At 58.5% G+C, this 56,678-nt stretch carries 57 protein-coding genes and 2 tRNA genes (1 of these 59 only partly in view); 28 read left to right on the forward strand and 31 right to left on the reverse strand.

The window, feature by feature from the left end:
- Positions 1 to 837, reverse strand: the start of a protein-coding gene (gene topA / locus KCQ76_RS05340) for a type I DNA topoisomerase (protein ID WP_221914810.1). The gene continues 2,175 nt to the left of window position 1, outside the view; the window shows 837 of its 3,012 coding nt (coding positions 1–837); it begins with the start codon at positions 835 to 837; the stop codon falls past the left edge of the window.
- A 280-nt stretch (positions 838 to 1,117) separates the two neighbouring features.
- Positions 1,118 to 1,321, reverse strand: coding sequence for a cold-shock protein (locus KCQ76_RS05345; RefSeq protein WP_046203272.1), 204 nt, complete (start codon positions 1,319 to 1,321; stop codon positions 1,118 to 1,120).
- A gap of 305 nt (positions 1,322 to 1,626) precedes the next feature.
- Here KCQ76_RS05345 and KCQ76_RS05350 point away from each other — a divergent pair, with 305 nt between their 5' ends.
- The 3 genes from KCQ76_RS05350 to KCQ76_RS05360 all read left to right on the forward strand — a co-directional run bounded on the left by KCQ76_RS05350 (position 1,627) and on the right by KCQ76_RS05360 (position 6,976).
- The gene (locus KCQ76_RS05350; protein WP_052723087.1) at positions 1,627 to 3,465 is read left to right on the forward strand and encodes an alpha/beta fold hydrolase; all 1,839 of its coding nucleotides are present in this window, start codon (positions 1,627 to 1,629) and stop codon (positions 3,463 to 3,465) included.
- A gap of 187 nt (positions 3,466 to 3,652) precedes the next feature.
- A complete protein-coding gene (locus KCQ76_RS05355) occupies positions 3,653 to 4,549 on the forward strand; it encodes a cutinase family protein (protein ID WP_046203273.1) in 897 nt (298 codons plus the stop codon).
- A 9-nt stretch (positions 4,550 to 4,558) separates the two neighbouring features.
- Positions 4,559 to 6,976, forward strand: a complete 2,418-nt coding sequence (locus tag KCQ76_RS05360) for a DEAD/DEAH box helicase (RefSeq protein ID WP_046203274.1) — start codon at positions 4,559 to 4,561, stop codon at positions 6,974 to 6,976.
- A gap of 95 nt (positions 6,977 to 7,071) precedes the next feature.
- Here the strand turns inward: KCQ76_RS05360 and KCQ76_RS05365 are convergent, their stop codons facing one another.
- The 8 genes from KCQ76_RS05365 to ssd form a co-directional block, all read right to left on the reverse strand.
- Positions 7,072 to 7,569: an Rv3654c family TadE-like protein gene (locus KCQ76_RS05365; RefSeq protein ID WP_161794644.1), complete on the reverse strand. Its 498-nt coding sequence runs from the start codon at positions 7,567 to 7,569 to the stop codon at positions 7,072 to 7,074.
- 102 nt (positions 7,570 to 7,671) lie between these two features.
- Positions 7,672 to 7,836: a hypothetical protein gene (locus KCQ76_RS05370; protein WP_160296132.1), complete on the reverse strand. Its 165-nt coding sequence runs from the start codon at positions 7,834 to 7,836 to the stop codon at positions 7,672 to 7,674.
- 12 nt (positions 7,837 to 7,848) lie between these two features.
- Positions 7,849 to 8,151: a hypothetical protein gene (locus KCQ76_RS05375; protein ID WP_046203276.1), complete on the reverse strand. Its 303-nt coding sequence runs from the start codon at positions 8,149 to 8,151 to the stop codon at positions 7,849 to 7,851.
- Positions 8,148 to 8,498 (reverse strand): DUF4244 domain-containing protein, encoded by a 351-nt coding sequence (locus KCQ76_RS10805; RefSeq protein ID WP_231725445.1) that lies wholly within the window; start codon positions 8,496 to 8,498, stop codon positions 8,148 to 8,150. Before KCQ76_RS10805 ends, KCQ76_RS05375 begins: the two co-directional genes overlap by 4 nt.
- A 199-nt stretch (positions 8,499 to 8,697) precedes the next feature.
- A complete protein-coding gene (locus KCQ76_RS05385) occupies positions 8,698 to 9,207 on the reverse strand; it encodes a type II secretion system F family protein (protein ID WP_052722100.1) in 510 nt (169 codons plus the stop codon).
- The gene (locus tag KCQ76_RS05390; protein ID WP_221914811.1) at positions 9,168 to 9,818 is read right to left on the reverse strand and encodes a type II secretion system F family protein; all 651 of its coding nucleotides are present in this window, start codon (positions 9,816 to 9,818) and stop codon (positions 9,168 to 9,170) included. The genes KCQ76_RS05385 and KCQ76_RS05390 overlap by 40 nt, the downstream gene beginning before the upstream one ends.
- Positions 9,815 to 10,990: a TadA family conjugal transfer-associated ATPase gene (locus KCQ76_RS05395; RefSeq protein ID WP_373369121.1), complete on the reverse strand. Its 1,176-nt coding sequence runs from the start codon at positions 10,988 to 10,990 to the stop codon at positions 9,815 to 9,817. Before KCQ76_RS05395 ends, KCQ76_RS05390 begins: the two co-directional genes overlap by 4 nt.
- 143 nt (positions 10,991 to 11,133) lie before the next feature.
- Positions 11,134 to 12,288 carry a septum site-determining protein Ssd gene (ssd, locus tag KCQ76_RS05400; protein ID WP_052722097.1) on the reverse strand — a complete coding sequence of 385 codons (1,155 nt, stop codon included), beginning with the start codon at positions 12,286 to 12,288 and terminating at the stop codon, positions 11,134 to 11,136.
- A 675-nt stretch (positions 12,289 to 12,963) separates the two neighbouring features.
- Here ssd and KCQ76_RS05405 point away from each other — a divergent pair.
- Positions 12,964 to 13,503 (forward strand): phage holin family protein, encoded by a 540-nt coding sequence (locus tag KCQ76_RS05405; protein ID WP_046203326.1) that lies wholly within the window; start codon positions 12,964 to 12,966, stop codon positions 13,501 to 13,503.
- A gap of 128 nt (positions 13,504 to 13,631) precedes the next feature.
- Positions 13,632 to 14,576: an alpha/beta fold hydrolase gene (locus KCQ76_RS05410; protein ID WP_052722096.1), complete on the forward strand. Its 945-nt coding sequence runs from the start codon at positions 13,632 to 13,634 to the stop codon at positions 14,574 to 14,576.
- 1 nt (position 14,577) lies between these two features.
- Here the strand turns inward: KCQ76_RS05410 and KCQ76_RS05415 are convergent, their stop codons facing one another.
- The 4 genes from KCQ76_RS05415 to nth all read right to left on the reverse strand — a co-directional run bounded on the left by KCQ76_RS05415 (position 14,578) and on the right by nth (position 18,185).
- A complete protein-coding gene (locus tag KCQ76_RS05415) occupies positions 14,578 to 15,780 on the reverse strand; it encodes a MarP family serine protease (RefSeq protein ID WP_046203277.1) in 1,203 nt (400 codons plus the stop codon).
- 10 nt (positions 15,781 to 15,790) lie between these two features.
- Complete coding sequence (locus tag KCQ76_RS05420) at positions 15,791 to 16,612, reverse strand: NUDIX hydrolase (RefSeq protein ID WP_046203278.1); 822 nt, start codon at positions 16,610 to 16,612, stop codon at positions 15,791 to 15,793.
- Between the two features lie 98 nt (positions 16,613 to 16,710).
- The gene (locus tag KCQ76_RS05425) at positions 16,711 to 17,448 is read right to left on the reverse strand and encodes a TlpA family protein disulfide reductase (RefSeq protein ID WP_052722095.1); all 738 of its coding nucleotides are present in this window, start codon (positions 17,446 to 17,448) and stop codon (positions 16,711 to 16,713) included.
- The gene (gene nth / locus KCQ76_RS05430) at positions 17,448 to 18,185 is read right to left on the reverse strand and encodes an endonuclease III (RefSeq protein ID WP_046203279.1); all 738 of its coding nucleotides are present in this window, start codon (positions 18,183 to 18,185) and stop codon (positions 17,448 to 17,450) included. Before nth ends, KCQ76_RS05425 begins: the two co-directional genes overlap by 1 nt.
- A gap of 50 nt (positions 18,186 to 18,235) precedes the next feature.
- Between nth and KCQ76_RS10980 the strand changes: the two genes are divergently transcribed.
- Complete coding sequence (locus KCQ76_RS10980) at positions 18,236 to 18,367, forward strand: hypothetical protein (protein ID WP_257994317.1); 132 nt, start codon at positions 18,236 to 18,238, stop codon at positions 18,365 to 18,367.
- A 384-nt stretch (positions 18,368 to 18,751) separates the two neighbouring features.
- Positions 18,752 to 19,435: a CRP-like cAMP-activated global transcriptional regulator GlxR gene (gene glxR / locus KCQ76_RS05435; protein WP_012732600.1), complete on the forward strand. Its 684-nt coding sequence runs from the start codon at positions 18,752 to 18,754 to the stop codon at positions 19,433 to 19,435.
- A gap of 370 nt (positions 19,436 to 19,805) precedes the next feature.
- Here glxR and KCQ76_RS05440 read toward each other — a convergent pair whose 3' ends face one another.
- The 4 genes from KCQ76_RS05440 to KCQ76_RS05455 form a co-directional block, all read right to left on the reverse strand.
- A complete protein-coding gene (locus KCQ76_RS05440) occupies positions 19,806 to 20,645 on the reverse strand; it encodes an MBL fold metallo-hydrolase (protein ID WP_046203280.1) in 840 nt (279 codons plus the stop codon).
- Between the two features lie 156 nt (positions 20,646 to 20,801).
- Positions 20,802 to 21,284, reverse strand: coding sequence for a RidA family protein (locus tag KCQ76_RS05445; RefSeq protein WP_046203281.1), 483 nt, complete (start codon positions 21,282 to 21,284; stop codon positions 20,802 to 20,804).
- Positions 21,285 to 21,288: 4 nt separating this feature from the next.
- Complete coding sequence (locus KCQ76_RS05450) at positions 21,289 to 21,447, reverse strand: Sp36 family protein (protein ID WP_012732603.1); 159 nt, start codon at positions 21,445 to 21,447, stop codon at positions 21,289 to 21,291.
- 100 nt (positions 21,448 to 21,547) lie between these two features.
- Positions 21,548 to 21,919 (reverse strand): WhiB family transcriptional regulator, encoded by a 372-nt coding sequence (locus KCQ76_RS05455; RefSeq protein WP_012732604.1) that lies wholly within the window; start codon positions 21,917 to 21,919, stop codon positions 21,548 to 21,550.
- Positions 21,920 to 22,198: 279 nt separating this feature from the next.
- Here KCQ76_RS05455 and KCQ76_RS05460 point away from each other — a divergent pair, with 279 nt between their 5' ends.
- Positions 22,199 to 24,511 carry a transglycosylase domain-containing protein gene (locus KCQ76_RS05460; RefSeq protein ID WP_046203282.1) on the forward strand — a complete coding sequence of 771 codons (2,313 nt, stop codon included), beginning with the start codon at positions 22,199 to 22,201 and terminating at the stop codon, positions 24,509 to 24,511.
- Between the two features lie 56 nt (positions 24,512 to 24,567).
- On the opposite strand, the gene KCQ76_RS05465 is transcribed toward KCQ76_RS05460, so the two are convergent.
- Positions 24,568 to 25,029 (reverse strand): GatB/YqeY domain-containing protein, encoded by a 462-nt coding sequence (locus tag KCQ76_RS05465; RefSeq protein ID WP_046203283.1) that lies wholly within the window; start codon positions 25,027 to 25,029, stop codon positions 24,568 to 24,570.
- A 76-nt stretch (positions 25,030 to 25,105) separates the two neighbouring features.
- Between KCQ76_RS05465 and KCQ76_RS05470 the strand changes: the two genes are divergently transcribed.
- Entirely contained in the window at positions 25,106 to 26,110 is a 1,005-nt protein-coding gene (locus tag KCQ76_RS05470) for a metallophosphoesterase (RefSeq protein ID WP_231725444.1), read from the forward strand.
- Between the two features lie 86 nt (positions 26,111 to 26,196).
- Positions 26,197 to 26,270, forward strand: a tRNA-Pro gene (locus KCQ76_RS05475).
- A 105-nt stretch (positions 26,271 to 26,375) separates the two neighbouring features.
- Here KCQ76_RS05475 and KCQ76_RS05480 read toward each other — a convergent pair.
- Positions 26,376 to 26,723 (reverse strand): antibiotic biosynthesis monooxygenase family protein, encoded by a 348-nt coding sequence (locus KCQ76_RS05480; protein ID WP_012732608.1) that lies wholly within the window; start codon positions 26,721 to 26,723, stop codon positions 26,376 to 26,378.
- Positions 26,724 to 27,063: 340 nt separating this feature from the next.
- Here KCQ76_RS05480 and KCQ76_RS05485 point away from each other — a divergent pair, with 340 nt between their 5' ends.
- From KCQ76_RS05485 to KCQ76_RS05500, 4 genes are all read left to right on the forward strand, one after another.
- A complete protein-coding gene (locus tag KCQ76_RS05485) occupies positions 27,064 to 27,897 on the forward strand; it encodes a PaaI family thioesterase (RefSeq protein ID WP_221914812.1) in 834 nt (277 codons plus the stop codon).
- A 61-nt stretch (positions 27,898 to 27,958) separates the two neighbouring features.
- A complete protein-coding gene (locus KCQ76_RS05490; protein ID WP_046203285.1) occupies positions 27,959 to 29,068 on the forward strand; it encodes an aldo/keto reductase in 1,110 nt (369 codons plus the stop codon).
- Entirely contained in the window at positions 29,061 to 30,569 is a 1,509-nt protein-coding gene (locus KCQ76_RS05495; RefSeq protein WP_231725443.1) for a H(+)/Cl(-) exchange transporter ClcA, read from the forward strand. Before KCQ76_RS05490 ends, KCQ76_RS05495 begins: the two co-directional genes overlap by 8 nt.
- A gap of 117 nt (positions 30,570 to 30,686) precedes the next feature.
- Positions 30,687 to 32,048 (forward strand): alpha/beta hydrolase family protein, encoded by a 1,362-nt coding sequence (locus KCQ76_RS05500; RefSeq protein ID WP_231725442.1) that lies wholly within the window; start codon positions 30,687 to 30,689, stop codon positions 32,046 to 32,048.
- Between the two features lie 19 nt (positions 32,049 to 32,067).
- Here KCQ76_RS05500 and KCQ76_RS05505 read toward each other — a convergent pair whose 3' ends face one another.
- Positions 32,068 to 33,105: a cation diffusion facilitator family transporter gene (locus tag KCQ76_RS05505; protein ID WP_046203286.1), complete on the reverse strand. Its 1,038-nt coding sequence runs from the start codon at positions 33,103 to 33,105 to the stop codon at positions 32,068 to 32,070.
- A gap of 433 nt (positions 33,106 to 33,538) precedes the next feature.
- Between KCQ76_RS05505 and KCQ76_RS05510 the strand changes: the two genes are divergently transcribed.
- From KCQ76_RS05510 to KCQ76_RS05540, 7 genes are all read left to right on the forward strand, one after another.
- Complete coding sequence (locus KCQ76_RS05510; protein ID WP_046203287.1) at positions 33,539 to 36,538, forward strand: DUF4040 family protein; 3,000 nt, start codon at positions 33,539 to 33,541, stop codon at positions 36,536 to 36,538.
- On the forward strand, positions 36,535 to 37,116 hold the full coding sequence (locus KCQ76_RS05515) for a cation:proton antiporter subunit C (RefSeq protein WP_046203288.1): 582 nt from the start codon (positions 36,535 to 36,537) through the stop codon (positions 37,114 to 37,116). Before KCQ76_RS05510 ends, KCQ76_RS05515 begins: the two co-directional genes overlap by 4 nt.
- On the forward strand, positions 37,117 to 38,862 hold the full coding sequence (locus KCQ76_RS05520; protein ID WP_046203289.1) for a monovalent cation/H+ antiporter subunit D family protein: 1,746 nt from the start codon (positions 37,117 to 37,119) through the stop codon (positions 38,860 to 38,862).
- Positions 38,859 to 39,530, forward strand: coding sequence for a Na+/H+ antiporter subunit E (locus tag KCQ76_RS05525; protein WP_052722093.1), 672 nt, complete (start codon positions 38,859 to 38,861; stop codon positions 39,528 to 39,530). Before KCQ76_RS05520 ends, KCQ76_RS05525 begins: the two co-directional genes overlap by 4 nt.
- A 2-nt stretch (positions 39,531 to 39,532) precedes the next feature.
- A complete protein-coding gene (locus tag KCQ76_RS05530) occupies positions 39,533 to 39,790 on the forward strand; it encodes a hypothetical protein (RefSeq protein WP_052722092.1) in 258 nt (85 codons plus the stop codon).
- Positions 39,787 to 40,188, forward strand: coding sequence for a monovalent cation/H(+) antiporter subunit G (locus KCQ76_RS05535; protein WP_052722091.1), 402 nt, complete (start codon positions 39,787 to 39,789; stop codon positions 40,186 to 40,188). Before KCQ76_RS05530 ends, KCQ76_RS05535 begins: the two co-directional genes overlap by 4 nt.
- Before the next feature lie 246 nt (positions 40,189 to 40,434).
- Complete coding sequence (locus KCQ76_RS05540) at positions 40,435 to 41,013, forward strand: hypothetical protein (RefSeq protein ID WP_046203290.1); 579 nt, start codon at positions 40,435 to 40,437, stop codon at positions 41,011 to 41,013.
- A 181-nt stretch (positions 41,014 to 41,194) separates the two neighbouring features.
- On the opposite strand, the gene KCQ76_RS05545 is transcribed toward KCQ76_RS05540, so the two are convergent.
- Entirely contained in the window at positions 41,195 to 41,374 is a 180-nt protein-coding gene (locus tag KCQ76_RS05545) for a hypothetical protein (RefSeq protein WP_146003231.1), read from the reverse strand.
- Complete coding sequence (locus KCQ76_RS05550; protein ID WP_046203291.1) at positions 41,367 to 41,675, reverse strand: hypothetical protein; 309 nt, start codon at positions 41,673 to 41,675, stop codon at positions 41,367 to 41,369. The genes KCQ76_RS05545 and KCQ76_RS05550 overlap by 8 nt, the downstream gene beginning before the upstream one ends.
- Positions 41,676 to 42,226: 551 nt before the next feature.
- Here KCQ76_RS05550 and KCQ76_RS05555 point away from each other — a divergent pair.
- Positions 42,227 to 42,649 carry a hypothetical protein gene (locus KCQ76_RS05555; RefSeq protein WP_046203292.1) on the forward strand — a complete coding sequence of 141 codons (423 nt, stop codon included), beginning with the start codon at positions 42,227 to 42,229 and terminating at the stop codon, positions 42,647 to 42,649.
- 143 nt (positions 42,650 to 42,792) lie between these two features.
- Here KCQ76_RS05555 and KCQ76_RS05560 read toward each other — a convergent pair whose 3' ends face one another.
- The 3 genes from KCQ76_RS05560 to KCQ76_RS05570 form a co-directional block, all read right to left on the reverse strand.
- Positions 42,793 to 43,119 carry a type II toxin-antitoxin system HicB family antitoxin gene (locus KCQ76_RS05560; protein WP_046203293.1) on the reverse strand — a complete coding sequence of 109 codons (327 nt, stop codon included), beginning with the start codon at positions 43,117 to 43,119 and terminating at the stop codon, positions 42,793 to 42,795.
- A gap of 323 nt (positions 43,120 to 43,442) precedes the next feature.
- Positions 43,443 to 43,598 (reverse strand): hypothetical protein, encoded by a 156-nt coding sequence (locus KCQ76_RS05565; RefSeq protein ID WP_180962460.1) that lies wholly within the window; start codon positions 43,596 to 43,598, stop codon positions 43,443 to 43,445.
- A 168-nt stretch (positions 43,599 to 43,766) separates the two neighbouring features.
- On the reverse strand, positions 43,767 to 43,916 hold the full coding sequence (locus tag KCQ76_RS05570) for a hypothetical protein (protein WP_180962461.1): 150 nt from the start codon (positions 43,914 to 43,916) through the stop codon (positions 43,767 to 43,769).
- A gap of 1,065 nt (positions 43,917 to 44,981) precedes the next feature.
- Here KCQ76_RS05570 and KCQ76_RS05575 point away from each other — a divergent pair.
- On the forward strand, positions 44,982 to 45,410 hold the full coding sequence (locus tag KCQ76_RS05575; protein WP_046205327.1) for a hypothetical protein: 429 nt from the start codon (positions 44,982 to 44,984) through the stop codon (positions 45,408 to 45,410).
- 827 nt (positions 45,411 to 46,237) lie between these two features.
- Here KCQ76_RS05575 and KCQ76_RS05580 read toward each other — a convergent pair.
- From KCQ76_RS05580 to KCQ76_RS05595, 4 genes are all read right to left on the reverse strand, one after another.
- Positions 46,238 to 46,323, reverse strand: a tRNA-Ser gene (locus KCQ76_RS05580).
- A 185-nt stretch (positions 46,324 to 46,508) separates the two neighbouring features.
- The gene (locus KCQ76_RS05585) at positions 46,509 to 47,471 is read right to left on the reverse strand and encodes a serine hydrolase (protein WP_082090006.1); all 963 of its coding nucleotides are present in this window, start codon (positions 47,469 to 47,471) and stop codon (positions 46,509 to 46,511) included.
- A complete protein-coding gene (locus tag KCQ76_RS05590; RefSeq protein WP_052722449.1) occupies positions 47,468 to 48,673 on the reverse strand; it encodes a hypothetical protein in 1,206 nt (401 codons plus the stop codon). The genes KCQ76_RS05585 and KCQ76_RS05590 overlap by 4 nt, the downstream gene beginning before the upstream one ends.
- Before the next feature lie 204 nt (positions 48,674 to 48,877).
- Positions 48,878 to 50,014 carry a hypothetical protein gene (locus tag KCQ76_RS05595; protein WP_052722448.1) on the reverse strand — a complete coding sequence of 379 codons (1,137 nt, stop codon included), beginning with the start codon at positions 50,012 to 50,014 and terminating at the stop codon, positions 48,878 to 48,880.
- Positions 50,015 to 50,143: 129 nt separating this feature from the next.
- Here KCQ76_RS05595 and KCQ76_RS05600 point away from each other — a divergent pair, with 129 nt between their 5' ends.
- On the forward strand, positions 50,144 to 51,172 hold the full coding sequence (locus KCQ76_RS05600; RefSeq protein ID WP_046203357.1) for an NAD(P)H-quinone oxidoreductase: 1,029 nt from the start codon (positions 50,144 to 50,146) through the stop codon (positions 51,170 to 51,172).
- Positions 51,173 to 51,188: 16 nt separating this feature from the next.
- Here the strand turns inward: KCQ76_RS05600 and KCQ76_RS05605 are convergent, their stop codons facing one another.
- The gene (locus KCQ76_RS05605; RefSeq protein WP_046203358.1) at positions 51,189 to 52,493 is read right to left on the reverse strand and encodes an aminotransferase class V-fold PLP-dependent enzyme; all 1,305 of its coding nucleotides are present in this window, start codon (positions 52,491 to 52,493) and stop codon (positions 51,189 to 51,191) included.
- Between the two features lie 332 nt (positions 52,494 to 52,825).
- On the opposite strand from KCQ76_RS05605, the gene wzm reads away from it, so the two are divergent.
- The 4 genes from wzm to efeU all read left to right on the forward strand — a co-directional run bounded on the left by wzm (position 52,826) and on the right by efeU (position 56,644).
- Complete coding sequence (wzm, locus tag KCQ76_RS05610; RefSeq protein ID WP_046203404.1) at positions 52,826 to 53,674, forward strand: galactan export ABC transporter permease subunit Wzm/RfbD; 849 nt, start codon at positions 52,826 to 52,828, stop codon at positions 53,672 to 53,674.
- 111 nt (positions 53,675 to 53,785) lie between these two features.
- Positions 53,786 to 54,637, forward strand: a complete 852-nt coding sequence (gene wzt, locus KCQ76_RS05615; RefSeq protein ID WP_046203359.1) for a galactan export ABC transporter ATP-binding subunit Wzt/RfbE — start codon at positions 53,786 to 53,788, stop codon at positions 54,635 to 54,637.
- A 90-nt stretch (positions 54,638 to 54,727) separates the two neighbouring features.
- Positions 54,728 to 55,660 (forward strand): galactofuranosyltransferase GlfT1, encoded by a 933-nt coding sequence (gene glfT1 / locus KCQ76_RS05620; protein WP_046203360.1) that lies wholly within the window; start codon positions 54,728 to 54,730, stop codon positions 55,658 to 55,660.
- 102 nt (positions 55,661 to 55,762) lie between these two features.
- Positions 55,763 to 56,644: an iron uptake transporter permease EfeU gene (gene efeU / locus KCQ76_RS05625; RefSeq protein ID WP_046203361.1), complete on the forward strand. Its 882-nt coding sequence runs from the start codon at positions 55,763 to 55,765 to the stop codon at positions 56,642 to 56,644.
- Positions 56,645 to 56,678: the final 34 nt, after the last annotated feature.

Here is a 56,678-nt window from a genome sequence, read left to right on the forward strand (position 1 = left end):
GAGAGCGACGGCCTTCGACGTCAGCTGGCCGTCGTCGTTAAAGTCCCGGCCCTGGGCGACGCGCTGACCATCGATTTCAGCCAACCGAGCGGGGAAGGAGCGCGGTTCGCCGGACGCGGTGTCGGTGCCCGCGGTGGAGGAACCCGGCGTACCAGCGTCGGCACCCGAACGAAGAGCAAACGTCCCCGTCAAATCCCAATAATCGGCGGAGGTAAAAGCGATACGATCCCGCTCACGCTCCACAATGACGCGCGTAGCCACCGACTGCACGCGGCCGGCGGACAGGCGCGGCATGACCTTCTTCCACAACACCGGCGAGATCTCGTACCCATACAACCGGTCCAACACACGGCGGGTTTCCTGAGCATTGACCAGGTTCTGATCCAGCTCACGGGTATGTTTGGCCGCTTCCAGGATCGCCGGCTTCGTGATCTCGTGGAACACCATGCGGCGGACCGGCACCTTGGGCTTCAGCACCTGCAGAAGGTGCCAGGCAATGGCTTCGCCCTCGCGGTCGGGGTCTGTGGCCAGGTACAGCTCATCAACCTGCTTCAGCTTGGCCTTGAGGTCGGCAACCTTCTTCTTTTTGTCCTGGTTAACCACATAAAGGGGAGCGAAGTCGTTCTCGACGTCGACACCCAACCGAGCCCACGGTTTCTTCTTATACTTCGCGGGCACATCGGCTGCACCCCTCGGCAGGTCGCGGATATGGCCCACGGAGGCCTCCACGATGTAATCCGAACCGAGGTACGGCTGTATCTTCCGAGCCTTCGTCGCCGACTCCACAATGACCAGCCGTTTCACACCGTCTCCTTCGGCGCTACCAGATGCTGCCACGTTGGGTTCTCGCCTTCCCTTCACACAAGCCCATCACAATGCTCCGAACCAAAGCTAGGCCACATAACTCACCATGAGCTGACCACGATCGCAACTGGGCGTTTCCGTGCCACCTTAGACCATGCACTATAGACAAACGCAAAATTACATATGCAAACCACGTAAAGGGGGTAAAAAAGCCCTTCCACCGATGACAACCAGTGGAAGGGCTGATTTTTATAGTCGACATCGCACGCCATCAGTCATGGCAGTGATCCGATGAGGACTTACTAGTGAGTTCTTAGAGAGCGCGAACCTGCTGAGCCTGAGGGCCCTTAGCACCTTCACCAATCTCGAACTCGACCTTCTGATTCTCCTCCAAGGTGCGGAAGCCGCTTCCCTGGATCTCCGTGTAGTGGACGAAGACGTCCTGCGAGCCGTCTTCCGGAGCGATGAAGCCGAAGCCCTTCTCCGCGTTGAACCACTTCACAGTTCCCTGTGCCATACCTTGTACCCAATTTCTATCGTGCAGCAAAACGACAACCAAACTCAACGATTATCGTCGAAGACCAAGCGTACTCGATCTATTTCAATGCAGCCACGTGTGGATCCCGGTGGTCCTCATTGCCGACGAAATAGGCAGGTCACGGGGTGGGTGTTGTGTTCATTGGGGACGGATCTACCCGCAGACCCTCCCCATTGACCATTATTTTTACTATGCTCAAAGGAGCTTAATGTAGCCATACTGAGTAAATGGCTCTGGCGCTCTCCCCGTCCGCTCCTCCCCCCCCCTTATCCGAAAGCTCCCCTATGACAACGCACCGCAGCCCGTACGCACGCTTTAACCAGCGACGGTCCACGCACCGGAAACCTGGTTTTCCTGGTTTTCCCGGCACCGTCCCATCCAAAACAATCGCCGCCACCGTGATGGCTGCGACGCTCACTCTTTCCGCGCCCGGCCTCGCGCACGCTGGCCCGTACCCGCATCCCACACCGCAGGATTCCGCAACCGAGCCGGCTATGCCGTCGGATGCGCCGTCGTCGGATGGAACGTCGGATACGGCGAAGCCCGAGGACAATCACGAAGCTCAAAAGCTGAAGTGGGGGCCGTGCCCGCCCGGCAGCATGACAGTCGAGCGAGCACAATGCGCCACCATCACCGTCCCCAAGGACTACGCCCACCCCGACGTCGGAAAGATCGAGCTCACGATGAGCAAAATCCCGGCGAAGGGAACCAAAAAGGGCACTATCGCGGGAAACATTGGTGGACCGGGGCTCGACGCGCTCGCGATGTTCACTGACAAGGCGCCGCAAAACAAGAGTGCCGGGCATATTCAGATGCCTACCGACGTGCTTGAGCACTATGACCTGGTTGCCGTCGAACCACGAGGGCTGACCTTTGGCACCCCACTCGAATGTGACGAAGGCTTACTGGAATCGCTCGTTCCCGGTGGGGGCAACCTGTACCGGGCGTGCCAGCGTACGCAGCCCGGGTATGTCGATACCATCACCACGGAAAACACGGCGCGCGACCTGGAGGAAGCGCGGAAAGCCCTGGGCGAGGACAAGCTCAATCTTTACGGGGTGTCATACGGGGGCCTTCTCATGGCGACCTTCGCCACATTGTTCCCCGAGCACACCAACAAAATGGTGCTCGATTCCAGCATGTCGCCTAATGACGCATGGTTCGGGCTCGGTGGGAGCCGCATCAAAATCCGAAAAGAAGCGATGAATGCTTTCTTCGATTGGATTGCTCAGAATGACGATAAATATCACTTAGGAAAGACGCCTCGCGAGGTGTACAAATCTTTCACTCGGGTGATTAAAGCGACATACAACGTGACTCCTCCGCTGACGCCGCCGCCAGCCCACCGCGACGACGTGAGCGCCGTGCCCGACGACTACGCCGACAGTGCCGTCAAGCTGTTGAGTGCCGTCGACTATGTCTACTGGAGATCGCACACATTCACCGAGTCGTTTGACCTTTTGAAGCGATTCGGCGCTCAGCAAGCACTTTCTCCGCTGGGTGAAGCTCTGTATTCGCAGCAATCGTGGCCAGATACCGCGGCTGCAATTGCAGAAAGCGCTTCCTCAGACCCCATCAAGCCGCTCGATGAAATCTTGGTGGAGAAGGAAAAGGAGCGAACACCTGAACTGGCCAAGTTAGAGGAAATGGCCAAGAAGAAGGCAGAGGAAGCGGATGACTCTGATTCAGAAGAAAGCGATGCCGAGGATGAGATGCTAAAGAACATCTTTATGCAGCAAATCCAAATGGGGTTGGTGAACCAAACCATCATGTGCAATGAAAATGCCAACCCTCCGGCTCGGAGTGAATATATTCCTTCGCTGATTAACCAGTACACCGGTGGGGATCAATTCGTCGCCGTGGACCAAATGATCGCCAGCGGGCAGGAATGCGACGGGTGGCCCCATAACAAACCGATCATGAAGGTCAATGGGGATAAATTGGCCGTCAAACCGCTCAACCTGGGCTACGACAAGGACACGGCGGTGACACCTCACGGCGCTCCCGAGATGCGTGACGCCATGGGCGGCACTTTGCACACCTTCAAGGGTTACAGCCACGGTGTCCTGGGCGGGAACGCGGCCGACGCTGCGGACATCGTATCCGAGTATTTCAAGGACTAGTGGTCGAAAGGCTTGAGGCCGCACGGTTTCCCTAGCGGGGCTGCTACGCCACGGCCCCATGAAACAAAGTGGTCGCTTCGTAGCACTAAGATGTAGCTCGAACATCGGTGCAGCGTGCGTCGATGTCATGCGCGCATCGGTGTAGTCCACATCATCGTGCCGCAGTTCAACGACGATTGTCGTGCTAATGAAAGGTAGTCCCTTGCTCCCCTCGCTCAGGCGGATTGCAGTCTCGGTCACATCAGTAGCCATTACGGGTCTTGCAGTCATTTCTGCATCCTCAGCCACCGCAGCTGCTCAGCCCACCCTCCCGACCTCGCTGTCGAATTCATGTCCCGCGAACGCAACTATCTACATGGCGCCCATGGGTTCAAACTCCAGCCTGTATCCGGCAGAGCTTCCTCATTACACGGATATTCCGCAGTATTTCGGGCTATCACATGCGAATAACAAGGTGTATACGCTGCCCTACGATTCCGTCTTAACCACCAATCTGGAGACCTACCGGGAAACGCGAGATAGCGGAATATCGCAGGCGAAGAAGCTTATTAAAAAAATTGACTCCCAATGCCCGCACACGCGCTTCCATTTCTACGGATATTCTGAGGGGGCCGATGTTGCTGCTCACCTCGTCAATTCCATTGCGCAGGGGAATGGCCCCATTAGCAAAGAACAGCTTGGGTCCTCAGTCATGCAAGGTAACCCCGTTCGGCAAACTCATGGGGTTACTAACATTGGAACCGCTCCGCTAAACGACAAACCTCTTTTCAAGCCACTAGATTATGGCGACCAATCAAGCAAAGTCATGGAAATCTGTGATGCCAAGGACTTTGCGTGCGATACGTCAGCATCGGCGCCTGAATTACTCCACCACGTTCTGGGTGACCAAGCGGCGGACGTCGCCCTGCTTAGAGGACAGATAGATATCCCCGCGATCATTTCTAAGCTCGATCCCCCGACGATCGCCAACGTTATTGCCCAGGAACCCAGCCGCAGCGAGGGTGGATCGGTCCATAGTTACAACTACTACTTCCCCCACAACCTGATTCCGGCCATTAGCTTCATCAAGCAGCACGAGGCGTAGCGCACAGCAGTGGTAACACACCCTAAAAGTTTCGGCGAGGAGCTCCTGGAGAGTATCCGCACAACGTTTCCTCGCTTCGAGATCCTACACACCGAGACGCTTCCGGCACGTAAGGGCCGGCATGGGGTTTGGCCGTCGTGGCTGCCCCGGGATTTCCGCGACCACCTCGTTGACCAGGGCATTGCGCAGCCGTGGGCCCACCAGGTGCGCGTCGCCAATGCTTTGTGGGAGGGCCATGACACGGTGATAGCCACGGGAACCTCGTCGGGAAAGTCTCTGGGCTACCAGATGCCGATTCTGACCACTCTTGCTGAGGAAAAGAACGCGACCGCCCTATATTTGACCCCGACGAAGGCGCTTGCGAATGATCAGCTGGCTCATGTGGCGGGGATGACGCGCGAGGTTGGTTCCCTCCGCGGTGTCAGTGTCGGTGGGTATGACGGCGATACCCCGCCCGAGGCCCGGCGCGCGATTCGAGATAGTGTGAAGTGGGTTTTCACCAACCCGGATATGGTGCAGCTGTCGGTGCTGGGTGCGCATGCGCGGTGGGGGCGATTGTTGCGCAACCTACGGTACATCGTAGTGGATGAGTGTCATGCGTATCGCGGGATGTTTGGCGCCCATGTTTCTCTTGTTTTGCGACGTCTTGACCGCCTGGCCAGGGCGTATGGCGCTTCTCCAGTGTTTGTGATGGCTAGTGCGACGGCGTCGCGACCGGCGGTTCATGCGTCTCGGCTGTGTGGTCATAATGCTGATGGTTTCGTGGAGGTCACTGACGACGCTTCTCCCGCCGGCGAGCGGACGGTGGTGTTGTGGGAGCCGAGTTTCCTTCCCGACATAGAGGGCGAACATGGAGCGCCCGTCCGCAAACCCGCGACTCAGGAGGCTGCGGATGTGATGGCGAACCTGGTTGCGCAGGGTGCGCGGACCTTGACATTTGTGCGGTCGCGTCGGTCGGCTGAGACGGTCGCTGCCCGGGCGTCGGAGGCACTGGGGCGGTTGGGACGCCCCGAGGATGGTGCGAGGATAGCTGCTTATCGTGCTGGCTACCTCGCGGAGGACCGCAGGAAGCTGGAACACGATTTGGACAATGGAAAGCTGCTGGGGGTGGCGACCACCAATGCCTTGGAGCTCGGGGTGGACATTGGTGGCTTAGATTGTGTCGTAGCCTGCGGTTATCCGGGGACGATCGCGTCGTTTTGGCAGCAGGCGGGGCGTGCTGGGCGGCGCGGGCAGGGGTCGCTGGTCACGCTGATTGCCCGCGATGAGCCGATGGATACGTATCTTGTTCATCATCCTGAGGTGTTGTTGGGGTCTCCGGTGGAGCAAACGGTGTTTAACCCGCACAATCCGTATGTGATGGTGCCTCATTTGTATTGCGCGGCGGTGGAACGTCCGCTGACCGATGAGGAGATTGATCAGTGGGGTGCCTGGTCGAGCGCCGAGTATTTGTGCGACGCTGGCCTGTTGCGCCGGCGGCGGCGTGGCTGGTTTGCGGTGGAGAGACCGATTGAGGCGTTGAGCTCGCCGGATGACGCTGAGACCCGTGGGGCTGAGACAGCCGGTTTGGGCGCTCTCCTCCCTCCCGATATTTCGCCGGTGAACGCGCATTCGGTGGTGAGTATCCGCGGCGACGATGGGGGTGACGTCGCCATTGTGGAGGGCGATACCGGTCGGCTGGTGGGCGTGATCGACCAGGGCCGAGCCATGAGCCAGACGCACACCGGCGCTGTGTATTTGCACCAGGGCGATAGTTATGTCGTCGATGATCTCAGTGTGGACGATGGTCTGGCTCTGGTTCACCGCGAGGCTCCCGCGTGGACGACCTGGGCTCGAGAGAACACCAACATTCGCGTTCTTTCTACTCTTTCTTCCCACGAGTTGGGTGATGGCGTGTGGTTGGCTTTTGTCGAGGTTGAGGTCACTCACCAGGTTGTTGACTACATGCGGCGGATGCCCAGTGGTGAGGTCCTCGATGTCGTATCCCTTGATCTGCCTGAACAAACATTGACGACGACGGCCGTCGCGTACACGGTGGAGCCATCCACACTTCGGCGGTGGGGTGTGGAGGAACGGGACTGGCCGGGGTCATTGCATGCCGCCGAACACGCTGCCATCGGAATGTTGCCTTTGATCGCGACGTGCGACCGGTGGGACATCGGTGGCGTGTCCACTGCGCTGCACCAAGACACAGGCTTGCCGACGGTGTTCGTGTACGACGGCTACCCGGGCGGGGCGGGTTTCGCCGAGTGCGGGTACCGACGCTTCCACGAGTGGATTACAGCAACAGCGGAGGCTGTCGCCCATTGTGAGTGTGAAAATGGGTGTCCTTCCTGCGTTCAGTCGCCCAAATGTGGGAATGGAAACGAGCCTCTGGATAAGACCGGCGCTGTGCGGGTGCTCCGAGGATTGGAGTCGCTGGGGTGAGTGAGGGTGCTAGCGAGAACCCGTCGCCATGGGCGTGCGAACGCCAGCCGGTGAGTATGCGCCTTACCACGCCCCTGCTTCTGCGGGCATCCTGCTTATGCTGGCCCGGCGCGGGCACTCGCGGTGGCCGTGAATGGTGAGTGCGCTCCCGATACCTCGACAGACACGATGACGCCTTCGCCCTCAAGCGTGCATGAGCGCAGCGAGGCGTCATTTTCTGCGGCGACCTGCTTGGCCAATGCACAGGCCCCAGAGGACTCTGGCAATGGGGCCACCGCGGACGGCGTTGACGTTGTACTCGCTGTTGAGAATTCGGGTGCCACGTTTTCCGGGCCGGGATTCGATGCCACGTCTTCCGGATCGGGGTTTATCGGTGCTGCGGTGGCGATGGCGTGGTAACCGTCAGCAATAGTTTCTTGTAATACATAAGCCGCCGCGAGTGCGGATAAATCCGCTGCCCTATCAGCTTTTCTGGAATCGACTACTTTGGCCCCAACAGCGACCAGCGTCCCGAAAACACCGATGATTAGTGTGCACACCACCGCTCCCACGATGGTCATCGACCCCCGACACCAGAATTCACTCGTACCCACGTTGCCTTCCCCCTCCATGTTGTGCCTGTCGTTAAGGCCCTAGTTATTCGCACTCACGCATCTAGTACGCCCACTGACCGCGATCAGTTGCGCTTAACCGGATTAGCCGGCGTCACCGGAGCTTCCGATGTTCTCTTCGTTCACGGCTACCGACGTCGACTCCGCATCTTTCAGCGGGTTCTTCACTGTCACCGTTACTTTCACGAAGCCAGGCTGGCCTCCCGCACCTGGTGTCGTCGTCACCGTCATGGTCGAGTTTTTCACCACGCTAGTCATGTGTTATTCGACTTCAGAACGGTTTTCTCCTCGTGCGATGGCACGTGCCGCATTTGCCGACGCTTCCGTTGCAGCTACCTGATTCGTCACGGCCATGACCCCCACGATGACCATTCCCACGACGACGAGCACCATGGAGATCGCGAACGCGGCTTCGATAGTGACGCTTCCCCTCGCCCACCACGACGCCGTGGCGTTGGGTGGAGGAGCGTCAGAATCAGTGTCGTTGTTCTCCACGATGCATGGGCCGGAGGAGACCGACATAGTGTCGTCGGCAAGCCGTGAACTTAACGATGCCCGGTTCACTTCTTTTTGCTGTTCAGAGCATCTTCGATGATTCCTTTGAGGGCATTTTCTACCTCGCCGCCTGAGACGATGACGTAGAGCAGCCCGGCAAATGCGGCAGCAGCCACGCACACCAAGGCGTATTCCAAGGTGGCCATGCCACGCTCGTTAAACAGCGCCGCGCGGGCCCGGTCCCACCACCTCATGGGCGAGGGCTCGGATGTGTTCTTGTTATCCGAGATAGAAATGTCATCCGCGGGAGAAGTATCGACGGATCGTGAGGAGAGCTGAGCGTCAGTGTCCGTTGATGTGTGCTGCTCAGCAATCGGATTAGTAGGTACTGCGTGGGTAGGTACTGCACAAGTCATGATGAGTCCTTTCGAAAAGATGGCGGATGACAGGCCACACCACAACAGTGAGGCCTAAAACGCCAGGTCAATGAATATGGAGAAATAAACCTTGATTGAGAAATAACCTCAAGAAATAAAACAGAGGAGAACCAGCAGATGAAATACTGCGGTGGACTACGGCCACCTATCGCCACCTGAATTATGAAGCTCCCCGTCGTCATGACAACCCCGATAACAGTCCGATAGCAATAGGAACTAGCCCCACCGCTATAAAGGCCGGAAGGAAACAGAAGCTCAACGGCAGCGCCACATACACGCTGGCTTTCTCCGCCTCCGCTACCGCCTGATCCGTCGCCCGATGCCGCATCTGCATCGACAACGCACCGATATCGGCCGCTAACCGAGTACCCGACCGGGCACTTCGACGCACACGCCGAGCAAAATCACCGAGCACCTCATTCTCAGCACACAATGCCCAGGTGAGGTCGGAATCCACCCCCATCGTTAACCGGTTTGCCGTGCCCTTCCAGACGTCAACAAATTGGGACCCGCCATCGGCCACCGCCCCCACCGCTGCGCCTACCGGAAGACCACACGACAAACACGCTTTCACCAGGTCCAAATCGGCGGCCGCATTTAACATGGCCCCCGCAGGGCCCGCACTCCCGACGTTCTTCTTCGCCGCCGTCACACCGCCACCGCCTTCGCCATGAGCGCGCGGGACCACTCCAGCCCCACGACCTCCAAAACAACCCCCACCAGGAGCAACAGGCCGCCGAGCTGCGTCGTCAATAAAAACTGAATGGAACCCGCACCCATCGACTGGCCCATTGTCACTCCGACGAGCGGTAGAAACATCAGCACGCGGGTCGATGCTCGAGGGCCCGCCAACGATGCTTCGGCCCGCTCCTGGTGATGGAGCTTCGCCTGGAGATCTGCCGCCGTGGCCTGCATGACCTCCGCTAAAGGCACCCCAGTGCGGTGAGATACCAACCATGCCCGGGCGATCGCCTGCCGCCCGACCTGATCCGGCTCGCAGGACCACGTGCTCAACGGAGCGCACGGAGCGCCCAACCAGGCACAATGGTTCACCATCGCGCGAAGCTCGCACGCGACCTGGCCTTCCATGCCATCCACGCCGTCCATTTCGTCGGCAACGTGACGAACCGCTACCAAGGGCCTTGCACCGGCCAGGAGCTCACTCGCGATCATGCTGCTGGCCTGCGCCCAGTGAGCAACCGTCCGACGCTGGTTGGTACGACCTCGCTTATCACTGCGGGCTCGCTGGCCCTCCACCACCGCGATCACACACGACAGCGGCACACCCAACGGGATCATCGCGCACCACCTCGCACGACGCGCTCCCACCATGGCCATGCATCGGTGCGGCCACCATCCGCAGTCCACACCATCACCACTCCAGACGATGAAACACCTGGATACAGCGGTTGTTTGTCGTTCTCCTTCCCGTCGGTTGGGGAGGAATTCATCCCTACTGGCGGCACCACTCCCACGCTCGCGAGACGACGCGACGGGGCCCGCTCAACGTGGACAACAACCCGAATCGCGGCGCGGAATTGTGTTCTTACCGACTCCGGAGACATCCCCGCCATCGCCCCCAGGGCCTCGCAGCGCGCCGGAATTTCCTCCGGCCCGTTCGCATGAATCGTTCCGCAACCCCCGTCGTGGCCAGTGTTTAAAGCCGCGAAAAGTTCCTGAATCTCGGCGCCGCGGATCTCACCCACCACGATCCGATCCGGCCTCATCCGCAACGTCTGCTTGACCACGTCGCGCAACGTGATCTCCCCCTGCCCTTCCACATTGGGCGATGTCGTCGTCAACGCGACAACATGCGGATGCAGGGGATGCAGCTCACGGGTGTCCTCCACGCACACGATCCGCTCGTCCGGCGAGACTTCCGCAAGCAGGGCGGACAGCAGCGTCGTCTTGCCTGCGCCCGTCCCGCCAGAGACCACAAACGCCTGACGGCTGCGCACCAACGAGCGCAACTCGTCGGCCATATCGGGCGGCACGCTGCCACTGCGCACAAGATCATCCAGGCTGGTTGAGGCCGTCCCCAACACGCGCAGCGACAAACACGGATGTTCAACGACAGGCGGTAAGACGGCATGAACGCGAACGCTCCCGCCGGCAGCGTCGCGTCGATAAAAACCATCCGCATATGGCGACGCGTCATCCAGGCGGCGCCCACACGCGGCTGCTAAACGAACGGCTGTCGCCCGCACGTGGTCGTCGTCGAGGAAGGGGGAATCCACACGACACAAACCGGCTGGGCCATCAACCCACACCTCCGAGGCCCCGTTGACCAGTACGTCTGTCACATCCGGCAGATCCAGCAGCGGCTCCACCGGCCCGGCACCGTGGATCTCCCCACGAATCCGACGAACCTCTTGCACGACGCCCGACATCCCGATGCCCGGATATTCCGCCCGTACCGCCGAGGCAATTGCCGACGTGGACGTATCGCCATTGCCCTGCGCAAGCCTCATGCGGATTCGGTCACTCACTGCTCCTGCCTGCGCCGAGGCTCCTGTCTGTGCCGACGCCCCTGCGTGTGCCAGGACGTCGTCGGTGTGAGCAGCCGAATTATCCGCGCCCGAATGACATGACTGCACAAAACTTCGAACCCTGCTCATGCTGCCAACTTCCCCATATTCGCGGCACGGCTGTGAGCACTACTTATGGCGCACTGATCGACTGGCAACGATGGCATGCCGTTCTTTATGTAGCCATCCGCGATCTCACGTAGCCCAGACACCATGCGCGCGAAACTCGACCGCCCACACAGCCGAAGCCCCGTCTCCTCGATTTCCTTCGCGATCTTTTTCTCGGACGTGAACTCAGCCACCACCGGCATCGACGTCACAGATTCAACGTCTTTGACCCCCACCGACGAGACCACCTCATGCTTCACCACAGCCACCGGGTCCGCACCGCCCTGGCGCGCCACCCTCGACCAGCGCACTGCCCCGCCTAAACCACGCAATGTCGCAGGGACGACCACAAAAACACAATCGCAGCCAGTGAAGTCTGCAGCGTCCCACCACGTCGCGCCCGACACATCCACCACCACTGATAGGCCCTCACGAACGAGCGAAGCGGCCACACGCTGCACCAATGCCCCTCGCTGATTCCACTCCACGGCCGCCGGAGCACCGCGCCCCACCGACAACACACCCACACCCACTGGGGTCGCGGGGATATTCGCCGCCACCGCACGCCCATCGACCCCACCGTTTTCCCACCCTCGCACGCTCACATCACCCCACCTCATGCCCGGCTCACTTTCTACGCCGAGGAGGACGTCGTCCGCACCGGACACACAATTAGCGTCCACCAGCACGGAACCACGCCCTGATCGAGCCCACGACAACGCCAGACCGGCCGCAACAGTGCTTCCACCTGCGCCACCGACGGCCGAGACCACCGCTGTACAACCGCCCGACCCGGCACCTCGGGAGCATCGCGTCGACAATGCCTCCACCAAGTCGCCCGACCGCGCGGGCAACACCATGACGTCCTCGGCACCCACCTGCACACCTCGCTCCCAAGGTGGAGTGCCCGCGCACACCACAAACACACCACGCCGGGGAGGGAGCGCTAATGACGACACCTCGTCCAGGCCCACGCAATCCGCCACCACTGCGTCGGCACTGCGCCATCGGGACGCCAACGACGCGTCCATCAGGCCGTCGATAAGCGAAAAGCCCAGAACAGCCGCACATTGTTCGACTTCTGATAACAAGTGGGGGTCCGCCACCAAGGACACAAGTTCTTTCGAGGACATGGGGCAATCGTGGCAAAAACGGTGACGAAACGTCTTGGAAAAGAGGCTGCACACCACCGTCATTGTGGATAAAAAAAGTTATCCACAGTTTTAGCGCGCACACTACAGAGCACCGGTTCAACGAGGAGCAGCGACCCACAAAAATGCGTAACAGCCGCCTACGGGAATCCCATGCCCACGGCCTACAGATATAGAGCGACGGCCCGCATCAGGGGGGATCGATGCGGGCCGTCTTACCCGGCTCGGGGGGATGGCCGGGGCGGGCCACGCTCCTCACCCTTCAAGGGAGGGGGCCCTGCGCTCACAATTTTGGCACATCAAAGGCGCAGAATGCAACACCTTTTCTAAATACCCCCGCCCTGATGCGGAAAATCGCGCTCACCACTGACAATGCCCCCGTTTACCCTCCACCCGGACATGAAGAAAACAATCGCCACCCCTGTCTGGAAATTCGTCCCCACAGACGTCGAATCAAACAATGCCCGTTTCATCAGTCACTATTGCCTCGATCCACCCCCGTTAGAGCTATTAAATCCTTTAACAAGCCCAACAATGTACAAACTTTTCTGTTCAGGATTTCTTAATACGGCCTCAATCGCTATTTTCCCTAGCGCATGGCACAATTGGGTGAGAAAGTTTTGATTTCCCCATGTTTTAATGCGCAGGAGGATGCCCGTGAGCTCCACGAACAAAAATGGCTTGTACACCGATAGCTCAGACTCGGTTTTCCCCGAGGTAGGCAGTATCCCTCTCCGCGATGCCGATACTCACGCAGCAGGCCAAGGTAGCATTAATCGCCTGGTCAAGGACGCGTCCGGCCAGATCACCACCCTCGTCCGCACCGAAATTGAGCTCGCCAAAGCAGAACTCACGCAGTCGGTAAAGAAGGGCGCCATCGGTGGAGCAATGTTCGCCGTGGCCGGCATTATCGCTTTCTTCAGCGCGTTCTTCCTCTTCTTCACCCTGGCAGAGGTGCTTGACATCTGGCTCTACCGCTGGGCAGCATTCACCATCGTCTTCGCCGGAATGCTCCTGCTCGCGGGCATTTTCGCGCTCATCGGGCTCAAGCAGGTCAAGCAGGTGAAGAAGCCAGAAGCAACCATCGACTCCTTCGGCAAACTCCCCGAGGTGGTCCCCAGCGGTTCATCCAACTCGGGTTCCTCCAAGACTGCGAGCTCAAAGAACGTCGAAACTGCTGAAGGCCTCTACAGCTAAACGCTAGAAACACTCAGCACCGACGTGGGTCCATCCACGTCGACACCACCCCGCCGACGATGCCCCGCTGCATTGTCGGTTTTTGGTTCCGTCTACCGTCGAACCTCATGATTTGGTAAACCTGGTGTGTGCCTCAACGCCCGACGAACCCCTCCGCCATTGAACTCGATGGCCCGTGGACCCATCACCTGTACCACAGCCGGGGAGTTCGCATTCACTGCGCAGACAGCGGAAGCCCCGACGCCCCATTAGTGCTGCTAGTTCACGGTTTCGCTGGCGGATGGTTCGACTGGCAATCTGCCCCCCCCTTGCTCGCGGAGGATCACCACGCCGTCGCCATGGATCTCCGCGGCTATGGGCTCTCTGACAAACCCCCTCACGGCTACGACCTGGGCACAACGGCGCTAGACATCGCCGGCCTAGTCCTTGCGCTGGGTCATACGTCGGCAACTGTGGTCGCCCACGGAGAGAGCGTGCCTGCAGCGGTGATCGCTGGCCTGACCGAGCCGCAGCGCATTAAGCGTGTGGTGGCCCTCAACCCGTCGCATCCGCGTCAAAACGTCGACGTCGTCACCCGCCACCCGATCCGGCACCGTGACCGCATCACGCTGGGCATGGCCACTCGTTTCCCGCGGCTGGGTGAGCGCTGGTTGAAAGCCGACCACAGCTTGTTCCTTGAGCAGATCGTCGCCCATCTAGCCGGCTCCGCGTTCCGGTACTCCGACAGTTTCGACGAGTATCTTGCGATTCGACGCTTCGCGATGGGCGTCGAGCGCGTCGCTTATTACGCGTGCCTGCGCCACCGGAAGGCCGCGGTGGCGACAATGCCCCGCGGAACAGCGCAAACCGTTCTGGCCGATTGGTCCGGCTGGAATGAAATTGAGTGCTCGACACCCCCGGCTGTGCGCGTTCTCCACGGTGCCGAGGATCCTCTGATCACGGCGTCGAAGACAGCTCGCGAGACTATTGCCGACGCCGACCACGTCACCGTCGTTCCCGGCGCGGGGCATTATGTCCACATGGAGGCGCCCCACGCGGTGCGCGATGCTGTGCTGGCCGTGGAGAAAGCGTAACCTACTTAGCCACGCACGACTTCGTGTCCACCGCGGACCGCAAGTTCTGTACGTTTTCCACCGATCCCAACGATTCCATAAGCTCATGGTTGGTCAGCGCGTATCCGGTGTCTTGATCATCCACCCCGGCGCCGAAGATAAGCCCGAGGACTTCACCATCGCCATCGACAACGGGCCCACCAGAGTTACCCTCGCGGACCAATCCGCGCAGCGTATAGGCTTCGCGCTGAACCCGATCGGTGGAATAAATATTGGGCCCGTCGATGGTCAAACGGTCACGGACGCGCGCGTTTTCCACATCGAACGGCCCGCCCAAGGGGTACCCGAGGACTGCCGCATCTGACCCCGTGGTGGCGGGCACGTTGTCTAGCGCCAGGGGGTTTAATCCCAAATCCACGGCGTGCAGGACCGCGATATCTTTATCAGGGTTGAAATACGTGACGGTGGCCACGTCCTCACCGTTGACTGTCCGCAGTTTGACCTCATTCGATCCGGCAACCACGTGGGCGTTGGTCACCACAGTGTCCGGAGCGATAACAAAACCACTGCCTTCCAGCATTTTTCGGCACTGCTGTGCCGTCGATAAGACTTGAACAATCGACGGCCGGATTTCGTTCAAGCGTTGAGTGGACAAGACTGAATCCGCCGGTGCGGGAACATCCTTGTTCGGTAGCTCACCGAACGGATCGGTCAGCGTCGGCATGCCGTTCTGGTTGAGGAACATGCCTACCCGGCTGCCCCAGTTGTTCACCTGTTGCGGTGCCAGGGAGTCCACCGCCCCCAAAACCTTGGAGTTGCGGAGCGCTTTGGAGAAGTCCCCCGTGGACACGGACACCACGGGCACAGCAATCATCCACACGACGACGATCGCGGTGAAGACCTGCACAACGGCCCCGACGGCCGCGTCGGCCTTGTACACGGCCCGGGTGCGGATCATGTTGCGCAGCGCAATGCCAATGGAGGATCCTATGGCGTATCCAATAATGACGGCGAGAACCGCAATGCCTAGGGCGAAGAGGAATCGGGTGTTGTTGTCGTCAGTTTGGGCCATCGCGTACGGCGCGGCCCACATGCCGACCATGCCGCCGATGAGAACGCCTATGACCGCGGCGATGGAGGATACGCCGCCTTGTCTCCATCCGGAATGCATCGCCGATAGTGCGATGAGCACAATGACGATGTCCACAATGGTGGATCCGCTCATTCAGTGTCTCTCAGTTCTTGTGGTTGGGGGTTGTCGGCGTTGATGGTTTCTGGGGGTTTCTCCGCCACCGAGTCACCGGTTCATTGTTCGCCGACCGAGCAAGCGTCTCTGCAAGATCGTACACAGGTGAAGCGTTCCATGGTTTCTCCCAACCCGCTTCGCGGAGGAGGCCATCCACTAACCCGCCGGTAAAACCCCAAAGTAGGAGGTCCCCTATCCAAAAGGCGGGCCCGGTCCACCCTTGCCTTCCGACGGTTATTCGTATCGACGGATCCGCCAGATGTCCCAAGGGTATGGCGACGACGTCGGCCACTTCGGCGGGGCTGGCGGGGTAAACGTGGGTGGGGTTGTTCCAGTACGCTAACACGGGCGAGACGACGTTTCCCGTGCGGGGGATGAGTATTGGGTGGAGGACCGCCAGGGCCGACATTGTGTCCGGGCGCACTGCTGTTTCCTCCTGGGCTTCCCGTACGGCGGTGTCGATGGGCGTAGCGTCCTCGGGGTCCTTCCGCCCGCCGGGAAACGCCATTTGGCCCGAGTGCGACCGCAACGTGGGCGCGCGGTGGGTCAGGAGCAGCCGGGCATCCTCGGGGTAGGGTGTGCCCGGTGTGGGCTCGTACGTGGGGTCGCCAGCCACAAGCATCAGCACTGCCGACGGGCGGGTCGCGTCGGCGTCGTCAAGCCGCGGTGTCCGTCGAGATAAATCAGAAAGTTGACGACGAATACCACCGTCGCGAGCCCGCTGTGTGATCGCGCGAAGCCATGGCGGGACCGCATCAGGCAGCGGCGGCTGGGTGGGGTCTGAGAACGACGTGGGGAACTCTTCTGTCACCTGTGGCCTCCTACAACTCGCAACGCCTCAGATCAGGATACGGCCTGACGGTAGCGTTCGGTGGGAAATACCGAGCTAGCCGACCGGCCACAAGCCTGCTAACTGAGCACCGCGGTGACCGCCGACTCTAAATCGCCGGTGCTCGTGAACGTTTGCGGGTACACCTTGGCGACCTCCCCATTGGGTTTAAGAACCACCGTGATCGGAATAACCGACGGCAAGCGCAACGCTCGTGCGACGTCTCCACCCGAGTCTTGGAAGCTTGACAGGTGGTCCACATGTAAGTCGGAGAGGACGCCTACACCTGCGTCACCATTTTTATCGGCGTGGACGCCGACGACGTTCCATTCCGGGTGGGACTGGGCCACTTTGTCAACAATCGGAAGTTCCTTCTTGCATGGCTGGCACCAGAAGGCCCATAAATTAATAACGGTCGGTTTGCCTGCGAGGTTGCGGCTTAATGGTTGGGAGTCAGCCTTGCTTGCTGAGTTGCCCAAACATGGCAGTGTCACCGACCCCAGGGGCGAATCGTCATCCTTTTGCGAACCATCGTGACTGCCCACCGCGGCCTCAGCGGACGCAGTGGGGCACGCTGGCCGGCCAGTGGTGGGGTTGGACGCAGGGGAATTTTCGCCCTCCGATCCATCCGTTCCATCGCCCCGGCCAGCGTCACCCTCACCCGCACTGCCTTGGCCCGCGGGGTTATCGGATATCGCCGCTCCCGAATGCGCGTCATTGTGACTGGATGTAGACCGGAGCATGAGAGGAACCGCGCAGATCACCAAGCCCGTGAGCACGGCGATAATAAGGATGGTCCAGCGTTGTTGTCGCCCCATCAGTGGCCCCCTAGTGCTAAATCAAGAATGCGGTCACGCTCTGGGCCCTTAACCAGCTTTTCTGCCTCGTCGGGATTTGTGGGACCCCACACACCGAAACCATGACAGTCCTTCGCTAGGAAGCACGCACCACACGCTGCCTTCCGGGAGTGGCACACACGTCGACCATGAATAATCACTTCATGGGAAAACGGCGTCCACCGTTTTTTCTCAATTAATTGGGCCACGTCCTGCTCGACTTTTTTCGGATCCGTCGCGTCCGTTAAACCGAACCGACGCATCAAGCGACCCACATGGGTATCTACCGTTATTCCCGGCTTGCCAAACGCATTCCCCAAGACCGTGTTTGCCGTCTTACGACCCACCCCGGGCAGCGACACTAACTCCGCCATCGTGTCCGGTACGGTACCGTCGAAACGAGTGACGAGCTCATGCCCCAGAGCAACCAAATTCCGCGCTTTGTTGTGATAAAACCCCGTCGAGCGGATAAATCCTTCCACTTCCTCGACGCTGGCGTTGTCTAAATCCTCCGGGCCGGGAAACCGCTTAAACAACGCTGGCGTCACCATGTTAACGCGACGATCCGTGCACTGAGCAGACAAAATCGTGGCGACGACCATCTGATACGGATTGTCAAAGTTCAGTTCCGCTTTAGCGTCCGGATACGCACGATGTAGCGCGCGGGAGATCCTGCGAGCACGACGGACTTTTGCAAGCGGAGTCTCGGTAGTGGCCATGCCAACACCATAGCGGGCGCCCTGGACATAACGTCGGTATGGTAGACCGCATGGCCGGTTTATTTGCCCTACTCGCACCATTCATTCTGATGGGATTCGCCATTGGCATGGAACGCTACGAACTCTTCGCGAAGAACGCCGGAAGGAAAAAGGCGTCGAACCCCGGTGTCGAGGCACACTAGAGAAAGCGCAAAGTTCCTACCGCAATTCGTTGGTTCCGTCGACAAAAAATAGTGTGTTTTTCACCACTATAAAAAGCTACGATAACGTAGCATACGTTATCAACGGGAGTTCGCTTCCGAAAACGTGACCAACGGCACAAGCAGCGGTTTTGTCAATTCATCCCCGAATATGGGCATTCTTGACAAACTTTTCGCCTTTTTATTGATTATTCCTCTCTATAAAACTCCCGCGTAAGCCTATTCCTAAATCGGACAAAGCTCTCACTTTTCGCCTGCCACGTAGTAATGTGAGGTGCGATACAGCGACGGGTGCGGTATTTAGTATCTAACACAGACAGCCGCGCACCGTGGCACTCGACCCTACTGCGAGAAGTGGAGACTACGTTGAGCGACGTCACCGAGATCCTCTCCCGTGCCGGCATTTTCCAAGGTGTTGACCCTGTTGCCGTCCGGAACCTCATCCATGATCTTGAGACGGTGCGATTTCCGCGCGGCACCACCATTTTCGACGAGGGGGAGCCCGGCGACCGCCTCTATATCATCACTGAGGGCAAAGTGAAGTTAGCCCGCCACGCAGCTGACGGTCGTGAAAACCTTCTCACCATTATGGGCCCCTCGGATATGTTCGGTGAACTATCCATCTTCGATCCGAACCCGCGCACATCGTCGGCTATTTGCGTCACTGAAGTGTCCGCCGCCACGATGAACTCGGAGAAGCTCCACCAGTGGATCAACGACCACCCGGCCATCTCTGAACAGCTGCTTCGTGTGCTCGCGCGTCGCCTACGTCGCACCAATAATTCCCTGGCAGACCTTATTTTTACCGACGTCCCCGGGCGCGTAGCGAAGGCGCTTCTCCAGCTAGCCAACCGGTTCGGCGTTCAGGACAATGGCAACTGGCGAGTTCACCACGACCTCACTCAAGAGGAAATCGCGCAGCTTGTTGGTGCATCGCGAGAAACTGTCAACAAAGCGCTCGCCGAATTTGCCCACCGCGGATGGATCCGACTCGAAGGCAAAACCGTCGTTATTTGCGACAGTGAACGCCTGGCACGTCGCGCTCGGTAAAACGGTACGACGCACCGTAGTTCGGTGGGCGATAGCCACGACGCCGGGCAGCGCAGGGCAGCCCGAGCCCGCAAACTGCAGGGAGGCTACACCTGGAGCCCGAAACTGCGGGGGATATGCGCCCCGAATAAAAGTGCGGGGGTATATGGTCAATTTTCGGCCATTTTCTGACCATATTCCCCCGCAGTTTGGCCACCACCCCGGATATACCCCCGCAGTTTTCCGGCACGCGGACACATTAGTTGTCGTAAAACCCACAAACGCGCAGAACTCAACCAAACACGCAAAGCAGCCCGAGACTCCCGGGCTGCTTATTTCTATTGCACGCGACTTTTTTAAGCGACTTCTCCCCAGCGCTACTTCCTGAGCACTACTTCTCTTCAGCGCTTAAATACCGCAGCGCCACGCGCGTCGACTGCTCAGCAGCCCCACGCAATACCGGGTCCACGTCTGTGTAAATCTCATCGACCAACTGGTCCACCGAAGCATCATCCCCCAGCTTCTTCCGAGCCTCACGGATCTGGTCAAGGCGATGGTGACGTCGATCAAGATATTTCTTGGCAAACGGCTCCAGGTCCGGGTGATCCGGCCCATGTGCGGGCAGCAAAGGAACACCGGCGCCCCGCTTTTTCAGCATCTCCAATGTCTCTAGGTATTGCCCCAGATCACCATCGGTCTCGGAGATCATGGTCGTGTGCTTGCCGGCGATCGTATCGCCCGTCAAAATCGCCTCAGGCTTCGTATCGCCCGAACCATCATCGGCCCGAGCAGCGTCGGCACTCGGATAAAGGAAGAAACTCACCGAATCCGCGGTGTGGCCAGGAGTGGCGACAACTTTTACAGCCGGAGTGACACCCTCGACGGTGATGACTTCCCCGTCCTCGAGCGGATCACCCATTTTGCAGAAACGCTTATCGACGGACCGGACAGGCGCCCCCGTAATCTGCGATAACCGGTTGGCCCCATCAGCATGATCCGGATGCCGGTGAGTCAAAAGAATCATCGCGATTTCCGACGCATGATGGTTAAGAACATTCAGGTGGCCTTCATCCTGAGGGCCCGGATCCACAACGATCGACCGCGGATCACCGTCAGCTCTAATAACCCAACTATTGGTGCCCTCTAGCGAGCCATAGCTGGGATTGGGACATAAAACAACGCCCGCGTTGGGGGTAACGGGACGCAACTGGCTATACGCAGGATGCTCCATGCATGTCAGTGTACGTCCTCGCGCGGTCTGTCAAAATCTCATCGGGCCAGAGACGACCGAAAAAATGCCGAAACGGGGGCAATTCCAAGCATGACTTAGCACACGTTCGGCAAACCCCGGAGTACGAGCCGCTTTCTTCCGGCTTCCGTCGTAGCGTTATTGCACTCCTGTATTTCGTCGCGCGATGACTTCAACCTCCACCGGCGCATCCAAGGGCAACTCCGAAACCCCCACAGCAGACCGCGCATGGGCTGTACCGAAGACGTCGCCGAAAAGATCCGATGCACCATTTATTACCCCAGGTTGACCACCAAATCCGGATGCCGACGCCACAAAACCCGTGACTTTCACAATCGACACCGAATCAATGTCGACGAGGGAATTGATGGCGGCCAAAGCGTTGAGTGCCGCCTGGCGGGCGTAACTGGTCGCGTCCTCCGCGGACACGCCTGCACCAACCTTGCCCGTCGCCGGCAGTTCTCCGTTCTTGAATGGAAGCTGACCCGACACATAAATCGTGTCCCCCGAGATCACGGCCGGTGCATAAGAAGCCACCGGCGCTGCCACCTCTGGGAGTTCAATCCCTAAGTCGGCAAGATTCTTCCTGGGGCTCTGAGTGGACTGTCCACTGGTCGTCATAAAACTAGTCTTCCTTCGGGCGCTTCATGTAGGCAATGTGCTGCTCGCCTGTTGGGCCGGGCATGACTGCCACCAGCTCCCAACCGTCGGCCCCCCATGTGTCCAAAATCTGCTTCGTCGCGTGCGTCAACAGCGGAACTGTTGAATATTCCCAGGTTGTCATGAACCTAGCCTAACAAGAATCAACTGCACCGGGCTCATTCAGCTGCGCTGGGCTTAATCCCCATCGCCGGCTCAATCAACCGTGCGGACGGGATGGCCCGTTACGACCGACCGGCATACCCCGCGTAAAAGTCAGCCCAGCTTTCCACTTCGGGGTGCTCCCGCAACAATGCCCGACGCTGCCGCTCAGTCATGCCACCCCACACGCCGAACTCCACACGGTTATCCAAGGCGTCGGCACGGCACTGCAACACAACGGGGCAATGTCTGCAAATCGCTGCAGCTTGTCGCTGCTTCGACCCCTTGACAAACAACTCCTCAGGATCAATGTCACGACACTTGGCGTGAGTGATCCACTGGCCACGCTCCGTGAACGACGACGGATCCGTAAGCGAATCCACCTTCTGCTGGATTCGTCCGTCCTTGGTTGTGGCCAACGATGTATCAGCCGGTCGGGTCAGCGATGCAGTCATTGTGCACTCCTCTCCGTGGTCACGTTTGCATGGTCGCGAAGCTGTGAGCGTCACCCTGGTATATCGAGATACCGTGTTTTTGTGGATATTCACCCTGCTTAGCTGACTGTAAGTCTATTCACACGCCAAACAAACTGTCGACTACATCACATTTCGGGGGTAGTCGCGTTAACTACTTAACGGAAGAGTAAGTTTTTGTCTATCTGTGTTTTCCCAGAACACATGCCCATAATCGGTGAGACTCACTTCACACGGCCAATCACTGGGTAGGGTGTAAGCGTGAACCGACGATCTGATGCTCCGGCACCTAGCCTGATCCTTTTCGGCGCAATACTCATCTCCACCCTGCTAGTGGCGCTCAGTGCGCTGCCCGTCGCCCTGGCAGCCGGAGCCACGATCAACCGTGGCCACAACGCCATGGACTCCAATTACCACGACATCGCCAGCGCCAAGTTCCCGCAGGTCTCCACCATGACCGACCGGGACGGCAACCCCCTGGCCACCTTCTACACGCAGCGCAGACAAGAAGTCGCGTCGGATCAGATCTCAGAGCCGATGAAGAAAGCGATAGTCGCCATCGAAGACCGACGGTTCTACGACCACCACGGGGTTGACCTGCGCGGAACCGCTCGAGCGGTCGTAGCCAACATCACTCACGGCGGGGTCGCCCAGGGCGCGTCCACCCTGGACCAGCAATACGTCAAGAACTACCTCATGCTGGTCAAAGCCAAGACCGACGACGAACGCGCTGCCGCCAACGAAGACACCGCCGCGCGGAAACTCCGCGAAATGAAACTCGCGTCTGACCTGGATAAAGACCTCTCCAAGGACGAGATTCTGACCCGGTATCTCAACCTCGTGGAATTCGGCAACGGTGCGTACGGCGTACAGACCGCGGCGCAGACGTATTTCCACGTCGACGCCAAGGACCTCACCGTGCCGCAGGCCGCGCTGCTGGCGGGGATGGTTCAATCCACGTCCGCCTATAACCCGTTCACCCACCCCGACGCCGCGCTGCAGCGCCGCAACACGGTCATTAACGCCATGACCAGCACGGGGGCGCTCTCCACCGCCGACGCCGACGCGGCGAAGAACTCGCCGTTGGGTGTCGTCGATAAGCCTGAAGCCCCCACCAACGGATGTATCGGGGCCGACGAGGCCGGCTTCTTCTGCGATTACGCGCTGCGGTACCTGGCCTCGCACGGGATCTCGAGGGACGACTTCATTTCGGGTGGCTACACGCTGACCACCACGCTCGACCCGAACGCGTTGAATTCCGTCAATGCTTCGCTTGAACAATACGCCCCCGCCACTACCCCCGGGGTTGCCGGCGCGATGAACCTCATCAAACCCGACGGCCACGAAGTGCTCGCTATGGGGGCCTCACGGCACTACGGGCTCGACGCCAGCAATTCCCAGTCCGTCCTGCCCTTGGCATCGCACCCCGTCGGGAATGGAGCTGGTTCCATCTTCAAAGTCTTCGCTGCAGCCGCGGGCCTGGAAAAGGGGATGGGGATCGACACGGTGATGGACGTGCCGTCGCGGATCGAGGTCTCCGACATGGGCCACGGTGGCGCTCCGGGGTGCCCCGCCGCCAAATACTGCGTGGAAAATGTCGGCGCGTATCCGTCGAAAATGACGCTCAAGCAGGCGCTTGCCGAATCGCCGAACACGCCGTTTATCGAGCTTGAAAAGCGACTGGGTGTGGGCACCGTTGTTGATACCGCCGTCAAGATGGGGCTACGCAGCTTGGCTGACAAACCCAGTTCCGATAACGGCGACAACAAGGACGAGAAATCCCAGGCCGACACGATTAAAGAGACCAACCAAGGGTCATTCGTGCTCGGACCTGTCGCCGTCGATCCCCTCGAGCTGAGCAATGTGGCGGCAACCATCGCCAACGGCGGAACGTGGTGCGAACCCAACCCCGTCCTGAAGGTGACCGACCACGACGGCAAAGACGTCCCCGTCACACCGCCGAAGTGCGAACAAGCCATCCCCACCGACGTTGCGAACGCGCTGGCCAACGGCCTATCCGACGACGTCAGCACCGGCACGGCCCACGAAGCCGCCGAGCTGACCGGGTGGGACGGCACGCTGGCGTCAAAGACCGGTACCACGGAAACCAACCAATCCGCCGCATTCCTGGGGCTCACCAGTGGTCTTGCCGGAGCCGTGTACATCTTCAACGACGGCAGCACCAGCTCACCGCTCTGCACCGGCCCCCTGCGTCAATGCCCCGATGGCAACCTCTTCGGTGGCAAGGAGCCCGCTGATATCTACCTCACCGCGGCCAAGCCCCTTATCGACGCCTACGGCGGGCACACACTTCCCCCCATGAACCCCTCCTACCAGGCTGGAACCAACCCCGAGGCGATCGGATACTCACGCGCAGTACTCCCCCAACCCACTAATTCCGGTTCGACGGGAGGCACCGGCGGAGGCACCACCGGCGGTGGTGGCGGTACCGGCGGCGGAGGAGGCGGAGTACCCGCTCCAGCGCCGGCGCCCGCACTGCCCGACATACCCGGCATGATTAACGACTTCCTGCACACCTACGTCCCACCCCAGCTGCAGGGATTCCTCCCGTAGCGACGGGGCCGGCGCGTGGAGAAGTGGCCGGCTCGTGGAGCCACCGGCCAAAGGCGTTACCCCTGAAGCCGCGCGCGAACAGCCGTCGATAAGCGTTTACCGTCGGCAGTGCCCTTGGCCTCTGCGGTGGCAGCCTTCATGATCTGCCCCATCGCCTTCATGGAGACCTCGCCGCCGTCGGCTTCATGCTGCTTGATCACCCGGTCTACCAGCGCATTCAGTTCCTCATCCGAGAGCTGCTTCGGCTGGTAGCGCTCCAGAACGGCAATCTCGGCGCGCTCAGAGTCCGCGAGTTCATCGCGACCCGCCTTCGCGTACACATCAGCGGACTCATGCCGCTTCTTAATTTCACGAGCAATCACGCGGAGAATGTCCTGGTCCGACGCCTCATGCGCCTTCCCCGACGTTTCCTCCTCCTGGATCGCGGCCAACAACATACGCAATGTGCTGGTCGTTTCCTTGTCGCGGTTCTTCATCGACTGCTTGAGATCCTCGCGGATCGTTGCTTTCATACCCATGCCCTTGAGGATAGCGCCCGCCCGGACACTGACCAGCCGAATCGGAAAAGCGTCCCTCCACCTTTACCATGGGCGTGTGAGTATTTTTCCCCGGTCCTTTGGCAAGAAAATTGCGGCCACCGCGGGTGCTGCGGGAGCTGCAGGGGCCGCTGCTGCGCTACTTGGTGCCAGCCGGTTCCGCCTCGCCGTCACAACCATCCCCATGCTGGATAAAGGCACTTTTCGGGGGCGTCGTAATGAATTCCGCATTCTGCACATCTCGGACCTTCACATGCTGCCCCACCAGCAGCTCAAGCAGCTGTGGGTCAGTGAGCCCGCCGAGCTGGAGCCGGACCTCGTTGTCAATACCGGGGATAACCTGGGCGATCCGAAGGCCGTGCCGGCCGTCGTCCAGACTCTTTCTCCTCTCTTGACGACGCCGGGTCTGTTCTGTTTTGGCACCAACGATTATTGGGCTCCGACGGCCCCCAACCCGCTGCGCTACCTCACGGGCAAGAAGCAGAAGCACAGCGACCAGAGCATGCCGTGGAAGAATCTGCGCGCGGTGTTCAAGGAGCACGGATGGGAAGATTGCACACATCAGCGGCATGATTTCGCCGTCGATGGGTTCCGGCTGGCGGTTGCTGGTGTCGACGATCCGCACGGTGATTTGGATGATTATTCGATGATCGCTGGGGAGCCGAATAAGGACGCGGACTTGTCCATCGGGTTGACGCACTCACCTGAGCCGCGGGTGCTGGATGCCTTCGCCAAGGATGGATATCAGTTGATCCTCGCTGGTCACACGCATGGTGGGCAGTTGTGTCTGCCGGGTGGAAAGCCCATCGTGACGAACTCCGGTATCGACCGCGAGCATGCGTCCGGCGTGTCCGAGTGGAAGGAATCCATTCTCAACGTTTCGCCCGGGCTGGGAACGTCCAAGTTTGCGCCGGTGCGGACATTCTGCCCGCCGACCGCACAGCTGCTGCGCATCGTCGAAAAGGGTGGTGGGGGAGCCGACGACCTCCCCGAACCCACTGTCGACGAGATTGCGGTGGGAGACGGCTTTGTCGAGCGAGAAATTGTGCTGAAGGGACTGTAGGCAGCGCGACTGCGTAGTGATGTGGCAGGACGAATCGGTGATTTGGCAGTACGAAAGAGCGTGCGCTAGCCTTAGTCGAGTTGCACCGGGGTATGGCGCAGCTTGGTAGCGCGCTTCGTTCGGGACGAAGAGGCCGTGGGTTCAAATCCCGCTACCCCGACAAATAAATGACCTCCGCCACTTTCGTTAAGAAAGCAGCGGAGGTTTTGCTGTATGCGCTGGTGGTTCTGGGTGGGGTTGTCGTGTGCGCGCGTTACCGCGTCAACTACTCAGCAGCGTCCTTGGTCAGCATGACGTCATAGTTTCGGACGACGGAGTTCATCGAACCGTGCGGTGGCCTCTTCGCTTCTTCCTCCTTGCTGGATTCGCGCTCACGCCAGCCGTGGTCTTCACGGAACTTGCGGGAATTGCGCCATCCCAGGAAGGCCTCCTGGTCGCGCCACCGAGTGATCACGATCCATCGGTCGTCGGCAGGTTCGGTCGGCTTGCACAGCTCGAAACCTTCGAACCCATCGAACGTGTCCAGGGACTGCATGTTCTGCGAGAAGCGGGAGACAACTTCATCCGCGCGATCTGACGTAATGGTCAGCTGGTTGGTAACTACGATGCTCATGGACTCATATTAAGCATTGGCTGGCTTATAAATAAAGCGACAGAGCGTCGCAAGCCAATATATCCAGCCTAACTTACCCCTTAAATAACAGGTGAGACTGTCGCAAAAACGACGCGAGCGGAGAAAGTGCTGGTCAAAGGGGTGAAAAGCGCGGACGTCTAGTCTCTGACAGAGACCGTGACACCCCCACGCCTGCCGTCGGAAATAAGGCATAAATAGAGCCGACGCTGCCTCACTCGGGGCAGATCAACAGTCACGGCACGATCACATGCCAACAGAAAGCATCACTCAAACGCGATAAACCTCCCCACCGTCGCCAATTTTGAGTAACCTAGCTCACATGAATGTTCGCGCTGCAGCCCTCCTCGTCAAACGTGTTCTCCGGTCACCGCACCTCTTCGCCGCCGCTATGAGCGCATACCCACCTCTTTTTGCTGCAGGCGTGAGAATCCGGGATATTCCCGACGATTGGTCGTCGGCACACCTCATCCTCAAGGTCAACCGGTTCAACGGCAATGCACACGGAGCCGCGTTCGGCGGATCGCTGTTTTCCATGACCGACGCCATGTTCGGCATGCTCGTTATGCAACGCCTCGGGCGGGAGTACGAAGCCTGGACGCGCACCGGTACATTCCAATACATCAACCCCGGCCGCAATAATGCCCACGCCACGGTCCGGGTCACGGACGCCATGGTCGAGCAAATTAAACACGAAATCGCCTCCGACGGCTTCTGCAATATCCCATACACCACGGTCATTACTAACGACGACGGCTCCACCGTCGGCATTGGCCAGCAAGAACTCCACTGCCGGCTGCGCAAGAGTAAAGAAGCGCAGCGCTCGCACCGCGAGCAGGAGCATGGAGGTTCGTCCCCTCGTGTGGTCGACCGCCGCATCGAGCCCCACGAAGCTCGCGGAATCACACTTCTTTCATTAGCGACGGCGGTCGCGTGGCGTGCTTTCGGCCCGGCGTCCTCCTCCGACGAGCAACACGACACCAAGGCATCGAACAACGCCGCCACCCTAACCACCCTCCTCAGCGCGGCCCGACGAATCCCCGACCCGGAAGACCGCGCGCGGTTCGTCGTCAAGAAAGTGTTAGAAGAAGAAGCACTCACGCCCCAGGAAATAGAAGAGATGGGAATTCCACCGCGGCTCATTCCCAACGAATAGGACCACGACCACGCCCCAACACCGTTAACCGCTCTGCACCTGCGTCGTTACACTGGAAACTATGAGTAGCGCACATTATCCGAACGTGTACCGAGCTGCAGATGACCGCTACGAACCCGAGGCGCACTCCCCCATGCCTTACAACCGCTGCGGGGATAGCGGCCTGAAACTTCCCGCGATCACCCTGGGATTGTGGCACAACTTCGGTGGGGATCGCCCCCTGGAGACGCAACGCGCAATCCTCCGGCGTGCTTTTGATCGTGGCATCACCCACTTCGACCTAGCCAACAACTATGGGCCACCACCCGGATCCGCGGAATCCAATTTCGGCCGCATTTTTGCCCAAGACTTCCGCCCATACCGGGAAGAAATGGTGATTAGCTCCAAGGCCGGCTGGTATATGAATAGCAGCCCATACGGCTTCGGGGGCAGCAGAAAATACCTGGTAGGAAGCCTGGATGCCTCATTAAAGCGGATGGGCTTGGACTATGTAGACATCTTCTACCACCACCGCCCGGACCCCGACACGCCACTGGAAGAGACAATGAGCGCGCTCGACCACATCGCTAGGTCGGGGCGTGCGCTCTACGTGGGCATCAGCTCGTACTCGCCCGAACTCACGCGGCAGGCACAGAGCATTGCCCGCGACCTGGGCACTCCGCTCACCATCATGCAGCCCAGCTATTCCATGTTTAACCGGTGGATCGAGGGCCCCGACGGTCCCACCGACCCATCCGTATCTCCCGCCGCGAAGACATCATTGCTAAAAACGTGCGCCGAAAACGGTATGGGAGTCATTGCGTTCTCTGTCCTGGCCCAAGGCCTTCTGACCAGCAAATATCTCAATGGTATCCCGGATGATTCACGCCTGGGCAACCACAAGATGAACTCCACATTCCTCAACGACGACACTCTCGAGGGCATCCGCGCCCTCAATGCCATCGCCGAAGAGCGTGGACAATCACTGGCGCAAATGGCGATCGCCTGGGCACTTCGACGGCCAGAGGTGACGTCGGCACTGATCGGGGCAAGCTCAGTTGAGCAACTCGACGACAGCCTCGGCGCACTAGACAACCTGTCATTTACCGACGAGGAACTGCGGAAGATTGATCGCTACGCGGTTGACCGCAATATCAACCAATGGCAAGTAGCGACGGACTCCCGTGACTAACTCCGAGCACGACACTAACGGCCTCACTGTGAGTGGCGACGTCAGTGACGATGTGAGTAACGACGCGAAGCCGACGGCCAGTGGCCAGCCCCTCACCCGGCGCGAACGCCTCATCCGAGTGCTAACTGGCTATCACAGCCTGGAGTGGTGGAATGAGGCCAAGGGGAGACCATCAATGTCGATGGTTCCTCTGACCATTACCGCCATCATGGTGGGGTTAGGTACTGGCATCATTGCGTCCCTTTTCCGCGTGTGTCTTGAGCACGCGGAAGCATGGCGGACCACAGTGTTCGGGTGGTCACAGGGGCATGGGGTCGTCGGCGTGCTCGTCGCCATTGTTGCTCCGGCAGTATTGGCCATGGTGGGGGCGGCGATGGTTCGCCATCTGGAGCCGGTGGCGGAGGGATCCGGCATTCCCCGCGTCGAGGCCATCGTGAAGGGCAACGCCAACCCCACTCACATGCGCTTGCTGCCCATCAAGTTCGTCGGCGGGCTGATGTCCATCGGTGGCGGTTTGGCGCTAGGGCGCGAAGGCCCGTCAGTGCACCTTGGTGCGTCGGTGGCGACAATCCTGGGCCGGACCTATCGCAACAACCGCGCCGACCTGCGCTTACTGATCGCCGCAGGAGCGGCCGCCGGACTCACGACCGCCTTTTCCGCACCCCTGGCCGGTGCCGTGTTTGTGCTTGAGGAATTGGTTAAGCGCTTCGAGGCCAGGATGACAGTTGCGGTTCTATCAGCTTCTGGGGCGGCGTATTCGATGGCGCATGTGATCGTTGGAGATGATCACGTGTTTCCCCTTCCTGAACCTCAACCGCCCACGCTGGATAATGGGCCATTTTTCCTGCTTGTGGGGCTGGTCGCCGGGTTCGCTGGGCTGCTGTACAACCGCATGCTCATGCGAACCCTGGCGGTAGTCGACGCGTCAACGTTCCCCGTGGAACTCCGTGCGGGCATGATCGGGGCGGCCATCGGTGTCGTCGGTTATCTCGGCCCGAATCTGGTGGGTGGCGGAGATTCGTTGACGATGGATGCTCTGATGGGTCGCGGCACCGTCATGGTTCTCCTCGGCCTGCTGACCTTGCGTTTCATCATGGCGATCGGTTCGTATGTCGCGCTCACGCCGGGCGGTTTGTTCGCCCCCATGCTTGTGTTGGGCGCTGAACTCGGGCTGATCATTGGGCTCGTGTGCCATGCGCTGTTCCCGCAGGTCGCGCCGGATCCGTCGGCAATGGCAATCGTCGGCATGGCAGCATTATTTGCCGCGAGTGTGGGTGCGCCAGTGACCGGGCTTGTTTTGACCACCGAGATGACGGGCGCCGTGGTGCTCCTCCCGCCACTTTTAGGTGCGTGTGCGGTCGCGATGTTCATCGCCGTGATATTTAAATGCCGTCCTATTTACGACGCTTTGGGTCTGCGGTCAGCACGAAACGTTGCGAAGAATGCTGCGGCCATTGAGCAACGGACGCAACGGGCGATGAAAGCGGAGCATGAGCGGTAGGGAGTGAGTGGCCACCACCGAAAGATAGGTTTTGCAAAGTTTTTACTTTGTTTCCTATCGACGTTGATGTGCTGGGACTATCGTTCTCAAAAAGCTCAATTCCTAGGAGGAGGTCCCATGCCCCGCACTGTTCCCCAAACTTCTCAACCCGATCGGTTCTCTCGCGCGCACACGGCGAGACGTCGACGCTCCGTTCTTGCAAGCCTAAGCCTCAGCGCTTCTCTAGGAATCGCCTCGACACTCTCTATTCCCACTGGGATCGCGTATGCCGGTGATGCCCAAGGCACCGTGAGTCAGCCCACCGAATCCATACCCGGAAGCAATGATCCGCACCTGATGGATACTGCGCCCGGTGACACGACCGAGCCTGGCACACTCACGAAAGTCGAGCCACTGAATCCGGCTATTGCTGTGCCCCATGCGGGAGCGTCGTATCGAATCACGTACTGGACGGTGAATTCCCAAGGTCAGCCAGCGCTGTCTACCGCAGCCGTTTACTTTCCCCAAGGCAAGGCGCCTGAAGGCGGATGGCCGGTTATGGCTTGGGCACATGGCACAGTCGGCCTCAACGACGTGTGCGCCTACTCTACAAATGGTCCAGCCGCATGGGAGAGAGATTGGGATTATCTAAATTCGTGGATGGACCAGGGCTACGCAATTGTTGCGAGCGACTACGTCGGCCTCGGAACGCCCGGCAGCCATCCTTATTTGGACGGAAAAGTAGAAGCCCACAGTGTTGTTGACGCGATTAAGGCGTCCACAACACACTTCGAGGAGTTAGCCAAAAAGTGGTTCGTCGCCGGACAGTCACAAGGCGGCGGCGCTGCAATGTTCACGGCACGATACGCAGAAGAATACGGTGGCAACAGCGACGGATTATCCTACCGCGGTGCCGTCGCCACCGGAGTTCCTGCTTACATTGAAGACTTACTACCAGTGGTGTTCCGTCCGGGCGTGGTCCCACCAGGAAAATTGGGTGAACAAAACGTGCTGCCGACCCTCACCACCTATCTTCTCTACATTGTTTCCGGGCTTCGTACCGCGCACCCGGAGTGGGACGTCAATTCCTATCTCACCGATTACGGGAAGAAATGGGTGGACTATGCTGAGGGACCAATATGCGACACCTTGTCGACTCCATCGCATCCTGCCCCTGAAGGAATTACGGATGTCGTTAAAAAGGAAAACATCCGCATTGAAGAGGTGTTTTCCAAGCCTTTAGACACTATCCCAGGATTCAAACAGGCCCTCAAGGACTACATGGGAATACCTGAATCGGGATATAACCAACCTGTTTTTATCGGCCAAGGAGGATTGGACACCGACATATTTATGCCCGGAGCTGTAACTCTTGCGGAGAAGATGAAGGCTAGCGGCCAGCCAGTCACGTTCAAGTTCTATCCCGATAAAGATCACAGCGGAACGGTGAACAGGTCTAAAGAGGACAGCATCCCGTTCGTTAAAAATGTGATGAGCTAGTTGCTCAACGGCGGACTATTTATGCCGCGCCGTGGTGTAAGCGCTCGTGCCCGCTGTGGTCCTTCGCTTCCAACTGGAATGTGGTGTGCTTGATGGCCACCGGGAAGTGCTGGGCCGTGCAATCTTCCAGGGTGTGAAGAATCCGGTGGTGCTCGGCCGCGGAGAGACCACTATCCACCGCCACGTGCGCGGTTAACGCCACCACACCCGTGCTGATGGTGTTGATGTGGAGGTCATGGCAATCCTTCACCCCATCGACGCCGCAAATATGTTCGCGCACATCATCGAGGTCAATTTCGTCGGGGGTGGCCTCCATCAGGATTCGGATCGCTGTGCGGAGGAGGGTGAACGCGCGCGGAACCATCAGCGCAACGATAAACAGGGACGCGATCGAGTCCGCGCGAACCCACCCCGTCGCTAGTCCGATAATGGCGGCAAGAATGACAGCCAGCGAGCCCAAAGCGTCGTTAACTACCTCTAGAAATGCGGCGCGCATATTGAGCGAACTTTCGCGCCCACCTGCCAAAATGATAATCGACGCGGCGTTGGCCACCAGGCCAATAGTTCCGATGATGAGCATGGGCAACGGTTCAACATCAGGTTGGTTAATGAGGTGGGATATGCCCTCCACCGCGACGACTCCGCAGATAATGATCAGCATCCCTGCCTGCAATGCGGCGGCAAGTACTTCCGCCCGCGACCATCCCCACGTGAAGCGGTTATTGCGTGGCCGCTGCGACAAATGCACAGCGATCAGGGCGATAACCAGGCCCGACGAGTCAACCAACATATGGCCGGCATCGGCCGCGAGGGCCAGCGACCCGGAGATCCACGCACCGATAAGCTCTGCGAGCAGGATTGTTGCCGTGACCGCGAGGGCGGCAATCAAGCGCCCCCGTGACGAAGCACCGTGATCGTGCGTGTGCCCGTGAGAGTGCCCGTGGCTGTGGCTATGAATGTGGCTGTGGCCCGGCCCGTGCTCATGACCGTGCTCAACCCCATGATCGTGATGGTTTGCCTCCACGTGGTCGTGTCCGGGGGGCATGTTGTGAGCCATGATCGTCTCCAAAGAAGTATTCGGGCACCAGAAGAGGTATTCAAGCAATAGTGAGCGCTATGACATGGCAGCCGTCATCGGCCATAGCGCTCGACACCGTCACGCTCTCCGCCGCGGCCATAGTCACCACGCGAGTTTGTTTTCAATAGTGCCATCGTCATTTTCAATAATTTTGACCCTAACACCTACTCACCCGCTTCAACAAGGTATTTTTCTAAATTAGCTTTAGCTCACACTCTCTCTGTATCGCCACGACTATGCCACCATATTTTCATTAAGCAATCGCGGCCACTCCATCACAGGCCAACCCACTCCGATATTCCCCACTCCAAGGCCAATTCCCGCAGCGTGGAATTCTGACCTGCAACTGATACCCTGGGAAACTGTTTATTGTCTGTTTATGTCCACTTAAACCCACAGGTGTTGATGCTTCGTGGAGCTTGTAGCGATCCCCTTGTTCGTGGTGCTCGCCCTCATCCTGGTTCCCCTGTTCGTTCGGTTACTTGACCGCAACGCAGGGTGGCCCCTAGCCCTTATTTTCATCGCGTCCGCCACCCCGCTCCTCCGGAAGTTGCCCGACATTATCGACGGCAATCCCTGGACCTGGAAGGTCACATGGATTAAGGACTTCCTACCCAACGGCGCCGACGTGATCTTCTCACTCCGCGCCGACGCCTTATCTACATTCTTCGCCCTGCTCGCGTTGGGCATCGGCGCAGCCGTGTTCATTTACTCAACGCGGTATTTACATGGCGGCCATGGATCCATGAGCTTCTACCTGCTCATGACAGCTTTCATGGCCGCCGTCGTCACCCTTGTTCTTGCCGACGACGTCATCCTGATGTTTATCTCGTGGGAGCTCGTGTCACTGGCGTCGTTCTTCCTGATCGCGCGGTCTGGCCCCGGCGGCGAGCTGAGATCGATGCGCACGATCATTCTGACGTTCTTTGGTGGGCTCACGCTGCTGACCAGTTTGGGTATTAGCGCTGGTGTGACGGGAACGACCAGCCTGTCGGGGATTATTCATTCGCCGGAATGGGCACATCACCCCGCGTTGCTGTCAGTCATTGCCGTGTTGATTGCGACGTCGGCGTGCACGAAGTCGGCGCAGTTCCCCTTCCACTTCTGGCTCCCCGAGGCGATGGCGGCAGATACTCCGGTGTCCGCCTTCCTCCACGCGGCAGCCGTCGTGAAAGCGGGTATTTACCTGCTCCTACGCTTTTCCGCTCTCTTCCATGACGACGCGTGGTGGCGCGGTGTGCTCATTATCGTCGGCATGTTCACCGCGATTATGGCAGCGCTTTTTGCCCTGCAGAAGAATGATCTGAAGAAACTGACCGCGTACTCAACGGTGTCTCAGCTGGGCTGGATTGTGTGCACCATTGGTATTGGTACACCGCTCGCCATGGCCGCCGCGGTGGTTCACACGCTGGCACACGCATTGTTCAAATCCAGCCTGTTCATGCTGATTGGTGTGGTAGACCACCAAACCGGGACGCGCGATATTCGCCGGTTGGGGCCGATCTGGCGCGTCATGCCGTGGACATTCGGCATGGCACTCATCGCCGCGACGTCCATGGCCGCGGTCCCGCCACTGTTCGGCTTCATCTCCAAAGAGGGCATGTTGGATGCCATGCTGGAAGGTGAACTGGCCACCCCGGCCACCGCGCTCCTGCTCGTCTGCGCTGCTGTGGGTGCGATCCTGACCTTCGCCTACTCCTACCGCTACATTTTCGGCGGTTTCGTCGACGGAAAACGCGACGTCAGCGACGTCCACGAAGCACCCCTGTCCTTGTGGCTCCCCGCGGCGATCCCCGGTTTCCTGTCCCTACCGCTGGGCTTTGTCCCCGGCTTCATGGATTCCTTCGTGGATGCCGCCGCGGATTCCGCGCTGAGCACACACCACGCGACGCACACTCACCTCGCCTTGTTCCACGGCATCAACGTGCCACTGGTGATCAGCGTCGTCGTCATCGTCGTTGGTATCACCTGTGTCGTGTTCCGTAAGGCTATTGCGCGGGTTCTCGTCGGCAAGGAACTATCCCCTTTCACAGGAGCTCACGTGCTCCAGGGGATCATCACCGGCGGTTCTCGCTGGGGCAAACTGGGTGGTTCCATGGCGGATTCCGTGTCCCCGACGCGCCACCTGGCCCTGCCGTTCTTAGCGGTCATTACTCTCGCGGGTTCCGTGGCTATCGGGGCGCTGTTTAACGGTGGTGCCATTGATGGTGTCGATATGGGCTCCCGGGTGGGCGGAATTGACCGCCCGCTGGATTACGTTGCCCTGGTGACGGTCATTATTGGTGTGGCCACCGCGGTCCTGGCCCGACGTCGTCTGTCGGCTGTGATTGCGGTCAGCGCTGCCGGTGTCGGTGTTACCCTGCAGATTCTGACCCTGGGCAGCCCAGATGTGGCGCTCACCCAGATTTTGGTTGAGCTGCTCACGACCGTGGTCCTCATGCTGGTCATCCGGCTGCAACCGCGCGATTTCACGGAGCGGTCCGCACGTCGTGATCGCTGGGCCGGAACGATCGCGGTTCTCATGGGATTAACGACGACGGTCGGCGTGGTCGCGCTGGTCGGCTACCACGGAAAACCATTGATTTCGCAGTGGTACCTCACCAATGGGCCCACAATTTCGCACGGAAATAACGTCGTGAACACCATCCTGGTGGAGTTCCGTGCTTTCGATACCATGGGCGAGCTTTCCGTGCTTGGTATGTGTGGTGTGGCGATCGCCGCGGTGGTGCTTTCCGTGCCGCGTGTTCGCGATGACATCCGCGGATCCTTGGCCGCCATCCCGCGCCCAGAATTGAACTCGTTACCGATGAGGTGGATGGCGAAACTCCTTATCCCCGTCCTCATCCTGATCAGCGCAGCGGTGTTCTGGCGCGGGCACAATCACCCCGGCGGCGGGTTCATCGCAGCCCTAATCGGTGGCGGTGCGCTCATGTTCTACTACCTGTCGCGCCCGGCAGATAAGGCCCCAACGAACAATCGGCTTCCCTACATCCTGGTGGGCTCGGGTATTTCCTTGGCGGTCCTCGCAGGCCTGGCCGGTTACCTCGGCCACGCCTCCGGTGAGGAAGGCGGGCACGGTTCCCGCGGGTCCTTCCTCCAGCCTCTCAATGCTCACGTTGGTGGCGAACTCTTGACGACGGCCCAGATTTTCGATGCCGGTGTCTACCTGGCCGTTCTCGGTTTGGTGGCCATCGCGCTCTTGCAGTTGGGCGGCTCCATCCGGCCCGGCGCGGAAAACCCACTAGGGCCCGTACGCGCCCACGGAGGGTTCTCTCCAGTCAACCCCACTGAGCCGGACTATGCACCGTCTACTGCGGGCACCGACCGCGATACCGTCTCTGAATCGACATCCGATAGTGGTGGCGATACGTCCGGCCGGAAACCCGTCGACACCGTGGAGGTGGAAGAATGATTATCGCAATAACGATTGGTGTACTCACCGCCGGCGGTGTGTTCCTGGTTCTCCAACGGGGAATGGTCCGGTTGATCCTCGGGATGACGCTCATTGGCCACGCCACCAACTTGACTCTCCTGGCTGCCGGTATCGGCGCGTGGCGGTCAGAGCCCATCATGAGCGGCACGAATCCCCAGGACGCAGCCGATCCTTTGCCGCAGGCTTTCGTGCTGACGGCGATTGTTATTTCGATGGCCACCACCGCGTTCATGCTGGCCTTGGCCGCGTTGGGCCGCTCCGATGACACCTTGACCGATCCAGTCAAGGAGTTCCCAGATTTGTTCGCAGCGTTTAAGGACTCGGTGTGGAGCACCGAGGAAAAGTCCGTGCCCGCTAAGAAGAAGGTGGCACACGGCCAGTCGGCAGATGCGGATGAAGAGGAGCAGGCTACTCCTACCGACGACGCTTATGTTTTGCCTGATCACGTCACCCATGAGGTGACAGCGCTGCAGACGATGGGCCGCAGTGCACGTCGAATTTCCACCGACTCGAACCAATATCAGCGACGCCAACAGCGCGAGGAGGGCATCGAATAGATGGCAACGTCAACGATTGCGGCGCTGCTGCCGCTCTTCCTTGCTGGGCCTCTGGCGGCCGCGGCTCTTGCGGCCATGTCGCCGTGGAAAGTGCTCCGCATTGCTTTGGCTTTCGTGGTGCCCATCGTCGGTTTCGCCGCGGGCTTAAGCCTCATGATCTACCACTGGAATCATCCCGCGATCGCGGAGAACGTCGGCGGGTACGCTGCGGGTATCGCGATTCCGTTCGCGTCGGATTCGTTCTCGTCGCTCATGATCACGATGACCTCGATCGTGTGCCTGGTCTCTGTGTGGTTCGCGACGGCTGTCGGAGAGATGAATGCGCGCTTCTACCCTGCCCTGGTGTGCATGCTGATGGGCGGCGTGTACGGGGCGATGAGCACGGCGGATCTGTTCAACCTGTTCGTGTGTATTGAGGTCATGCTTCTGCCGTCGTACGCGTTGCTTGCCATGACGGGTACATTGCAGCGCCTCCGTGCTGGCAGGTTATTTGTGCTGGTGAACTTGATTACATCGGCTGTGTTGGTCGTTGGTGTCACGCTGACCTACGCGACGGCGGGGACGTCGAACCTGCCGGCCCTGGCCAGCGCGGCCCGGGGCAACGGTCCGGTGGTGGTGACCGGCGGTCTGATTCTTCTGGCGCTGGCTATTAAAGCTGGTCTGTTCCCTGTTCACACGTGGTTGCCGCGCACCTATCCGAATACGTCGCCGGCCGTCATGGCTTTGTTCTCTGGCCTGCACACCAAGGTGGCGTTCTATGCGATCTTCCGCATTTATGCCGTCATGTTTGGCCTGGATGATCGCTGGTCGTGGCTCATTCTGGTGATTTGTGTGGCTGCCATGCTTGTTGGTTCCTGGGCTGGCTTGGGTGAGCGTACGATGCGTTCGGTCCTGGCTTACCAGATGGTCAACGGTATGCCATTCATGCTGGTTGGTCTGGCCTTCGTGGGCCATGATCCCCGACGGATGCTGGCCGCGGGCGTGTTCTACGCGGTTCACCACATGACGGTGATTGCGTCGCTGGCCCTGTCCATCGGCTCGATTGAGGAAACGTACGGAACTGGCCGTTTGCAGCGCCTGTCCGGTTTGATGCGTCGTGACCCGTTGGTCGCGGCCGTGTTCGTCGCCGGCGCTTTGTCGATCGTCGGGTTGCCGCCGTTCTCCGGTGTTATCGGTAAATTGGGTGTTGTGATGGCTGTGGCCAGCGACTACTCGGTGAAATCGTGGATTGTGTTGGCGGCCATCGTCATCGCCGGCATGGGCGCTCTGCTCTCTATGCTCCGGCTGTGGCGCGAGGTGTTCTGGGGCAAACCCATGAACCCGCAGTACGTTGACCGCCAACTGGCTGTTCCGGTGCGGTTCATTTTGCCGTCCGCGGTGATGGCCCTGTTGTCGGCCGCGCTGCTGGTTGGCGCTGGGCCCGCGATTTCGGCGACGAACCACGCGGCGGATTCGCTGCTCAACGTCAAGGCCTACCAGAGCGCCGTTCTTGGCGACGACGCGGTGGGCGTGGCGAACACCGGTGGCGCTGGCCTGACTGGCGATTCCCATGATCCAGCCGATGTCCCCGACGACATGATTGTTCATCACGACGATGAGGACGAGCACGCTGGCGACGACCACGGTGTCGGCGAGGACAACCACGCGATGGGTGATGGCCACGCCACTGAAAGCGGTCACCACGCCGATTCACATCAGCGTCAAGCGTCGGCAATGATTGCAGGTACCACAGGAGGGCAAGAATGAAAACGCTTCGTCTAACTCTGCATGCCCTACGGTACGGTGCGTGGCTCATTGAGCAGGTGTTACTGGCAACGTGGTCCATCATCGTGGATGCCAACAAGCGCCGGTCGGAGATCGATCCGATCATCGTGGCGTACCCGTTGCGTGTGCAAACGGACCGTGAGGTCGGTCTATTTACGACGTCGATCACAATGACCCCGGGCACGTTATCGTTGGGGCTCCTTGAGGTGGGTGATGCCCTGCCCCAGGATGTGTCCGATTATCCGGGCCCGCATGAGCCGATGCCGGCCGACGATGCCCCTGATGGGCGGATTCTCCTGGTTCATGCTGCGTTTGGTAGCGATCCGGAGGCCATCATGCAGGAGCTGGCAGAGATGGAACAGCGCCTTGCCCCGCAGGTCTGCCAGCGCACGCATCCTCGGTGCGCTAATGGCTACACCAGCAAGTTGTATTACTCAGATGGCGCACCCAATGGTGGCCCCGGGCCGAAATCCTTCACCAAACCCGGAGGACCGAGCATTCCCCCTGGTTACGCCGGTGGGAATACGGAAGCTACCGGGTTCTCAGTTGAGTCCATTGTTCCGGGGTCTACCGAGCAGTCGCAGGCGGGAGGTGCGACCTCCAGGTCCGCCGAGCCGTCGCGTCGGAACGCTTCACAGGAGGAGAGCTAACTATGACATTCGTCTTAATTCTTGTGAGCGCGGTCATCATTGCCGCCTTATTAGCGGCATTGTTGCTGATGGCACGGTGTGATGACTTGTCCCGTACAGTGTTGTCCGACGTTATTTTCTTCGGCGCTGTCGGATTATTCCTGGTGTACTCACTGGGAAACCGAACAACCATTACCTACGAGGTCGCCGTCTTCGCCGGGGTGCTGAGCGTCCTGAGCTCAGTTGCGAACTCACGCATTATGGTGGGAGGCCAACGATGATCGTCAACATCATTATTTCCGTACTGATCGTGATCGCCGCCATCGCCTTCATCGACGAGGTCATCGAGATGTGGCGGGCGCCCGATGCACTCACCCGCGTCAACCTCACGGGCCCCATCACAGGCGTCGGAGTCCCCCTGCTCATCATTGCGAACATGATTCGTTCTATTGCCGACGGCGACGAATGGTACGTCGTGCTAGTGAAGTCCGTGATCGCAATCGTCGCGTGCCTGATGGTGGCGTCCGTGGGATCGTTCGTGATGGGACGTTCCGTCCACGCCGAGCAAATTCGTCGCGGGCAGAGCGCCACGATGGGCAAAGGCGCAGGTTACACGGGCAAAGTCACAACAACGACGGGAACTCCCCTGGACGGCAAAGCCGGTGGAGACAAAGATTAAGTAGAGAGTTAAACATTAAGCAGGGCTACACCTAGGCGCCTAAGCGTCGAGGGGTGGTCTTGTTTCTTTTTGATAACATCCCCCAACAAAGGGGGGATATTTCGCCCTTAAAAGTTTCGATTATATTTCGGTTACTGAAGTATCTCAGAACCATTGCTACCGTTGGCCCCGGACACGGAAACCACTTTCTACCCAGGTGGTCAGCCCTCGAGGGCACCACTACCAACTTCAGAGAAAGGACTATCCATGCCAGCCAACATCACGTCCGATTCCATCGATCGCGACAACACAATCCGCAGCGCCCGATCACACGTCGGGCGTATTGCCGCCGGAGCCGCCGCCATCGTGGCCGGTGCCGGCCTCATGGGGGCAACCGCCGCCCAGGCTGAAGAAGCACCAGCACCGGCACCCGCTCCAGCTCCAGCCCCGGAAGATGCCGCTCAGACTGTTCACCACGTCGTCTTCAATACCCCCGACGTCGACTGCGAGGTCACTGAGAACCCTGATTCCATCGCATGTGGAAGCAGCACGGCTGCGGCACAGAGTCAGAACTCGCAACAAGCCGGCGACGGAGCTGTTTGCGGACCTGATCTCAATGTCGATCGCCCCGCCTTCGAGACCAAAGAGGGCGACCCCAACTCCGTGAAGCTCTCGTGCACTCACCAAGGGTTCGCGGGAGACACCACCGTACTTGACGGGACCAGCCCTCAAACTGTCGGCCACTACACCTTCTCCTTTGAGACGGATGGCACCATCCACGTCACTGCCGACGACGGTGACAAGGTTGTCGACATCACCCCAGCAGGAACTTTCGACGCTGCCTAAATACAGCGCCGATTCTGTGCATGAGGCGCCACTGTGCTTGATGCGCATCTGACGCAGCAATCACAGTGGAGCAATTCCGCCGGGACCATGTCCCCAGACTGAGACGGCCGGATTTAATCAGCGAACGAAGGCCGAGACGACGAAGCCCCCGCCACCAGGGCGGGGGCTCGATAGTCTGTGGTTACCAGACGGGCCTTAAGGAGTTGATGAAGCGTCGCCACAGTGGCGCGGGTTGGTATTCGTCGGTGGCGTTGTCTGGTACTGGTAGTCCGGCGGCGATGTAGGCGCTTTTCTTGGGTGTTTCTCCGAGGCTTTCAGAGTGGCGAATGGCCTTGCGGAGGGTAGGAGTCCAGTCAGTCATTGTTCTCACCATCCTTTCCTTCAATATTATCGGTTTTCTCGTAGAAATCTACGATTAACCTTCGTTCTGTTTGACCCGCAAGAGTACCGTCATAGAGTTCACGAAGCTCAATGCGTGCTGCCTCACACGTATCTTCAGTCGCAGTGGTGCTGTGTGCATTTTCTACTGACCAGGTGAATCGTTTCCACCACTCGGCCCGGTTATCACTAAGCCATTTTTGCCATAGTGTAAGGAATACGGCCACAAGGCCGCCAGCGGCGATGAATAGTTGCACGAGCCGAAGCCACGCTTCTGTATCCATGCTGTTTACCCCCTATCTATTCGGTGATTGTCATCGACAAGAGGTATTGACGCGTTTTTACAGCGATGGTTCCCCAGTGTGGCCGTAGTCAGTCACTGTGCGACCACCGACGCTCGGCGATGGGAGAAGAGGGTGCGTGGATACTGCGCTGGCGTGCATGTCTCCATTTTCCTGGTTACTAGTTATCGCCTTTCGATCGATCTAAAGACCTCTAGAACATATTTGGACGATATGCTTACAACTACCCATTGCGTTAAGGAGAATAGTGAAGTCACAAATTATAACTCTCGCGTTAATTATCGTATGTGCATCAACTGCTACAATCTCTCTGCTCCTCGTTCCTTCGGAATTTAAGGAACCAAGCGTCGATAAAATAATTTATATTTTGCTGCTCTTCTCAGCTTCAATTGCCAGCGGTATTATCGCTAATAAAGTAGCTCACGATTCACGGTAAGACTTAATTGTGTGACCGGTGTAGTAGTTGTCCGCAGACATAGCTCTCGGCGTGTGTGAAGCACTGATGCTTGTCATTAAATAGGGAGATCATTTCTATGGCAGAAGATTCAGAGAAGATTGCCGATTTGGAACAGAGGATCGAATACCTATCTACCCAAATCGAACGCCTCATCGACCTGCAGAACCCTTTCCCATCACCGATGACGGCGTTCCGAAAAACAGCCATGCTAGATGCCCTCACTTTCGAACAAGAGGCGCTAGCTATCAAGCTCTTAGGAGCGGTAACCGCTTTCCACGAAGGCGAAAAGATTGACATCAATCAGGGTTTACTGCCATTTCCTGACGAAACCGTAGCGCTGTTTAATGACTATGCAGACAAAGGAACAATCGGAGCCGATCAAGTGAAGAACATGCTAAAAACGTTCATTCCAGGTGGCGATGCTTCGGCCCACAACCTGGTTGGGGCGTGGGAGGCAGTTCAGAATAAAATTCGACGCAATAACGGCGAACGCCAGTGATCGGCTGGGTAACCATCACGTCAACCGTGCCCGTAAGAAGCACGGTCATAATTTGCCCTGGGCTGTGCTGATGGGCGTTTACCCTATCTTCTCCTCTTTCCGAGGCTCCGTCTTAAACCCACAATGTCGACGTCATAAAACGTTCAGGCTGATGCCAGCTTGATATTAATCAGCGCATTCAGTGAAACACCCTGTGTTTGAGCCTCAATAGCAAGCTGACGATGTAAAAAGGGTGGAATACGGACGTTGAACTTGCCTGAATACCGTCGCCCGCCGAGAGGCTCAGGAGCCTTTTCCCCGGACGACTCCATGTCGGAAACAGCTTCAGTGACAAGGTTAAATAGTCCAGCTTGAGCCTTCTGCAGATCAGTGTCGAGCCAAGATAACGAAGGAAACTCAGCAACAGTGGCCACATACTCTTGGTCACTCTCCGACCACGACACTTGATAGGTGTACTTGCTGATATCCATCTTGGCTACTCCTGTTCCTCGACGCTTGGACCTTTGGTGGAAGCCAGTTTGTCAATTACACACAGAACTTAGCTTTTCTCTTGGGGTATTTGAACAGTCACGCGTGGATCTCAAGCCACGGTGTTTTCCCGAACTCACCTCATAAAGCGGTACCGTATATGGTACTGGAAAGGAACTAAGAGTCGCATAAACAGGGAAAACGCACATGGACGCGCGGATTTTTCTCCAGAACCCAAAACTTTGGGCATAAGGCACGCCCCATGCTCAAGGGGTTAGATCGTTCGCTGAGTATGGGCCCCTGTCATAAAGCTCGAAAAGTAATGCTATTTTCCCTCGGTCTTTTCTCTGCCGCTTTGGAAAAAGGCTTTAAATCCTTTTTCTTTAAGCTCAGGGTTCTCACGCATCCTTATCCTGAGACCGAGAATCCTCCCGATAACAGATCCTAATAAAACACTTATGGAAATGACATATAAAGGCATGGTCCGCTCCTTAATCTCTCGTGAATTTTGATCAATACAGGCTTACTGCTCACTCTCGCGAGACCGCTTCCCCAAAGACGTGCAGAAGGGCCCCACATCGCTCCGGCATCTCAATTCTTTACTGCGCGGGGAGCTCTCTGTAAATAAGCTCGGATCGTAGGACGATTGTCACTCGGACTGGCCGTCGTCCTTCTGGAACAATATTTTTAGACCTTTTCCTTGAAGCTCGGGGTTGTCTCTCATTCTTTTGATGAGACCAAGGGCGTACCCGATACTTCCTCCTGCTAAGACCACGATGAAGACGACGAATAGTGGCATGTTCCGCTCCTTAATCTCTCGTGAGGACTTTAATGGGAGTGGCTTGCTACCCACGTCTAATAGAAGGTTTCTTCGAAGGCAGCCAATTCCGCCATGACCAAGTGAACGACAGCGAGAGATAAAACGTCCTCCCAAAACAGCTTATGTACGGCGTCAACCGCGGGGATTACATTGGAACAGCCGTTTCTTTCGATGCATTGAGGAACGCAAGCATGAGGCAGTCGTAGTCCATGATGCCCTCCCACTCGTCGGAGGCACCGGACTGAACGTCAGCTTGGAGCCACTGTGCGATCTATCGAAGTCGTAAGCACTCGGACACTGCCCAGCTTAAGGGTAGGTTTACTTAGCTACCATTACTTAGATGAGATTTTTCACCTATACAGGGGTAATTCGGGGAGCTAATTTGTCTGATATCGGACTATTTCCACAGGGTAGCGCTTTTAGAGTGGTGCCCCCTCGAGTTCTTTGACTCTAAAATGGCTAAATACTTAACACCACTGAGAGAGTGAGTCATACGAAGGGTGGCTACACGCCGATCGAACATAGCCTCTGTCGACGCTCATTCCTAACAGTAACAACTAAGTCTGAGAGGGCCCCGACGTTCTGTCTGCCCCGGTGTGGCGGAGGACAGTCTTCACCTGGAGGCCCCTGCAGGTCGGAAGTAACTAAATATTCTATGGGCGCGAAAACCGGGTGTTGGGGACACGAGAGTGCTGCGTGATCAACTGAGACGCTACGGGATCACGATGGTGAGCATATGTGCATATACATGGGCGGGAAGACCACTGCTCACGATCGTTGAAGCTCACGCATTTCATCGTGCTACAGTTTTTGACGAAAGCCCCGGAACGATCCCTGAACCTGAAACACGGTTACATCGCCGGGGCTACCGTTTTGCCGTAAAAAACATGCGGGTATGCGCGAAAACATCTCTGGGTTAAAAGCCAAAAGCCGCTGCGGATTTTTACACGGAACAGTTCGAAAATGATGTACATTAAAGGCATTGTGGCACCCCGGCGCGGTAAAATAATTCTGAAGCTTTCAGGGTAGGTGGTGATCCGATTTATGTTGGGCGAGACTCTTCTTTTTACAACTTACTTCCTCGCTCGAGAGTCAGATCTTGAACGATTTCATAAACAGTATTTAAAAAGGATAGATAAGGCTCGAGAGATCACCGAGATACTCTATGTAACTGACGAAATCACACATGGAGGAGATCCATTAATTCGCGAAGTCCTGATGCAAGATTTCCGTAGGGATATGCGAGACTTTGGCACTTACCCATTTGATGAAGATGAATGGGGTTTGTATAGCCTTTCATGCGTGGCTAAAGACGTTGACGAACCCGCCAGTGAGGGGTCTAACATGTCTAGGCTATGGTATGACCTAGCTTTGGGTGAAGAGACGGTCCCGAGGGAATTTACCAGTCAAGTAGAAGCCGTTAATGTGTCGAGCGATGGCCGGGGGTTCCCTCTGGGATCCATTGGCGACTGATCATGATCCGGAACCTCAGCAAATAACACCTAAGAAAATGCTGGAATGGTGACTGCACACACAACCGCAACTGCCTGATAATCCACTCACCATCGCCAGGCAATGCCATGTTGGCTGGGCGAGTTGTTGGATGAGTCGTCCGTTCTTCTATGCGCAATTGCACGATCTCACCGGTGAGGGTAAATGCCACAAGACCCGCCTATTAAAACGTCACAGTCTTTAACTGCTTCGAGTCGCGAGAGACTTTACGCCTCTTTCTATCGACTGCGAGATTGAAGAGAATCGCGACGATAGACCCGACTGTAACCCCTAAGAGAAGAACTCGGCTCCTATAGCTTTCTTCTATGTCAGCAGCGTTGACGATAATATAAGCGGCCAGCAAGCTTCCGAGGATCAGAAGGACTTGAATTGGGTACTGAACCTTGGGAGACATTGTTTTGGGGCTCCTGTCACGGTCTGATCTACTCGGACTCTTCCCCAGTTTACTATCCAGGTTGTTTTGCCCCGCTAACCAAGCTCGACATGCGTCTTGCGTCTTTCTGTCTAAAAGGGTGCGAGTAGCTGCTCAAACGGTAGTAGCCGATCCGACGAACCTGCTCTTCAGCTCGGGATATGTCATTTATGACGAGACCACGGTCGGATAATTCCTGAACTTGCTCTTCGAGATTGAACCCAGGTTTGTAATAACACGCCATCATGATTCTCCCCAGAATGAAAATCAGCCCGAGCCACTAACGCGGCGAGCGGGCTAAACATGATGAGGGTCGGGTGACACAAAACATCCCCAGCGACGAGGCCGACATCGGCCCGCACGCTGGGGATCACTGCGGAGGTAGAGGGATTTGAACCCCCGGTCCGTGTTAGGGACGCTCGCTTTCAAGGCGAGTGCATTCGGCCGCTCTGCCATACCTCCAAGCGGTTATGTATGTGCTGTACGTTAGCTCCCTTCACCGTCGACAGCGCCGATCAACGACATCAACCGTCGAAGACGACAAGAAATGGCGGAGTGCTCTCAGCACAACGTGACCATGCTAGCCCATCTGGAGCGGCAACACCAAGCTCGGGGAAGGCTCCTTCCCGGCGCGATACGCAGAGAAGTTACTTGCCACACTGAGCGGGTGTGAACTCTTTCTGGTGCGCTTTCACCACAGCAGCAAGGTCGTTCAAAGCAGATTGTCCCGTCTCATACGTTCCATCCGAAGGGTGAGCTGCTAAGGCAACGGCTATTCGTCCCGTTGGGCCGTCGAAAAACCCTATCTGCCTGACCAAATAGGCGCCATCTTCATCTGGTCCCCATCCGCCTTTAAAGCGAGCGCCGGGGATCGTGCCCAGGCCCCAACGCTGGTCGGAATTAATCTCGCCCATTTGGTCGATGACGAATTCTGCGCCCGGCATGCAGGGAAGATTCGCCGCAAACAAGGCAGAGTCCTCCACGGGCCACTGTGTTTGGCCAAAGCCTGAATAGTGGGGGCGAATTGCGTCGATCTGTACCTTCGTGTTGGGGTTACCACCGTCAGCTAAAACCTGGTGGACCGCTTGCCCGGAGGCGTCTCCGCCGCCCAAGGATCGCCATAGAGCGTCGGCGGCGTCGTTGTCGGAAGAACGAATAGCGTCGCGAACATTCGCCTGGATGTCGTCGGAATTGTTATTGCGGAGGGCAGCGATAGCCAGCGGCACCTTGATGGACGACCACGCGGGATAGGGATCGACGTGCCCGAAACGTCGGACCTGCTTGCCATCGGAGACGGCCAACTCCGCCATTCCTCCGTATTTCTTAATGACCTGGTCAACGGCTTCTTGCATGGGCGCGTCGGCTTTACCCGATAGCTCCGGGGTGCCTGCCTCCGTATTTTCGATGGATGGGTGCGGGCCGGGCACGCTGGGCGGCAACGTATCGGCGTTCTCCGGCACCGATGATGGTGTGGAATCGGCTCGGTCCGGGTTGCCGATTGTGCAGGATGACAGCATCACTCCCGACGCGACCAGACCGGCGACACACATGCGAAACCGGCGACGACGGTGCGAGCGTGACGCATTCGTTCCAGGTAAGTTGCCCATCATTGAATGTAAACCCTTTCGTCGTCCGGACCCTCACAAGTAACAAAGCCACCATTATCGCGGCAGTTCATCGCGATATTCCGCCCACTGACTGGGCTTTTCACGTCCACCGTCATATTTGTGTTCAGCGTTTTGACGTATTGCTGGGCGAAAACCCTCCGCGTTGCCACTGCAAACGCTGCGGGTGTGCTATCGGACCCGGTGTACGCCAGGTTTAGCTGCCCCGCCTCGTCATCCTGGATGGCGGCCGCGTTGGCGGGGATAGCGTCGTCGGGGAGCGGTGCTGTTGTCGGCCGGTTCTTAATGGTGGACAGCCGCACCTCCTGATCGCCCTTCGGTTCGCCATCGCCCTGATGGTGTGTGGAACCACCTTGTTTGTTCCCATCGCCACCGTGGCCGGTCTCTTGGGTGTTCTGGTCATTCGCAGTGTTTGAAGCCGTGTTGTGGCTATCCGAGGAGCCAGGAACACCTAAAACACCTGATTGCCATGCGGCGAACGTCCCACCGAATAAGGCACAGGCAATAACTCCAACACCAATGGACGCGGTAACAACCGAGTGCCGACGCCGACGTTTCGACGGACCCACCGGGACGGACGATTTGGCTGGCCTCGAACCAGAAGGCCGACGGGAGACGCGCGAATCGGAAGTGTCCGGCTTTTTCGATGGCGCGGGTTTTTTCGGACCGGGTGGAGTTGGTGCCCGTTTGTCCGATTCCGTTGTGGCGGCCGGCCTTTTTGTGGCGGCCGGGTTCTTCGTGGAGGTTGGGCTCTTCGTGGGAGACGGGCGCGTCGAGACCGAGCGTGTTGTCGACGCCGAACGGGCCCGTTCCGGAATGTAGCGCTGCGGTGCCCCTAATTCCTCAGGAGACAATGTGCGTGGAGTGTGGGGGGCGGGCTTGCTGCCCTGCGTCTTCTGGCTACCGCGAGCGTCCGCGTCCTGTTTGCCACTCGTCCTCGTGGTAGACGATGTGCTGGGGGCCTCGGAGCCCTGCCTACCACGGGCCAAAAGTTCCGCTACAGTAACCTGCTTGCCACCACGCGAGGTGCTCTGATGCGCGGAATACCGTCGGCTATTTTTCTGTCCTTCGCCCTCGCCAGCGTCGTTTCGTGACGCGGAATCCGCCTGCTCAATGCGGTTGGTGAACCACCGTTGGCTAGATTCGTCACGAGCAGAACGTGCGTGCTTGTTCGCATGTCTACCCATGGTTCACCTATGCCCTACGCGGTTGTCACCTTTCCCGAAAGCTTCATTATGCGCAATCTACAGCAATTTATACAATGCAGACGCGCATTAGCATTCCAAACAAGCGTATACCCAGGCGAAGTACGCGCTCCAAACACATGCTCTACGCGCGGACTTTAAGCGCGCACCGCCGGCGGTATCGCCAGCATCAATAATGATGATGTTTTAGGAGATAATGACGATCGCATTCCTGCCGCCGTCACACCGCACAAACTGGCCGTTATCAACACAATTCATGTCATACGTGCGGTGAAGATCTGGGCTATACACATCCTTTAGCGAGGCATTCAGTTCGCCCGTCTTATTATAATTCTGTACGAATGCATCCCGAACGTTCCGAGCAAAAGGTAACGTTGTGACTCCACCCATCACATACACATTGTTTAAATTCCCGGCTGGTTCATTGTTTGCTGCCGATTCATTTGCGGGAGAGACTCCCGACGGCAAATCGGGGTATTGAGGGCGTCCCGTCGAATCGTCCCCTCCGTTAGACGAGTCTCCGTGTGTGTCTCTACCCGACGTTTGGCCGTCGTTACCATTGCTGCCGTTCTGACCGGCGGTGGTGTTTTGGCCCTGATTGCCGGGATTCTGAGCATTGCCATTATCTTGTCCAACCTCGCGCGATTGAGAAGAGCTGGCCTCATTATTCGACGTATTAAACCAACCTTGTTCCCGTCCGAAGAAGAACAGGCCCACCACGGCCACGAGCGCCACCACCGCAGCGACGAGGGCTAAGACTTTCCCCAGCGGAAATCCTGATGAACCCGAACTCGCCCCCACCGACGCGGAACCGGCGCGAGATCCATACGCAGCACTACCGGGGTACTGCTGCTGATCGTATTGTTGCTGGCCATATTGCTGGCCCTGGGAATATTGCTGCCCGTACTGTTGGCCTTGACCATATTGCGTCGAATACTGGTTCGGCTGCTGGTACTGGCCTTGTTGCGACGCACCATACCCCTGCGCGTAGCCCTGTCCATATCCCTGGGCACCATTCTGGGACTGCCCATACGTCTGCCCATATTGCCCTTGCTGAGCAGCAGATGCCCCCGGAGGTGATGGCTGAAACTCCGTCGTTTCGGTCACGTCATAGTTCGCATCCTTGGCGGCTGCACTACCGCTACCCGACTGTTGGGAGTTGTCATTTGGTTGGTAGCCGTATTTCAGCGGGACGCCTCCGTTGGAGCGCTCCCCCGCATCACCCCACGCGTCGCCACCCCCATCTGACGAGTGCGAATACCCGAAACCGTCCGAATCAGACGTCGACTTATCGTTATTCCAGTTATCCGAGGAGCGAGGCATGGGCTTTCCTTCTGTTCATCGCTGTACCGGTTGCCGGAAGCAACACAGTGAGCTCTTAGCACGACTTACCTATAGCGTATCGAAATATACGCCTGCGCACGACGAACCCACGCCTCTACACTCGACGTCATGAAGGCAATTATTCAACAAGACACCGCTGACCCCACCTCATTAGAGTGGACCGACACCGACGATCCCACCCCCGGCCCGGGAGAAGCGCTCGTCCGTATCCATGCCGCCGGTGTCAACCGCGGCGATGTTCTCCAAGCCGCCGGACATTACCCACCTCCGCCCGGCGCGTCGGACATCATTGGGCTGGAAGCTGCGGGAACGATCGAAGCGTTCGGGCCTCCCGTGGAGTCAGGCTCGACGTCGGGTAGCGAATCCAGCGAACAATCCGGCGAGCAACCTGCCAAACAGTGGAGCGTCGGCGATCAATGTGGAATGCTCCTGGCTGGTGGCGGATATGCGGAACGTGTTGCCGTGCCCATTACCCAACTCTTTCCCGTGCCGCGCGGATGGTCGCTCACCGACACGGCGGGGGTGATTGAGGTTGCCGCAACGGTGTGGTCGAACCTGGGCATGGTCGCTGACATGCAGAAAGGCCAGACCGTGCTGATCCACGGCGGGTCGGGCGGCATCGGCACCTTCGCCATTCAGCTGGCTCACGCGATGGGGCTGACCGTCGCCACCACCGCGGGCAACGCCGACAACCTGGAGCTATGTCGTTCGCTGGGCGCGGATATCCTCATCAATTACAGGGACGACGACTTCGTCGCGGTGATGAAAGAACACGGTGGCGCCGACATCATCCTGGATATCATGGGCGCGAAATACCTGGATAGCAACGTGAAAGCGTTGGGTGAGAAAGGCCACCTTGTCATCATCGGTATGCAGGGCGGTGTCAAGGGCGAGCTGAACATCGGGCGGCTGCTATCCAAGAGAGGGTCGATCACGGCGACGAATGTGCGCGGCCGCTCCCTCGACGACAAAGCCGCCGTCGTGGCGGACACGATCAAACACGTCTGGCCGCTTCTGGAGGATGCAACCGTGTCCGCGCAGGTGACGAAAACACTTCCTATTGCCGACGCGGCCGAGGCTCACCGGCTGCTGAAGTCTCGTGAGGTCACCGGGAAAATCGTGCTGACCGTGGAATAGGCCCGGCCAGACCCGATCAGCGGAGAACCGAGACCGATCTCAACAAGTGATCGACGTCGTGGGCGGTGTTGTACGGCGCTAACCCCACGGTCAGCGCCCCGCCGGACTCCGTGACCCCCATAGCGTCGAAGAGCGAATCACTCTCCGCCACGCCCACGATCACTCCGTTATCGGCCAGGCGCGCCTGAGCGGCCTCCGCCGACATCCCGGGGATGATGAAACTGATGCGCGGCACGCGTTCCACATGCGAGGACTCGTCATCGAAACCGATGACATAGACACCCAAATCCTTCAATCCGTAAACCAAATGCGCTGCGAGAGCCGTGAGATAGGTGTCGATCTTCGGCATGGTGGACTGCAGCCGTCGGCGCCGCGTACCCGTCGCGGAATCGTCGAGACCTGCCCAATGATCAACCAGCGCCGCCACGGAACCACACAATGCCGCCTGCGGGGGATCCCACTCCACCACACCGGCACCGGCATGGCGGCCACGCGCCTGACCAGCCGAGACCCCCAGTACGGACGAGGAGACGGACGAGGAAGAACTCCATCCCCGACGCCGTGGCGGACGCAGACGATCAAACATCGCCTCATCGCGGAACACCAGCGCACCGAGCTCAGGCCCGCCCAGCGGAGCCAAATCCAGCGCCACCACGTCGGCACCCCACGACTGAATCTCCACATGCCGGTAAGGCAGCACATCGGTGGCGTCGACAATGGTCCAGGCTCGCGGCGAAATGCGGTGCACCGAGCTGGAAATAGCCTCAACATCCGTCACCGCACCCACTAACGCATGGGCGGCAGGCAAGGCCACAATCGCCGTCGACGGCGATACCAGCGACGTAAACTGCCAGGCAGGAAGCGCACCGGAGGCGAGATCGGCCTCCGCCCACTTCACCGTCGCCCCGTACAAATGAGCGGACCGCACCCACGGATCAATCGCGGAATCAGCATTGCTGCGGGCCAGCACAACCTCGGTGCCAATGCCGACGCGGTGGCTCAGGCAGTCCGCCAAGTTACGGAGCAGCGCCGCGCGGGACGGACCCAGCACCACCTGGTTGGCCCGGGCCCCGACCAGGTCGGCAACAGCCCGGCGCGCCGAGGCCACATAGGAATCGCCAATCGGCGCCCCCGACTTCTGACTTTGAGAATGACTGCCCGACGTTGCCTCAACGGCCGTGCGCAAATGGGCGTTCCTGAACGAATACGTCGCCGCTGTGTTCACTCGCTCCGGAATCTGCGCCTGTTCCTGCGCGTTTAAGTACACCCAGCCCTCGCCTAACCAAACATAGAGTCCACGCGCGTGGGCGACGTCGAACATGGCACACCTTTCCTTAGACGAACTGGGGACACGGTTCATGCAGGCCTCTACCGCTATTCGCTTGTCATTGCGACGCGTCATGATCACTGACCCACCGCACACAATAACGGTTTAGTAGCTCCAGGGTAATCTACCCGTCGCTGCTGACACGATGAACATCAGCAAGGCACACCACTGGGATTAATAACTGCTTGTCCCATCACACAGGTAGGGTACGGATTATGGCTGACATAGAACCAACTGAGGGCACGGCCGCGAACAACGCCGGCGCGGGTTCCGATGAAGCCGGGGGAATTGCGCTTCACCGAGCCCCTCAGGCCGACATCGATCGGATGATTAAAGAGCCCACCAGCTCTATACCGCCGTCACAGTCGCAGACCCTCCGAGCAGCATGGGTCGACCTTGTGCGCGGCTTCCAGTCGTACGAGCTGTGGCTGTCGCTGGGGTTGCAAGACATCAAACAGCGCTACCGTCGCTCAGTCCTTGGCCCACTGTGGATCACGATCGCTACTGGTGTCATGGCCTTAGCGCTCGGACTGCTCTATTCATTGCTGTTCAACATTCCGCTGCACGATTTCCTCCCGCACGTCACCGTCGGGCTCATTATCTGGGGTTTTATCTCCGGGTGCGTGATCGAAGGGGCACAAACATTCATTGCGAATGAGGGATTAATTAAGCAGCTACCAGCGTCGTTATCGGTTCACGTCTACCGGTTGGTGTGGCGACAGTTCCTCTTCTTGCTGCACAACCTCGTGATCTATGTTCTGCTGATGATCATTTTCCCGCGCCCATTGGGATGGGATTGGTTTCTATCCATACCCGCGCTTGCGCTGATTGTCATTAACGGTGTGTGGGTTGGCATGTTCTTCGGGATTATCTCAACGCGCTTCCGTGACATTGCGCCACTCCTGGAATCACTCATTCAGCTGGCGTTTTATGTCACGCCGATCGTGTGGACGATGCAAACACTGCGCGATCGTGGCGGTGCCGCCGGTGAGCGCGCCCGCATTGCCGAGCTCAACCCCCTCATGCACTACCTCGAAATCGTCCGCGGCCCGCTCACCGGTGTTCCGGTCATGTGGTACAGCTGGGTGATCGTCGGTCTGTGTACCGTCGTGGGCCTGCTCATCACGACGATTGCGATGCGGCAATGGCGCGGACGCGTGAGCTACTGGGTGTAAACGCGATGTCCGATACACGCACAACCACCTCCGCGGTACAGGCGGTTGGTTCCGCCACGGTCGCCTCCGCGGCACACACAACGGATCATGGGGACAGGAGAAGCCACAATCATGGTCAGTATTGATACCTACAATGCGTGCGTCGATTTCCCCATTTTCGACGCCAAATCACGATCGCTGAAGAAAGCGTTCCTCGGAGCTGCCGGCGGAGCCATCGGCCGGAACGCCGACAACGTCGTCGTTGTGGAAGCGCTAAAAAACGTCAACCTTCACCTTCAGGACGGCGACCGCGTGGGGCTCGTCGGCCATAATGGTGCTGGTAAGTCCACGCTGCTGCGCTTGCTGTCGGGAATCTACGAACCTACCCGCGGGTCTGCGGAGGTTCGCGGGCGCGTGGCCCCGGTTTTTGATCTGGGCGTCGGCATGGACCCCGAGATCTCCGGCTACGAAAACATCATTATCCGCGGCCTGTTCCTGGGGCAGACGCGCAAGAAAATGCAGGCCAAGATGGATGAGATCGCCGAGTTCACCGAGCTGGGCGACTACCTCGACATGCCGCTGCGCACCTATTCCACCGGTATGCGCGTGCGCCTCGCGCTGGGGGTTGTGACGTCCATTGAGCCGGAAATACTTCTTCTCGACGAGGGCATCGGCGCTGTTGACGCCGCGTTCATGGCGAAAGCGCGTGACCGGCTCCGCGAAATGGTGGAACGCTCCGGAATTTTGGTGTTCGCCTCCCACTCGGACGAATTCCTGGCGCAATTGTGCACGTCCGCATTGTGGGTGGACCACGGGGAAATACGCCAGGCCGGGCAGGTGGACGATATCGTCGAACAATACGAGGGTCCCGAGGCCGCTGAGCAGGTGCGGCACGTGATGCGCGATATGGCCATTGAACACGCGCAAAAGAACGGTAGCGTGCCGGTGTCCGAGCAGAGCCCGTCGTCGAAAACTGCCCTATAACCCGTTATCCGGCTCCCAATTCTGCGGGCTTTTTAGCGGGTTATTGTGCAGCCTGTCCTTGCCCGCGCAGGCATGTGCGATACTAACCGCATGCCTCTTTCTTCGTCGGACCGCATTGCCGCTGTCATCGTGACGCATAAACGCCGTGACCTGCTGGCCAACTCACTGCACATTGTCGCAAGCCAAACTCTGGCACCAGAGTGGGTTGTCGTGGTGGATAACGGCAATGAGCCCGAAGTCGAAGATCTCGTGGAAAGCGTCTGTGCCAACAGTCCTACCTCGCCGACACCCGTCTACCTTCCCTCGCGGCACAACCTCGGTGGGGCCGGTGGTTTCGCCTACGGATTCTTAACCGCACTCGCTCTCGGTGCCGACGCCATATTCTGCGCCGATGACGACGGCCGGCCGGAAAACACCGAGGTCCTAGCGACATTAATGCGCGTTGCGGACAAGCACGGACTTGAGGAAGTCAGCCCCGTGGTTGCAGGGATTGAGAATCCCGACCAGCTGGCGTTCCCGGTTCGTCTCCCTGGCACCGTCGAATGGAAACGGAAGCGAAGCGAACTGGAAGGGACCGATAACGGGACTTTTATCCCCGGCATCGCGTCACTGTTCAACGGAGCGCTGTTCAGCGCGAATGCCGTCGACCAGCTGGGAGTACCCGACCTCCGGCTGTTTATCCGCGGCGACGAAGTCGAATACAACCGCCGGCTCAACCGATCCGGCCTGCCTTATGGGACGACACTGGAGGCTGCCTACCTGCATCCAACGGGGGCCGACGAGTTCAAACCCATTTTCTTCGGGAAAATGCACACCCAATACCCCGATAACGAAAACAAGCGGTATTTCACGTACCGCAACCGTGGTTACCTGATGAACCAACCCGGGATGAGGAAACTCAAACCCCAGGAATATGCGCGTTTCGCCTGGTTCTTCCTTATTCAGCGGAAAGATCCCAAAGGTTTTTTCTCCTGGTTGAGGCTTCATCGCCAAGGGCGTCACGAACGCTTTACTCGCCCTTAGGGCGAAGGGCGGGGGGTACATAGTCCCCTCCGCGCGCTATAAGCATTGTCTGACCTACATTGCCCGAGTACATTAACCATGCACGGACAAAAAAGGAACGTCATGCTTATAGCGAATCTCCTGCTTGCTCTCCGAGAAGGCTTTGAGGCAACCCTTATAGCGGGAATCCTTTTCGCCTACCTTAAAAAGGCTGGTCGGCAGGATGTTTATCCCAAACTATGGCTAGGTATCGGACTGGCAGCCCTCGTTCCCCTCACATTCGGCGCCATTTTGACGTGGGGGCCGAAAACACTCACCTTCCAGGCACAAGAGATCATCGGCGGAGGCCTCTCTCTCGTCGCCGTGGCTCTGGTCACCTGGATGATTTTTTGGATGGGGAAAAACTCCCGCCAGATGAAAGGTGAACTCGAAGGCTCCATGGCGAAAACCCTAGGAGAACACGAGTCTGGCTGGGGCGTCGTATGGATCGCCGTCCTAGCCGTCGGCCGCGAAGGCATGGAGACTGCGCTATTCATCTGGGCCACCGTGAGGTCGTCGATCGAAAACAACGTGGCGGCCACCACGACGGGCGTCGTGCTAGGGCTGGTTATTGCCATCATTCTCGGGTGGGCAGTGTACAAAGGTGCAGCTCGCATCAATATGCGCATGTTCTTCGCCGTCACCGGCATTTTCCTCATCTTCGTCGCCGCTGGTATTTGCTCCTACGGCATCGGAGACCTCCAAGAGGCCGGGGTCATTCCCGGTGTCATGAACCACGCATGGAATATGTCCCACCTTCTCCCCGAAAACACGTCCCCGCTGTACTGGGTTTATGTGGTGGGGCAAGCGATGTTCCAAATCAACGTGCAGCCCACCGTCGGCCAAGTCATCGCCTGGTGGGTGTACCTGGTGCCTGTCCTCGTGCTGTTCATCCTGCAGATCAGGGGCAAGGTCTTTGCCCCTTCAGCCCCAGCACGGCCTGCAGCACCTGCCACTAGCCAATAACTCTGTTCACTCCGCATTCCATCAACCCTCGTTC

It is taken from the genome of Corynebacterium parakroppenstedtii (assembly GCF_019754935.1).
Classification (GTDB): Bacteria; Actinomycetota; Actinomycetes; order Mycobacteriales; family Mycobacteriaceae; genus Corynebacterium; species Corynebacterium parakroppenstedtii.

What these genes read in the sequence shown, in the direction of transcription:
- KCQ76_RS05345 (WP_046203272.1), bottom strand. Translation starts at nt 1,321, where the DNA reads ATGGCACAGGGAACTGTGAAGTGGTTCAACGCGGAGAAGGGCTTCGGC.
- KCQ76_RS05350 (WP_052723087.1), top strand. Translation starts at nt 1,627, where the DNA reads ATGACAACGCACCGCAGCCCGTACGCACGCTTTAACCAGCGACGGTCC.
- KCQ76_RS05355 (WP_046203273.1), top strand. Translation starts at nt 3,653, where the DNA reads ATGAAAGGTAGTCCCTTGCTCCCCTCGCTCAGGCGGATTGCAGTCTCG.
- KCQ76_RS10805 (WP_231725445.1), bottom strand. Translation starts at nt 8,498, where the DNA reads ATGACTTGTGCAGTACCTACCCACGCAGTACCTACTAATCCGATTGCT.
- KCQ76_RS05390 (WP_221914811.1), bottom strand. Translation starts at nt 9,818, where the DNA reads ATGATCCCGTTGGGTGTGCCGCTGTCGTGTGTGATCGCGGTGGTGGAG.
- KCQ76_RS05395 (WP_373369121.1), bottom strand. Translation starts at nt 10,990, where the DNA reads ATGAGGCTTGCGCAGGGCAATGGCGATACGTCCACGTCGGCAATTGCC.
- ssd (WP_052722097.1), bottom strand. Translation starts at nt 12,288, where the DNA reads ATGTCCTCGAAAGAACTTGTGTCCTTGGTGGCGGACCCCCACTTGTTA.
- KCQ76_RS05415 (WP_046203277.1), bottom strand. Translation starts at nt 15,780, where the DNA reads ATGAGCGGATCCACCATTGTGGACATCGTCATTGTGCTCATCGCACTA.
- KCQ76_RS05425 (WP_052722095.1), bottom strand. Translation starts at nt 17,448, where the DNA reads ATGGGGCGACAACAACGCTGGACCATCCTTATTATCGCCGTGCTCACG.
- nth (WP_046203279.1), bottom strand. Translation starts at nt 18,185, where the DNA reads ATGGCCACTACCGAGACTCCGCTTGCAAAAGTCCGTCGTGCTCGCAGG.
- KCQ76_RS10980 (WP_257994317.1), top strand. Translation starts at nt 18,236, where the DNA reads ATGGCCGGTTTATTTGCCCTACTCGCACCATTCATTCTGATGGGATTC.
- KCQ76_RS05440 (WP_046203280.1), bottom strand. Translation starts at nt 20,645, where the DNA reads ATGGAGCATCCTGCGTATAGCCAGTTGCGTCCCGTTACCCCCAACGCG.
- KCQ76_RS05445 (WP_046203281.1), bottom strand. Translation starts at nt 21,284, where the DNA reads ATGACGACCAGTGGACAGTCCACTCAGAGCCCCAGGAAGAATCTTGCC.
- KCQ76_RS05450 (WP_012732603.1), bottom strand. Translation starts at nt 21,447, where the DNA reads ATGACAACCTGGGAATATTCAACAGTTCCGCTGTTGACGCACGCGACG.
- KCQ76_RS05455 (WP_012732604.1), bottom strand. Translation starts at nt 21,919, where the DNA reads ATGACTGCATCGCTGACCCGACCGGCTGATACATCGTTGGCCACAACC.
- KCQ76_RS05465 (WP_046203283.1), bottom strand. Translation starts at nt 25,029, where the DNA reads ATGGGTATGAAAGCAACGATCCGCGAGGATCTCAAGCAGTCGATGAAG.
- KCQ76_RS05480 (WP_012732608.1), bottom strand. Translation starts at nt 26,723, where the DNA reads ATGAGCATCGTAGTTACCAACCAGCTGACCATTACGTCAGATCGCGCG.
- KCQ76_RS05485 (WP_221914812.1), top strand. Translation starts at nt 27,064, where the DNA reads ATGAATGTTCGCGCTGCAGCCCTCCTCGTCAAACGTGTTCTCCGGTCA.
- KCQ76_RS05490 (WP_046203285.1), top strand. Translation starts at nt 27,959, where the DNA reads ATGAGTAGCGCACATTATCCGAACGTGTACCGAGCTGCAGATGACCGC.
- KCQ76_RS05500 (WP_231725442.1), top strand. Translation starts at nt 30,687, where the DNA reads ATGCCCCGCACTGTTCCCCAAACTTCTCAACCCGATCGGTTCTCTCGC.
- KCQ76_RS05505 (WP_046203286.1), bottom strand. Translation starts at nt 33,105, where the DNA reads ATGGCTCACAACATGCCCCCCGGACACGACCACGTGGAGGCAAACCAT.
- KCQ76_RS05515 (WP_046203288.1), top strand. Translation starts at nt 36,535, where the DNA reads ATGATTATCGCAATAACGATTGGTGTACTCACCGCCGGCGGTGTGTTC.
- KCQ76_RS05520 (WP_046203289.1), top strand. Translation starts at nt 37,117, where the DNA reads ATGGCAACGTCAACGATTGCGGCGCTGCTGCCGCTCTTCCTTGCTGGG.
- KCQ76_RS05525 (WP_052722093.1), top strand. Translation starts at nt 38,859, where the DNA reads ATGAAAACGCTTCGTCTAACTCTGCATGCCCTACGGTACGGTGCGTGG.
- KCQ76_RS05530 (WP_052722092.1), top strand. Translation starts at nt 39,533, where the DNA reads ATGACATTCGTCTTAATTCTTGTGAGCGCGGTCATCATTGCCGCCTTA.
- KCQ76_RS05535 (WP_052722091.1), top strand. Translation starts at nt 39,787, where the DNA reads ATGATCGTCAACATCATTATTTCCGTACTGATCGTGATCGCCGCCATC.
- KCQ76_RS05540 (WP_046203290.1), top strand. Translation starts at nt 40,435, where the DNA reads ATGCCAGCCAACATCACGTCCGATTCCATCGATCGCGACAACACAATC.
- KCQ76_RS05545 (WP_146003231.1), bottom strand. Translation starts at nt 41,374, where the DNA reads ATGACTGACTGGACTCCTACCCTCCGCAAGGCCATTCGCCACTCTGAA.
- KCQ76_RS05550 (WP_046203291.1), bottom strand. Translation starts at nt 41,675, where the DNA reads ATGGATACAGAAGCGTGGCTTCGGCTCGTGCAACTATTCATCGCCGCT.
- KCQ76_RS05555 (WP_046203292.1), top strand. Translation starts at nt 42,227, where the DNA reads ATGGCAGAAGATTCAGAGAAGATTGCCGATTTGGAACAGAGGATCGAA.
- KCQ76_RS05560 (WP_046203293.1), bottom strand. Translation starts at nt 43,119, where the DNA reads ATGGATATCAGCAAGTACACCTATCAAGTGTCGTGGTCGGAGAGTGAC.
- KCQ76_RS05565 (WP_180962460.1), bottom strand. Translation starts at nt 43,598, where the DNA reads ATGCCTTTATATGTCATTTCCATAAGTGTTTTATTAGGATCTGTTATC.
- KCQ76_RS05570 (WP_180962461.1), bottom strand. Translation starts at nt 43,916, where the DNA reads ATGCCACTATTCGTCGTCTTCATCGTGGTCTTAGCAGGAGGAAGTATC.
- KCQ76_RS05575 (WP_046205327.1), top strand. Translation starts at nt 44,982, where the DNA reads ATGTTGGGCGAGACTCTTCTTTTTACAACTTACTTCCTCGCTCGAGAG.
- KCQ76_RS05585 (WP_082090006.1), bottom strand. Translation starts at nt 47,471, where the DNA reads ATGATGGGCAACTTACCTGGAACGAATGCGTCACGCTCGCACCGTCGT.
- KCQ76_RS05590 (WP_052722449.1), bottom strand. Translation starts at nt 48,673, where the DNA reads ATGGGTAGACATGCGAACAAGCACGCACGTTCTGCTCGTGACGAATCT.
- KCQ76_RS05595 (WP_052722448.1), bottom strand. Translation starts at nt 50,014, where the DNA reads ATGCCTCGCTCCTCGGATAACTGGAATAACGATAAGTCGACGTCTGAT.
- KCQ76_RS05600 (WP_046203357.1), top strand. Translation starts at nt 50,144, where the DNA reads ATGAAGGCAATTATTCAACAAGACACCGCTGACCCCACCTCATTAGAG.
- KCQ76_RS05605 (WP_046203358.1), bottom strand. Translation starts at nt 52,493, where the DNA reads ATGTTCGACGTCGCCCACGCGCGTGGACTCTATGTTTGGTTAGGCGAG.
- wzm (WP_046203404.1), top strand. Translation starts at nt 52,826, where the DNA reads ATGATTAAAGAGCCCACCAGCTCTATACCGCCGTCACAGTCGCAGACC.
- wzt (WP_046203359.1), top strand. Translation starts at nt 53,786, where the DNA reads ATGGTCAGTATTGATACCTACAATGCGTGCGTCGATTTCCCCATTTTC.
- glfT1 (WP_046203360.1), top strand. Translation starts at nt 54,728, where the DNA reads ATGCCTCTTTCTTCGTCGGACCGCATTGCCGCTGTCATCGTGACGCAT.
- efeU (WP_046203361.1), top strand. Translation starts at nt 55,763, where the DNA reads ATGCTTATAGCGAATCTCCTGCTTGCTCTCCGAGAAGGCTTTGAGGCA.